Source organism: Peptoniphilus obesi ph1 (genome assembly GCF_000311865.1).
Taxonomy (GTDB): domain Bacteria; phylum Bacillota; class Clostridia; order Tissierellales; family Peptoniphilaceae; genus Peptoniphilus_E; species Peptoniphilus_E obesi.
In genome coordinates, this window is the sequence record NZ_HE978580.1 from 438,673 (window position 1) to 496,343 (window position 57,671).

A 57,671-nucleotide genomic window follows, 5' to 3' on the forward strand; every position below is an offset into this window, starting at 1 on the left:
TTTTGTGCGCTGGTTTTTCTTTTGCTTAAATATTTATTTAATTTTATGCGATCTTAATCCCCATGTCCCATTTCCTAATCCATTAACTGAATAAAATAAATCTTTTTTACCATTGAATTGCGTGCTATCAGAAGAATGCTTTTCTATTACAGCTCTAATGGAAGCTTTTAAATTTTTAGTCATCGCTTTACCAGAAACTTTTGAAAATTCTTCATATAATTCTGAATAATGGGTGCTAGTTTCTAGCTTATTTAATATATAATCTATGTCATATGACCAAAATTCCTTCATAACAGCCTCCTAATCATAATCAAAATATATATTCAAAAGACTTAAATTGCAATAGCTTTATAAAATTTTACATAAAAAAGACCCTAGTATCAAACTAAGGTCTACTAAATGTTTAAACTTATTTTTATATTTTTAGAAAGATTTCGCTATTGTTTCTAATTGTTCTTTTACTTTTGAAAATTCACAATCTAAATCTAGTGTCTTTAAAGATATTAGATTCCCGCCCATTTTATACTCATTGTTTGGTAAAATCATTTCATCAGTCTTTGCATAAAGAAGCATTCCAGAAACATTTCCAGTTTTATCACTATCAAAGTTTTTTACATAGGTATAAATCTGATACAAATTATTTGAATGCAGAGTATTTACTCCATATCTTTCTTGAGTAGTTTTTGCATAATATTTTGCATCTATAATAAGAGTTTTTTCTTCCTTTTTAAGCATAATATCACTTTGCATAATAGGTAGCATTTCTATATATCCATCGTCTATATCCCAAGAAATTTGTGATGCAGAAGCTTTTAACTCTGGGTTCTCCTTCCTATAATATTCAAGAATAAATTTTTCATAAAGCCTATTCATATATTTTTCATCAATAAAATCTAATAATTTTACACTTCCATCAGAATTTGTTTGTAATAACCCTTTAAGAATTAAATGGCATATAGAAATTAACATCTGATAAGTCTGGTTATTCTTGTTAAATTGTAATTTCCAATTTATATTTTCTAGTTTTAATGGGTCAACTTCAATAAAAAAGTAATTTAATTTTCTAATTTTTTTCTTTATTTCTATGTTAATATCGCTCTTAACGAGAAAATTCATTGTAGTTTTTATAATTCGATTCATATATGAATTTACTGAAAATTCATCATAATTACAAACTAATTGTTTTCTTAACATAGAGTTTTCTTTAAGCGAATTTGAAATATCTATCTTTCCCCTAATAGAAGATAACGCCTCTGTTTGAATTATATATTCTTTTCCTAAACCGCGTTTAATTTGCGATGACAATCCTTTAATTAAAATAGATGCGCATAACTCCGTAACATTTTCAAATTCTTCAGTTGCGACTTGTCTATAGCCTTGTTCATTCAATACTTGAAATGCGTATGATAGCATATAATATACATTTTGTATGCGTATCATTTTATTGAACTCCTCAAATTTAATATCCAGTCTTTGACTTTACTTGGCTCATCAAACCAATACTCTTTGATAAGAGGTATAATTTCATAATTAACAACTGATCTTAACCATTCATCTGTAACTTCATTATCCGTACAAAAATAGCTGTGTCCAATTTTAAATCCTTCACCTAAAGATTCATCATTTGAAATATCTTCATTAAGAGATTCAACAACCGAAATTAATTTATCAAACTTTGAAGAATTCTTTTCTTGCAAATAATTTTTGAAACCTTCTGATGAAAATGCCGGTTTAAAATCAAAAAAAGCAAATCTTCTCCTAAGTGCATAATCCATAAGAGCAAGACTTCTATCCGCCGTATTCATCATACCGATTATGCGCAAATTACTTGGCACAGAAAACCATTCATTTGAATATAGCATTTTAATTTTTTCTCCACGCTTATCTTTTTCTATTAGCATCATCATCTCACCAAGTATTTTGCTGAGATTTCCACGATTTATTTCATCAATAATGAAAAAATATGGTCTTTCATTATCCTCTTCAGCTTGTTTACAAAAATTATAAAAAACTCCATTAACAAGCTCAAATCCATCTTTTGAAGGTCTATATCCTTGAATAAAATCCTCATAAGAATAGCTTTGATGAAACTGAACTAGTGTAACGCGGCTGGTATCTTTTTCTCCCATTATAGAATAAGCAAGTCGCTTAGCTGAAAAAGTCTTTCCAACCCCTGGAGGTCCTTGCAAAATAATATTTGATTTTACCTCAATTAATTCTGTAAGTGTATTATATGTATCCTCATCCATGTAGACCTCATTCAAAAAGTCATCTTTTGTATAAATAGGATATTTGATTTCCCTTTGTTCAGGAATTTCTTTACCTATATCTTCAACAAATAAATCAAGTAGTTGTTTAACATAATCAGGATATGAAGAAATGCAAGTCAGTGTTTTCATTACAGCTTGTCCTGGGTGTTCCCATTCTCCTTTATCTTGCCAATTTATTTTTCTAATATGTTTGTAAGATTTTCTCTTATCATCATAAAAATAATCTGATGTTACTACTCCTTTGCCAATAATTTTATACCTTCCCTTCTTAGCAAATACTATATCCCCAACTTTCATATCTTTTACAAATTGCCACAGACAATGAGCATCATTTCTATATGAATAGCTTGGATCATATACTTTTTTCATACATTCTTTAATTTCTTCTTTTGAAGTAAAGTTTTTTAAATCCTTCACTTCATCCCAGCCTATCCCCATTATTCCAAGATTATAGAATTCTTCCCACATAGAAGCATTATCACCAGGCGAATAAATCCAATAATCCACATCTTTTACATCTGAATCAACTAATGAAGTATTTTCTTTTGGAAAAGTATTTTTCCATGCAGCATAAGATAGTTCAGGAAAACTCTTATACTTACAATCTTTTTTATTAAATACATTCTTTGCAGATTCACACATTGAAATATAGCTTTTACCATCAGGAAGTTTGTCTATATTTGAAAAAATATCTACAAAATAACTTGGCATATTAGCCGTGTCAGTAATAAAAGCACGATTAGTAGAATCTAAATTTATAAAAGTATATGGTCTTATCCAGTAAAGTCCCATTGTTATATTCCATTTAACCATCTTTTGTTTTATTACAATATCGTAAGCATTAATAAAATCATCTTTATTTTTATCAGATGGTTTTTTTGAATATTCAAGCGCCTTTTCAAAAAACAACCAAAGATTATCTATATCGTGCTCTCCACGATCATCTTTATATGCAAAAAACCAAGCATTTAAATTCATAACAACTGGTATACCATAAAAATCACTAGGAACAGATGTCTTTATAGAAAATTGTTTTGCAAATTGCTCTAGAAGAGCAATACGATTTGCTTCTTTAATTCCTTTATTAAAAGAAGCAAAAATAGTAAAAGGACAAATATCTACATACTCTTCTTCTCCTTTCTCTTTGAAAGGAAATTTAATTCCAGCATCATCATAAATTGTTTTTAAAATATTAATAAGTTCTGTCCTCTTATTCTTGTATTTTAATAATTCAGAAGCCAGTTCCATATAAAAATCTGTCCATTGAAAATTATCGTTCATATATATCACCCTTAATTAATTATTTACCCCATTAAATAGTTAATTTAAGATCCACCCTGCAAATGTGTTAAGTTTCTCAATCATTTCTTTACGATACACAGTTAAATACCACAAATCGCATCATCAACTCTTTTGTTGCTTGTAAGATGCTTACAAACTGGGATTAAAATACCTATCCAATACCAGACATAGAAAAAAGTTCTGTAATAAAGGGTGTGAAAACAAGGGACGGCAAGCAATTTGCAACTTTGTAGTCTGTGATGTCCATAATGTTTAGTCCAAGGACAATAATCATGAGTGAGCCGACACAAGCCATTTCAGCAATCATAACAGAACTAAGCACCGGTGCCAGAAATCCAGCCAAAAGAGCAATTCCTCCCTCTAAGATCAAAACACAAGCGGCAGATGCAAGTACACCTACGCCTAAGGTAGCGGCAAGCATCACTACACTTACTCCATCCAATACAGATTTAGCAAACAGAGTAGAGTTATCACCTGTTGTACCCGCCTGAATAGATCCGACAATAGCCATAGCACCTACACAAAATAGTAGTGTCGCTGTCACAAAGCCTTGAGTAAATCCACTTGCTCCCGAGCCAATCTTTGTTTCAATCAGCTCACCCAATTTTGTGATTCTTGCATCAATGTCGATCAACTCACCTACAATAGTGCCCAATACAATAGACACGAGAAGCACCAGTGAATTTTCTCCTTTAAAAATTCCTCTAATGCCCATGCTAAATACTACTGCGCCCATAATTTTCATTACAGAGTCAATAATCCTAGTTGGAATGCCTTTTTTGAATAATAATCCGATGCCACCACCTATCAGGACTGCCGCCGTATTTACAATTACTCCTATCATATATGTGAACCTCCTTCAGACTTTGTAATCTATTCTCAATATTTACCTGTAATTTATGTGATCTCAACTACTTTAGGAAGCACTTTCTCATAATCAAGCTCTAGCCTTTTATTTTTATAAGCTAAAATCTCTAATGCTGATTCCATATAAAAGTCTGTCAATTGAAATCTACTTTAAGTAAATAAAATTTTTCTAAACAAAATAATTATATCATATGGGCAATTACTTATATGTTGAGCGATTAAGTATCAATTTTAAGACAATAAAAAGGATAAGCCGTAGCCTATCCTATAATTTAAATATTTATTTAACTTATTAACTTTATCTTCTCTATTTATTAGATGAAGAATATTCTACAAAAAACAATATTATTGAAATTACAATTAATATTTTTCCAATTGCTATTAAAGATTGATATTGATTAAAAAAATTAAAATTCAAAAACATTATCCCTAAGACAACAGTTATAGGATAGAGTTTTGATAAATTTTTCATGCATATCTTCTTTTTAATCTATTTCTTTTATTCCCATTCTTCTTTTCCAAACGTACGATATATCCCAAACCATTCAAAATACTGAACTCTATTTTTTCTAATATCACTAAATCCATCTAATTATAGGACGTTTTCAAATTTTTAGTCCCGTCCCAGTCCCAGTACCAGAAAAAGTTTATTTTATAATTTTATTGATTGTTTTAAATAAGTTTTCAAAATTCTCTAATGTTTCTTCTGAAATATCCACGTTGTTTATATTTTTAGCTAAATAATTCGCTGGCATATAATGATTAAAACTACCCTTATTTAATTTCTTTAACTGACTTAAAATAGGACCATTTTCAACTGTATTTATATCTACATTGGATTCAAATGCCCCATTATATAAATTAATATAGTCTTCTTTTTTGAACAAATCTTCTATATCAGCATATTCACTATTTAAAATATCATGATAAAATAAAATGTTGCTTTCTCTTATTATTTTTTTTGTTACCATATTATTTAATCTTTTTTCAGCAGATTGATTAGTAAAAGTATCTAGCAAGCACACCATTTTCAATTTATTTCCTCTCAATAATGATATAAAGGATGCAACTTTGTCAGCCCCGCCTATTGGAACGATAGTAATATCTGCATCTAATCCTACTCTGTCATTATCTTGCAATAAATTGGATATTATTGATAGGTAAATTAAATCGGATATACCCTCAACTAACAAATTTTTCTTTGAAACGAATAAATTTTGAGCTAAATCATAACCAAGTGCCGCTTGTAGTGGAAATAAAGTATTAGGATCTTTTTCTTGAACAGAGTCAGATATAACTGTACCATCTTGTGTTTCATAAACAGTCCTTACTTTATTTAAACTATTTGTATCTATCATGAATGGTGAATGTGTAGTATATATAATTTGATAGTCCTTTGATAAATCTGAAATAAATTTCAACAAATCATTTTGAGCTTTTGCATGTAAATTTAAACCAGGTTCATCTAATAAAAGTATATAAGTATTATTTCTGTCCTCTTGTATTTTCTTAAACCAAACAAGGAATGAAAAGAACCAATTAAATCCTCTGCTTCGATTTTCTAATGGTAAAGATACTCCTGTTCTTTTATTTCTTACTCTTATATTTAACACTCTATCTATTATATTTGAACTGTAGGAACTTTTTTCTTCTACCTTATTGATTCTAAATTGGATATTTAAATTTTTATTTGTTTTCCAGTATTCAAAAAGTTCATCTGATATTATTGCTTCTGTTGCTTCTAACTCTGCAATAAATTCTTCAAAATCATTTGAATCTCTGACCTTTTCTACATCAATATCTGCAAGTTCTAGTAAGGCTTTTGCCGTTTTAACATTCGACTTCGATAAATCATCATCTATCTTTGTTAATGAAATCTCTGATGGTAAGGCATAATAATCATCATAATACATAAACTTTGGTAATCTATCTATCAGATAAGTATTAACTACATAATGGTCAATAGGACTATCATTCCATGATTCTGAATTAATAAAATATTTTTTCAACTTGTTAATCTTTTGAATATCATCTGGGTCTAATTCACCAGTATCAATCTCGTCTACAATGTTTTTAAATTGGTCTTTACTTGATACCTTTTTAAGTTTATCAGTAAGTTCTTTATTTACAAACTTTAGAGAGTTTACTTTTTTCTTCATAAATTCAGAAGTATTAAACCAAGAAATAACCCATGCTCTAGTATTATTATATTTAAAGGTTATAGAGAAAGTATTTCCTGAAGGAGCTAATCCTATATCGTCCGTAATCAAATTTACTAATTCAGGATCTATTTCATAAGTTAATTCTACAGCTACAGGATTTTCACCACTCTTATCTACTCTCTTTTTTTGTCGTCTAGGGTAATCATAATTAAGACTATATTTGAAGTTTTCATCATTTTCAAAATAATTACTTTTTGCTAAAGCCTCTAAAATAGATGTTTTTCCAGATTCATTCATTCCGACTAAGACCGTTACATCATCTTCAACTGCGAATGACTGTGGCTTTTCTATAGGTTTGTACTTTTCTATTATCACATTTATTAATCTTATCATTATTCCTCCTATGTATTTTACTAAAACATGATCTATTTAAAAAATAATTATTATAAACTTGTTAGCATTTATTTAATGATAATCATATCATATTTTAAAATATTTTTTATAACTTAATCAATGTAGCTTTCATTGATCTTTTTTAATTTCTTACAAAAAAAGACCCTAGTGTTAACTAAGGTCTTATAAGTTTATATTACTTTTATTCCCATTCTATTGTTGCTGGTGGTTTTGATGTTATATCGTAGACTATTCTATTTATATGGTCTACTTCGTTTACTATTCTTGTTGATGCTTTGTCTAGGACTTCGTATGGTATTCTCGCCCAATCTGCTGTCATAAAGTCTGTTGTTTTTACTGCTCTTAATCCTAGTGTGTAGTCATAGGTTCTAAAATCTCCCATTACTCCGACTGTTCTATTGTTGGTTAAAACTGCGAAGTATTGGTTGATGTCTTTATCTATTCCTGCTTTTGCTATTTCTTCTCTAAAGATATAGTCTGCATCTCTTAGTATGTCTAGTTTTTCTTTTGTTATTTCTCCCATTACTCTTATTGCAAGTCCTGGTCCTGGGAATGGTTGACGATCTACTAGATAGTCGGCTAGTCCTAGTTCTCTTCCTAGTTGTCTTACTTCATCTTTAAATAACATTCTAAGTGGTTCTATTATTTCTTTGAAGTCTACATAGTCTGGTAGTCCGCCTACGTTGTGGTGTGATTTTATTACTGCTGAATCTCCTAGTCCTGATTCGATTATGTCTGGGTATATTGTTCCTTGTGCTAGGTAATCAACTGATTTTATTTTTTTTGCTTCTTCTTCAAAGACTCTGATAAATTCTTCTCCGATTATTTTTCTTTTTCTTTCTGGGTCTGTTACATTTTCAAGTTTTTCTAAAAATCTTTTTTCTGCATCTACTCTTATAAAGTTCATTCCGCTGTCTTTAAAAGCTGCTTCTACTTCGTCGCCTTCATTTTTTCTCATTAGTCCGTGGTCAACGAATATGCAGGTTAGGTTTTTGCCTATTGCTTTTGAGATTAATTTTGCTACTACTGATGAGTCTACTCCTCCTGATAGGGCTAGTAGAACTTTTCCATCTTGGACTTTTTCTTGTATTTCTTTTATCGCTGTTTGTGCGTAGTTTTTCATTGTCCAATCTGCTTCTTGTTTGCAAATTTCAAAGACAAAGTTTTTTAGCATTTCTTTTCCATATTCAGAGTGGTTTACTTCTGGGTGGAATTGTAGGGCGTAAAGATTTTTTTCTTTGTTTTGCATTGCAGCTATTGGGCAATTGTCTGTGTATCCAATTTTTTCAAAGCCTTGAGGTAGGCTTTCTACTTTATCGATGTGGCTCATCCAAACTGTTGAATTTTCAGCTATATTTTTAAATAGGCTCGATTCTTCTCTTGTAAAGTTTGTTTTTCCAAATTCTCTTTGGTCTGATTTTTTTACTTCCGCTCCTAGACTTGCTGCCATCAATTGCATGCCATAGCAAAGTCCTAAAACTGGAATTCCTAGTTCAAATATTTCTTTTTCAATTTTTGGAGCATTTTCTTCATATACTGAGTTTGGTCCACCTGTAAAGATTATTCCCTTTGGATTTATTTCTTTTGCTTTTGCTAGTGCTTTTTGGTATGGAACTACTTCACAATAAACGTTTAGGTCTCTAACTCTTCTTGCGATTAGTTGGTTGTACTGTCCACCAAAATCTACTACTAATATCATTTTGCTACCTCCTAGCTTGATTATAGTTTATAGATAAAATTTTTTCGATTTATATTTTTAAATTTATTTATCAATTCTTATTATTTAATCATACTATAATTTTTAATTTATGAGTAGTGGGTAATAAAAAAATCTATACAGACCGCTGCCTGCATAGATTTTGTTTTACTTATTTGTTTTTTTATTTTATAAGTTTTCTAATTCTTCTTTTACTTTTTCTACTGTTATGCCAAAGTGTTTGTATACTTCGCTTCCCTTACCTGATGCTCCGAAGCTATTCATGCCTATTATTTTTCCTTTTAGGCCTGCATATCTTCCCCAGCCGAATGGACTTGCTGCTTCTACTACTAATCTTTTTTGACATTCTAGTGGAAGGATTTCTTCTTTGTAGGAATCTGCTTCTTGTTCAAATATTTCCATTGATGGCATTGATACAACTCTTACATCATCTTTTCCTTCTGCTGCATCTAAGGCAAGTTTTACTTCTGAACCTGTTGCTATAATTATTTTATTTAATTTTTCTTTTTCTTTTTTAATTATATAGGCTCCTTTTTCTGCTTGTCTTGATGAGTTTTCAAGTCTTGGAAGATTTTGTCTTGATAGTATTAAGCAAACTGGTGTCTTTTTAGATTTCATTGCTACTGACCAAGCTACTGCTGTTTCTCTTGGGTCTGCTGGTCTAAGAACTATATTGTTTGGTATTGATCTTAGCATTGCTAATTGTTCTATTGGTTGGTGAGTTGGTCCATCTTCTCCAACTCCAATAGAATCGTGAGTTAGGATATAGATTGTTGGTAGTTCTTGTAGGGCTGATAGTCTAACTGCTGCTTTTAAATAGTCTGAAAATACTAGGAATGTTGCTCCGTATGATTTAAGTCCTCCGTGCAAGTTTATTCCGTTTGCTATTGCTCCCATTGCATGTTCTCTTACTCCGAAGTTTATATTTTTGCCAGATCTATTGCTTGCTGAGAAGTTATCAGAATTTTTTATTGCTGATTTGTTTGATGGAGCAAGGTCTGCACTTCCTCCAAAGAATAGATCAAATTTTTCTGCAGTTCTGTTTAGTGCTTCGCCTGATGCTGCTCTAGATGCCATGTCTTTTTCAAATTCATAGAAGTCTCCTTGGTCTAGGATTGAAAGATCATATTCTTGTTTGAAAGAGTCTGTTAGTTTTTTGTAGTCTTCTTTGTATTTATTTTTATAGACTTCTTCTATTCTTTTGTCTTTTTCATATTCAAATTTATTGTCTATATTTATTTGTTTGAAGTGTTCATATACATCGTCTGCTACTTCAAATTCTTTGCCCCAAGAATAATATTCTCTTGTTGCTTGCATATCATCGCCAAGTGGTTCGCCGTGTGCTTTTGATTTTCCTACTCTTGGTGATCCAAATCCAATTTCTGTTTTTATTTCAATTAGAGATGGTCTATCTTTTTCTTCTTTTGCTCTTTCAATTGCTGCTTGGATTTCTGAAATATCATTTCCATCTTCAACGTATTCTGTGTGCCAATTTAGTGCATCGTATCTTCCTCTTACGCTTTCCGTAAAAGCAAGATCTGTTGAACCTTCTATTGTTATATTGTTTGAATCGTAAAGCACTATTAGTTTTCCAAGTTTTAATGTTCCAGCTAGTGATGAAGCTTCGTTTGATATTCCTTCCATCAAGTCTCCATCTCCACAAATAACATAAGTGTAGTGGTCAATTATTTTTAAATCATCTTTATTGTATTTATCTGCTAGATGACTTTCTGCCATTGCCATACCAACTGCCATTGAAATTCCTTGACCTAGTGGACCAGTTGTTGCATCTACTCCAAGTGTGTGTCCATATTCTGGATGGCCTGGTGTTAAAGATCCAACTTGTCTAAAGTTTTTTAAATCTTCTATTGTAAGTCCATAGCCATATAAGTGAAGTAGGGAATATAATAAAGCTGATCCATGTCCAGCTGATAGTATAAATCTATCCCTATTGAACCAATTTGCTTCTTCTGGATTTTTTTTCATTTGTTTCCAAAGTGCATAAGCCATTGGTGCCGCTCCTAATGGAAGTCCTGGATGCCCAGAGTTAGCTGCTTGGACTTGGTCTACTGAGAGCATTCTTATTGTATCGATACTTTTTTGTTCAATATTCAATTCATCCACCCCTATTTAACTGAATCTTTATCTTTTATTACTGAAAATAAAAATTTTGGAATTGCTAGCTGTCTTTTTATTCTTGATGGGTTTGTTATCAATCTATAAAACCATTCAAGGTTTAGTTTTATAAATATATCAGGCGCTCTTTTTACATCGCCTGCTATAACATCAATAACTCCGCCATTTCCTATTACTAATCTTGTATTTAATTTATTTATGTTTGAGTTTATCCAAATTTCTTGTTTTGGATAGCCTAGTCCTAAAAAAATTATATCAGCTTTTAGCCTATTTATCTCTTCTATAATTTCATTTTCTTCTTCATGGTTTTCATAGCCAAGATGGGCTCCTTTGAAAAATCCATTGTGGTAACCTACTAGGTTGATTTTTGGTCTTTCTTCTTTTATTCTATCATAAGCTTTTTTTACGATTTCTTCTTTTGTTCCAAGAAGGTATAGGCTGTAGCCTTCTTCTTCGCAAATGTTTAAAAGTTCCATAGATAAATCATAACCTGTTACTCTTTCTTTTAATGGTTTTTTTCTTATCTTTGATGCATAAACTAGACCTATCCCATCTGCTATTGTCATGTCTGCTTTATTTATTATCTCTGCCATTTCTTTGTTGTTCTTGGCATCATAAACTATTTCTGTATTTGGAGTTATTATATAGTGTGGCTTGTCTTCTTTTAGAAGTTTTTTTACCATCTCGACTGCTTCTTTAAAGCTTATATTTAATATATCTACTCCAAAAATATTGACCTTATCCAATCTTTCACCTCTTAACTATTTTGCCTTCTACTTATTGATTAGCTTTTTCTTTTTTTATTATTAAGAATAAACTGGATCCATCAACTTCTTCTATACTGTATTTATAGCCTGTAGCTTTTGCTAGTTTTTCGAAGTCTTCTTCTGTAAAGGTTATCGCTTTAAAGCCATCCTTACAAATTATTACCCCATCTTTTGTTTTGTCATAATCTATTTGTCCAAGAAGTTTTTTATCTGCTTGTTCTTCAAACCATTCTATTCTTTGGTCCCAAAAATTTTTTGAATATGTGCTTATGTAGAGTTTGCCAGAATCTTTTAACATACTAAGGGACTTAGCAATGGTTTCTTTAGGATCTCCTTTGATAGCTGAAAGAGCATTTTGAAGTAGAATTATTACATCAAATTTTTTATCGTTTTTCATTGTATGAAAATCTGCCACTTCTAATTCAACATTTTTATAGTCTTTTAAATAATCTTTTGCAAAATTTATTGAGTCTTTTGATATATCAATTCCCTTTACAAATCCTGCACTCCCTGCTAGTTTTTTTAAAATTCTTCCATATCCACAGCCAACTTCTAGTAATTTATCTTCTGCTTTTAAATCTTTTTTTACCCTATTGATTTCTTCTTCTAGATACTGATCTATTCTTGAGATTTTTGTGTCATAAACTTGAAATAACATTTGAGAATTTAATTGTTCGGCATAATAATTTTTATCTTCCATATTTACTCTCCTTATCCTTCAAGCACTTTTACCACAGCTTGGTTATGAAGCTCTGTTAATTTATAAAACTTATCTAGGTGGGACTTGGTATCTTTTTTTAATTCCTCTAAATTATCTAAAGATTCCAAAATTTCACCTGTTAAAGATTCTGCATCAAAGTCTTCTATATAGTGTCTTTGAACTCTGTCAAGTTCTTTCATAAATCCATCAATCTTTGGATCATAGCTGATGCCGATTGGGTAGGCTCCCATCAAAGTTGCAAAAATCAAACCGTGTAGCCTCATTGATACAACTATATCCATGTTTTCAATAACTGATAAATAATCTAGGACATGCAGATATTCTTCTAAAATATATAGGTCTTCATATTTATCTTTTAAATTATTAAATATTTTCTTCTCTATATCTAAGTCTAGGTGGTAGAAAAAGGGCACCAAAATTATATTTACATCGTCTCTTTTTTCAAAAATTTGAGATATTGATTGAGAAATTTCTTCTATTGTCTGATCGCCGTATTTTTTCCAATTTATCACTATAAAGCAGATGTTTTTCTTACCTTTTTTTAGTTTTAAATTTTCTAAAATTTCTTTTCCTCTTTGGCTGTCGACATCTTTTATTCCAAATACAGTATCAGTTGTAACTAGGACGTCTTTTTTTATTCCTAATTCTTTTAATTCCCTGTTTGATTGGTTATCTCTTACATTTATGAAATCTACTTTTGATAAGATATGTTTGGTTAAAAACCTATTTCTTTTTAATCTGACTGGTCCTATGCCTTGTGAATATAAAAATGTTTTTTTCCTAAAGAACAAGGCTATAAGTAAAATCGTTAAGTAATATATGATTGATTTTTTGCTTGTTATATCTTGAAGGAGTGATCCTCCTCCTAGAAGGACCATGTCTGATTTTATAGTTTCTTTAATAATCACAAATATATTAGACCTATCTACGCTGTCCACCTTATATTTTTTTTGGGTAAAGTCTGGGTTTTTTGATAATATCACAAGCTCTGCATCAGAAACTTGTGATATTCCATCTACTAAACCCTTTAGTATGGCTTCATCTCCAATATTGTTGTAGCCATAATATCCAGATACTAGTATTCTCTTATTCAATATGTTTCTTGTACCCCTTTCTAATAAGTTCTGCAATTATTAATATCAGCAAGCTTATTAAAAGTGCAACAACAATTTCAACTAGAACTCTCATAAATGATATATAAAGTGGAGTTCTAATATGTGAGAATGTATTTACAATATCTGTCATTCCTATTGTTGCAAATAGGGTTAATATTGCTGCTATAAATTGTCCTCTTTTTGTATAGGCAATATATGTTAAAAGAATTATTGCAGGATATCCTGCTAAAATTGATTTTGTTCTTGGTCTAGCTACTAAATTTTGTTCCATTAAATTTCTTAAAAATAACTCAAATTTTGGAACTTTTGCATTGGTATTTCCGCCCCTTACAATAAATATTGCTAGAATTGCAAGGAATAATAATCCAAAAGCAGCCTGCCAAATTTTAACATTTTTTGTCATCAAATCTCTTATTTCTCTTGGCTTTAAACTGATATCTTGATGGATATCTCCTGAAAATCCAATATAGGCAGCAAAGATAATAATTGATAGGGCAAGTGGCAATAGTTGAGAAATTTTTACTCCCCTAAAGGTATCTATTTCTAAGAGATAATTAGTTCCACTCATAAAGGCAATTTCATGCAAGGCCCCTATCATTGTTATTAAGATTGAAATCACTAGGATTAACCCTCCATGATAAAGGATTTTATTTAATTTTGTAGATTTTTTATTTGATAAAATTTCTTTGTAGTTTTCTAATATATAACATATTGATAAAAGTGGAAAAACTATTATAGAGTTTAAATTAAATAATATATTTCCAAGACTTTCTTGTTTTCCAAGTCCAAAAAACATTATGCTTAGTAAAGCTCCAAGGACAAATATTGCAAGTGATAAAAGACTTGGCAGATTAAATAGTATTTCTAGAAGAAGTAGACTTGCTGCAAGTGAGCCTAATGCTACTGGGATTTTTAAAAAACTATTTTCTTGCCAAGATCCCATTGTCTTAGCATCTTTTAATTGGTAGCCTTTCTTTTCTACTCTTTCATTTAAGCCCTGTAAAACTTGTCCATACTTTTCTGGTTCTGATATTAATCTGTCATTTTTTATAAATGGTGATAAAAATATCACAGAGATATTTCTTTCTGATATGGCCCTATAATAAACATTTGTGAGCTCTTGTCCATCATTATGAAAAGGAATTTCATAGTCATATTGTGATGCCAAATAATCCCAAGTTGTAAAAGCTCTTATTTTTTTTATATCTGGATTTTTAAGGCTTGCTTCTGCTCCATCAAGGCCTAAATTTCCCCTTTGATTTGCAGTTTCGACTAAACCAAGTCCTATATTATTTTCTGTTAAAAATTTAGCAAAATCATTTTCTATTTGGTCGTCATTTTCTGTATTTTTAAAGAAATTCTTTCCTGAAAAAATTACATAGTTTTGTTCTGGATTTAATCTTTTTACTGAATCAATAAATCTTTCCATGCAAAGTCTTGTGTCTTGAACATCAGGATTTAAAATTGGTCTAAGGTTTACACTAATTCCATCTATTGTTTTTATTTGATTGATCGCATCTTCTTCAAATCCAAGTCCTATATATTCAAGTATTGAATGTTTATCAGGACTTTGTCCTAATTTATTTTTATATATGTCATATCCATCAGCATCATATGTAACTAGATCTGATTTTTTACCTTCTATTTTTATTTCATTTTCTGAAAGTCTTTCAATATTTCTTTTGTCTTTTAGAGTTTCCAGTCCCTTTACTATTAAGTCTAAGTCTTTTTTATCTCCCTCAACTAGTAAATCTTTTCCCTGCATCTTAGTAGAAACATTGTGATCAAGAGATTCTCTTAGTCCTGCAATTGTTAGTTCGTTAAAAGAAACTGTACTTACTCCATTTTTATTTAAACTTTCAAAGTATTCTTTGTTGTCCATATTTTGAGTGTCAGAAAGTTTTGAAAAAATATTATAGTCTGCTAAAATTTCATAATTCTTATAATCTTTTTCTATTTTAGATCTCTGATAAGCAAAGTAGGTCGAAAATATGATTGAGATTAGAATAAGAATTAAAAATACTTTATTTTTATTTTTTGTATACATAAAATCTCCTTATAAATAACAATATTTGATTTAATTATACTATGAATATGTCTCTTTTTCATATAAAAATGGCTCCTGGTATAAAAGAGCCATTTTATTATGTATGTATTAAATTTTTTAATATGTATTTTATTTTATATTTAAACTGATTTTTAAAGCCCTATTTATTTCTGAAATAACACCATTGTCGAAATGCCCTATTTTTTCCCTCAGTCTCTTTTTATCTATGGTTCTTATCTGCTCGAGCAAGATTACTGAATTTTTCGGTAAGGGGACATCTTTTGATTCCACATTGACATGGGTGGGTAATCTAGTTTTATTTTGTTGTGATGTTATTGCTGCTATTATTATGGTTGGGGAATATTTGTTGCCTACATCATTTTGTATTATTACAACAGGCCTTACTCCTCCCTGCTCCGAACCAATTACTGGAGACAAATCAGCATAAAATATATCTCCTCTTTTTATTAACATATAAGCACCCTCAGTTTTTAAAGTATCCTATACCATCTTTTTTTAAAGTATCGTAATAAATGTTTGCTGTTACACTGGAAAATGATTTTATTATATCCCTTGCAAGCATATATTCTTCTCCAACTTTTTTGCTGGCAAAATCGCCTGCCTTGCCGTGGATATATGCTCCAACACAAGCCGCATTGTACGGATCTAGACCTCTTGCAAGTAGGGCTGCTATTATGCCCGATAAGACATCTCCGCTACCTGCTGTTGCCATGCCAGCATTTCCAGTTTTGTTTATGTATGTTTTTTTTGAATCTGTTACAAGGGTTTTATTTCCCTTTAACAGTAAAATTACCTTATTTTCCTTGGCAAAATTTCTACAAATTTCTTCTTTATTAGCTTCAATTTCACTTATGCTAAGTCCTGTCAACCTTTGAAATTCAGCTGGATGTGGCGTTAAGATTGTTGAAAATTCTTTCCTATCTTTTAAAAGATCTAAATTTTCAGCTAATATATTTAATCCATCAGCATCAATTACTATATTTTTATCCAACTTCAAAATTTTTTCAGTTAAATCTTTTGCAAGATCACTTTTAGCTAGACCCATGCCAATTGCTACCGCATCGATTTTTTCTAAAAATTCATAATCTAAATCTTCATAGCTTTTTACTATTGCTTCTATGTATTTAATTGACATGATATCAAAAATATCTTCTGATACATAATTATATACAAGACCTGCTCCCATTCTTAGGGCTGCTGTGGTTGAAAGATATGCTGCTCCAGTCATTCCTTTTGAGCCTGCAAAGATTGCAACTCTTCCATAAGATCCCTTGTGAGTGTTTTGGTCTCTTTTAAATTTATGGGAAGGTGTTTTTATTTTTATTGCAACTGCTATTGCAAAACCACCATCATGACTGATAGAAAGTTTGTAGACTTGGTCAAATAATTTTGCATAGGGAGATTGTCCCTTGTAAAAAATTTTTATATCTTTAAATGATATATCTCCTATGCCAGTTTCATTTGCCTTGGCTACTGCTTCTTTGCAAGCAAACATTGCAGCCATAGAATTGATATTATAGTTTTTCTTTTTTAATATTTCTATTTCAATATTATTTAAAATCTTTTTTAAGAATTTATCTGAAAATTTATTATAAATATTCTCTATTCTTGAAATTTCTACTATATCTATTCCTAGCAATTTAATCCTTCCTTATTATCTATTTATTTTAATTATACTATACAATAGCTAATTTTACATATTTAGACATGATTATTTTTTATTTGACATAAAATTATTCTTATAATATAATCTAGCTAAATAATTTGATAGAAATAATGATGGTATACAGTAGGTTTTTTACCGAATTACAATACTTGAATTTCAAGACGACTGTGTCTAAACAGAAACGAGGCTATGGCAAAGAAAGGTGGTACCGCGAACGCGCCCTTTCAATTGTTATAGCTATTTTTTATTTTGGAGGGAAAAATGAAAGTTTTTGATGTTTTGGAAGAAAGAGGTTTTATAGACCAGGCAACTTATGAAGATGAGCTTAGGGAATTATTAAATAATGATAAGATAACTTTTTATATTGGCTTTGATGCCACTGCTGATTCTCTAACTCTTGGTCACTTCTTACAAATCAGAGTAATGCAACATATGCAAAAGGCTGGTCACAGACCTATCGCCCTACTTGGCGGTGGAACAACTATGATTGGTGACCCATCTGGTAAATCTGATATGAGAAAAGTTATGACAAAAGAAATGATTGACCACAATGCAGACTGTTTTAAAAATCAATTGTCTAAATTATTAGATTTTTCTGATGGAAAAGCAATTTTTGAAAACAATGCAGATTGGATTTTAGATTTTAATCTTATCAACTTTATGAGAGAAATCGGAGTTCATTTCAGTGTAAATAGGATGCTTCAATTTGATTGCTATAAAAACAGGATGGATCAAGGTTTAACTTTCTTTGAATTTACCTATATGCTACTTCAATCATATGACTTCCTACACTTATATAGAAAGCACGGATGTAAATTACAATTAGGTGGATCTGACCAATGGTCAAATATGCTAGGTGGTTATGAACTTGTTAGAAAACTAGAGCAAGACAAGGTTTACTCAATGACTTTTAAACTTCTAACAACTGCTGCTGGAATTAAAATGGGTAAAACTGAAAAAGGTGCTATCTGGCTTGACCCAGAAAAAACTTCTCCATACGAAATGTTCCAATACTTAAGAAATGTTGATGATAGAGATGTTATTAAATTCTTAAAATTATTAACTATGCTTGAAATGGATGAAATCAGAGAATATGAAAAACTTGAAGGTGCTGAACTTAACAAGGCTAAGGAAAGATTAGCTTATGAAATTGTTAAGGATGTTCACGGAGAAGAAGAAGCTAAAAAATCTCTAGAAGCTTCAAGAGCTTTATTCAGCCAAGGTGTTGACAGTGAAAATATGCCTACTAGCGAATTTGATAAGGCTGATTTTGAAAACGGAAAAAATCTAGTTGAATTATTAAATGAAATTGGAATAATAAAATCTAATTCTGAAGGAAGAAGATTAATTCAACAAAATGGTATATCCGTAAATGATGAAAAAGTAAAAGACTTTGCACAAGTTTTAACTCTTGATGATTTTACTGATGGATCTTTAATAGTTAAAAAGGGTAAAAAAGTTTTCCATAAGATAAAAATTAAATAAATTTGTAATTATTTTACTAAGAGATTAAAAGAAAATATTAAATTTATTTTCTTATTCTCTTACCTATAATATTTAAAGATAAGAAAACCGACATGAGGTAAAATTTCATGTCGGTTTCTTTTTTTTACTATTTATTTCTTATAACTTTATCTTTTATAGCCTGTTCTTCTACTTTTTTAGCAACTAAATCAGATAAACCTTCTTTAAATATATTAGGAATTATAAATTCTTCATTTATTTCTTTTTCTTCTATCGAGTTTGCTATTCCAAGAGCTGCTGCCATTTTCATGTTTTCAGTAATTTTTGTAGCAGATGCTTTTAATGCTCCCTTGAACAAACCAGGAAATGCCAAAACATTATTGATTTGATTTGGAAAATCTGATCTTCCTGTTGCAACTACTCTTGCTCCTGCATCAACCGCATCTTGGTAAGAGATTTCTGGTTCAGGATTTGCAAGTGCAAATATTATTGGATCTTTTTTCATTGATTTGACCATTTCTTTTGTAACAATCCCTGCAGTAGATACTCCAATGAAAATATCAGATTTTTTCATAGCTTCTTCCAGACTAAGATTTTCATTGTTTTTATTTGTTATGTCAACAATTTCTTTTTTTACAAAATTATAATTTTCATAATTATCTTTGTTTAATATTCCCTTAGAATCAAAGCAATATATATTTTCTATGCCTATATTTTCTATCATTTTTATTATTGAATATCCTGCAGCACCTGCTCCAGAGATTGTAAGAGTACAATCTTTAGAATCTTTTTTTACAAGTTTTAGAGCGTTTATTAATCCTGCTGTAACAACAATTGCTGTTCCGTGTTGGTCGTCATGAAAAACTGGGATATCTAATTCTTCTATTAGTTTTCTTTCTATTTCAACACATCTTGGAGAAGATATATCTTCAAGGTTTATTCCACCAAAACTTGGAGCAAAAGCTTTTACGCAAGTTATAATTTCTTCTGAGTCTTGAGTGTCTAAAACTATTGGAACTGCATTTACATTTCCAAATTCCTTAAACAAGGCAGCTTTTCCCTCCATAACTGGTAAGGCTGCTTGAGATCCAATATTTCCAAGTCCAAGCACAGCACTTCCATCTGATACAACTGCTATAACATTTCCCTTCCAAGTATATTTATAGGCATTTTCTTTATCTTTTTTTATTTCTTTACAAGGTTCAGCTACTCCAGGCGAATATGCTATTGAAAGATCTTCTTGATTTTCTATTTTACAATTCAAAGATGTTTGAATTTTCCCCTTCCATTCTTGGTGTTTTTTAAGTGCTTCTTTATAGTAATCCATAATTTCCTCCCCTTAAGTCTATTTTATTAAAAAAGAGAAAGATTAACTTTCTCCTTTTAATATTTCTATTGCTTTTTGTAATTGTAAATCTGTGTCTAAATATTCATATCCTATACCCTTGATATCTTCTGGCAAGTCCACTTCTATGTCTGGTTTAATTCCTTTTTTATGAATATTTTCTCCATTCGGTGTAAAGTATTCAGATGTTGTAAGTTTTATTCCATCTCCAGTTGGGAATTGTTTTGCTGTTTGAACTATGCCTTTTCCAAAACTTTTCTTCCCTATAATAGTTCCCGCCTTGTAATCTCTTATGGCTCCTGCAACTATTTCTGATGCTGATGCTGATCCTTCATTTATAAGAACAGCTATTGGAAGATCTAATTTTTGTGGATCTGAATCAAATTCGAATACCTTATTTTTATTTTTATCTAAGGCATAAACAATTTTTCCCTCTGGCAAGATTCTATCGCAAACTTCTGCAGCAGTATCAACTATGCCTCCTGGATTTCCTCTTAAATCAATTATTAAAGATTTTATATTTTGTTTTAAAAGATTATCTAATTGAGTATTAAATTCATCAGCAGTTTTTTCATCAAAACTTGTTATTCCTATATAACCTATGTCATCGATTTTTTTAGAAATAACTGTTTCTATGCTGATCTCATCTCTTTTTATTTTAAGATCTTTCGTTTTTCCGGTTGAAGGTCTGTAGATTGTAATATCTACTTCTGTCCCTCTTTCTCCCTTCATGATTTCAGTTGCCTCTGTCAAACTATCTGCTGTGAATTCTTTTCCATTTACTTTTATTATCTTATCTTGTGCTTGAATTCCAGCCTTGTATGCAGGTGAATCTTTTATTGGAGAAATTACAGTTATTAAATTGTCTTCTCCCTTGGTTATAATTACGCCTATGCCATAAAATTTACCTGTAGTAAATTCCATAAGCTTTTTATATTCTTCTTTTGTATAATATTCTGAATATGGATCATTAAGTGAAGCAACAACTCCCTTTAATTTTCCAACTTCAAAATCATCTTCATCTACATCATATAAATAATATTTTTTTACAAAATCTTCTAGGTATTTTATTTTAATACTTTCTTCTTCTACTCCACTTCTTCCATAAGTTAGAGAAAGTGCAGTGAAAAGGTTGGTTCCAACTAGCAATAGTAGGACTAAGATACTTATTAGTACTTTTTTCTTCATAGTCTCCTCCTATACATAATTTAACGGATTAACTGGCTTTCCATTAACTCTTACTTCAAAATGAAGATGGGGTCCAGTAGAAAGACCTGTGGATCCTACTAGTGATATTACATCTCCTGCATTTACATGCTGCCCTGCGGAAACTTTTAAACTTGAATTGTGTGCATAAACTGTAACTATATCTCCATGATCAATCATAACTACATTTCCATAACCACTCATCATCTTCGACATAATTACTGTGCCTGATTTTGCAGCAACAACTGATGTTCCAGTTGGAGCTGGTAAATCTATTCCGCTATGGAATTTAGAAGTTTTTAAAATTGGGTGATACCTATATCCAAAAGGAGAAGATATACTAGTATAGCCCGGCAATGGCCAAACTAAAGCACCTTGAGATCTTGGAGCTGCTGCTATATTCTTTGGTGCTTGAAAATTACCTGGGTTACTTGCTTGCATGCTTGCTTTTCTCTCATTTTCTTTAGCCTTGCTAATTTCTTTTTGTAATCTAATAATTTCACTATCAAGACTTGCCCAGTCTGCTTGTGCCTTGTCAAACTCTGCCCTATATGCATCGATATTTGCTTCTAAGCTTGCCATATATTGTTTTTTTGCTTCATTTGCAAGTTCAAAACTTTGCTTTTCACTAACTAAGTTAGCTTTTGCTATGTCCAATTGTTTTTTATCTTTCTCAAGACTTGCCTTTTTAGCCTCGATTATGCCAACTTGCTCTTTTATGTATTCAACAAGCTCCCTATCAGCACTAGAAATTGAAACAATAATTTCATTATTTCTTATCAAGTCTTCCATGCTTTTTGAATTTAATATAACTTCTAAATAAGATGCCCTGCTATTCATATACATGGCTCTTACTCTTTCTTGGAAAAGCTCTTTTTTCTCATCTAAGTTTCTTTGCGCCTCATCAAGTTCTTCTTGAGTTTTTGATATTTGACTATTTAAGTCATTAATCTTTACTTGAAGAGAATTTATATTGCTTGAAAGACTATTTATTTGCTTATCAAGGTCTGCTATTTCTGAATTAACCTTATTTACATCTTTTTGTGTATTATCGATTACTGCCTTTTTTGATTTGATTTGATCTTGAAGTTTACTCTTTTGATTTATTTTTTCCTGTCTTTGTTTTTCTAGCTGGGAACTTCCAGCATTTACCGTTGCTGGCAAAAGCAAAGACAAGGACAGGGCAGCAACTGTCAATTTAGTTTTCTTATTATTAAAATTAAACATCTAAAAACCTTCCTGTTGATAGTAGTGAACCTAAGTAACCAACACCTATACCTATGCATAAAAATATAACTGAAACATTTTGATAAATACTTTTAGGATCCAATAAATTTATTCCATAATTTTGTATAAAACCATCTACTCTGCCATAATAATAACAATAAACATTATAAACTATGGCAAAAGCTATCAAAGCTCCAAGGATTCCAAAAATAATTCCTTCTATTAAAAATGGACTCCTTATGTATAAATCACTAGCTCCTACATATTTCATTATATTTATTTCTCTTTGTCTATTTGATACTCCAATTTTTACTGTATTATGTATTATTACAACTGAAACTAAAAATAGGACAAATACTATTGCATATCCAATATACTTAACGCCTCTTTCGATATTTATCATCTTATTTATTAGGTCATAGTGGTAGTCGATTTTTTCGATTTCTTCACGACCTTCTAGCATGCCTGCAATTTCTTTAGAATAAGATAAATCTTTTAGAGATATATCTAAAGAGGCTGGTAGGGTATCTTCTTCTACCGAATTTAAAATATCAGAATTTTCCCCAAAGCTTTCTTTAAAAATTTCTAGAGCTTCTTGCTTTGAAGTATAGTTTACTTCCTTTACTCTTTTATCATTCGCTAAAACATCTATCAAATCATTAACTTGATCTGCTGAAACATTATCTTCTAAATATACAACAACCTTATCTAACTCATCTCCCAAGCGATAAACTGTTGAATTTATTCCTAATACTAAGATAAAAACAAAGCCAAATAAAGTTAGCATTGAACCTATAGATACAATAGATATAAGAGACATGCCAGAATTTCTAAAAATACCTAAAAATGCTTCTTTAATTACATTAATTATTTGGCGAATTATTTTCATAATATCCACCCTTTTCTATATCTTTGACCACATGACCATCAGCCAAACTGATAACATGCCTTTGCATATCATTTACAATATTTACAGCATGAGTTGCCATTATTACAGTTATACCTTTTTTATTAATTTTAATAAGGGCATTTATTATATCCCATGCGGTTTCTTCATCTAGATTTCCTGTTGGTTCATCACAAACTAAAACAGGTGCATTGTTTACTATTGCTCTTGCTATAGAAACTCTTTGCTTTTCTCCACCTGATAATTGGTCTGGATATTCATTTGCTTTATTAGATAAGTTTACAAGTTCTAAAACTTCATCAACTGCTTTTTTGATATTAGCCTTACTTTCTCCTTGAATTTCTAAGGCATAAGCAATATTTTCAAAAACAGTTTTCTTATCTAATAGTCTGTAATCTTGAAATACAACAGATATATCTCTGCGAAGCTTTGGTATTTGAGATTTTCTTAATTTAGTTATATCTTCTCCATCTAGTAAAATCCTACCTCTGCTTACTTGTTCTTCTCTAATTAATAATTTAATTAAAGTTGACTTACCAGCTCCGCTAGGACCTACAAGAAATACAAAATCCCCACTTGGAATTTTAAAATTTATATTCGATGCGGCTACTACACCATTTGAATATTCTTTAAAAACATTTTCAAATTGAATCATATATTTTTCCTTTCATTATCAATTAATTATTATATTACAGAACGGTTACAAAATACAAGTCTATTACTTAAATCTTCACATTTCTAAAGAATTTACATTTTTTAAAATTATATAAATTTTTTATTCAAGATTTTCAATATTAGTGTATAATATTAGCGGTGGAGTGATTATATGAATAAAAAAGATTTTAGATCTCTTATGTTAAAAAAAGAAATGACTTGAATCAAGACTACATTGACCAAGCGAACAAATCAATTTCAAAAAACTTTTTAGATCTAAACCTATACAAAAACAGTCAAAACATTTTTATTTTTGTCAGCTACAAAAAAGAAATCCACACTCATGAAATTATCAAGACAGCATTAAAAGATGGAAAAAATATTTATATACCTATTGTAAATAGGGAAACTATGTTAATGGATGTTTCTCATTTACATTCTTTTGATGATCTCAAAGAAAATTACATGGGAATCTTAGAGCCAGTCAAGGAAGATTACGATATAGTTGATCCTAATATAATCGACCTTGTAGTAACACCTGGTCTTGCCTTTGATAAAGCTGGATACAGAATTGGTTATGGCGGAGGATTTTATGATAAATTTTTTGCTAGTCTGACAAATAATCCCCTAAAGATGGGAATAGGTTATGACAAACAGTTAGTTAAAAATGTAGTACATGATTCTAATGATAAGCCTTTGGACTATTTTTTAAGTGAAAAAGGTTTATACAAACTAGGAGGAAATTAATGCAAAGATATTTTGGTACAGTTGTTAGAGGTGTTAGAACCCCAATAGTAAAAAAAGGTGATGATCTAGTTAAAATTGTCACAGATTCTGTAATTAAAGCTGTTGAATCTGAAGATATAGCTTTTAAAGATAAAGATGTAATTGCGGTTACAGAATCACTTGTTGCAAGAGCACAAGGAAACTATGCTACTATTGAACAAATTGCTGAAGATATTAAGAAAAAATATACTGGCGATGAAATAGGACTAGTTTTTCCTATTCTAAGTAGAAATAGATTTTCTATAATTCTTAAAGCATTTGCATTAACTGGTAAAAAATTACACATACTTTTATCTTATCCATCTGATGAAGTTGGTAACCATTTAATGGATAGAAAACTACTTTATATCAAACACATAAATCCATATTCTGATACTCTAGAAGAAAAAGAATATAGAGAAATCTTCGGAGAAGAAGTAAAACATAAATTTACTGGTATCGATTATGTAAGTTTATATAAAGAAATTGCTCCAAATAGTGAAGTTCATTTTTCTAATGATCCTAAAACAATTTTAAATTATACAAAAGATATCTGTGTTTGCTCAATCCATACTAGAGACTTAGTTAAGGTTGAATTAAAAGATGCAGGTGCTAACACAGTATATGGACTAGATGATATACTTAACGAACCTGTTGATGGTTCAGGTTTTAATAAAGAATATGGTGTTTTGGGAAGCAATATGTCAAGCCATGACTATGTTAAGCTTTTCCCTCGTGATGGAGATGAATTTGTAAAGGCAGTTCAAAAAAATCTTATAGATTATTCTGGTAAACAAGTTGAAGTTATGATTTATGGAGATGGTGCTTTTAAAGATCCTGTTGGACAAATTTGGGAACTAGCTGACCCAGTTGTATCCCCTGCCCACACTGATGGACTTGTTGGAACACCTCATGAATTAAAGATTAAATATATAGCCGATACAGAGCTTTCAGATATGTCAAAAGAAGAAGCTGAATCCTTATTAAAACAAAAAATCAATAATAAAAACTATTCAAACCCTGAAGCTAATCTTGGAACCACTCCAAGAAGAATTACAGACTTGTTAGGATCACTTGCTGATTTAACTTCTGGTTCTGGCGATAAGGGAACTCCTGTAGTTTTCATATCTGGTTATTTCGATAACTTCGCAAGTGAATGAGATTAAATTATTGATCTTTTAAATTTTAAAACATTGATAAAAAGACTGTGGAATATTTTCTACAGTCTTTTTTATATGTATAGATTTTCTTATATGATAAAAGAATAAGATTTTTATTTATTTTTATATTTTAAGGGCCGATAAATGATGTATAATATCAATTATATTAGGAGGTTACAATGAAAAAAATAAATTTAGACTTACCTGTTGCAAATTTAGTTGAAGAATATCCAGAACTTAAAAATATTTTAACGGATTTAGGCTTTACTGAAATAGTGAATCCAACTGCCCTTTCCACAGTCGGAAAAGTAGTAACTTTAAAAAAGGGTTCTCTTATAAAAAATATAGATTTGGGAAAGATTGTAAAAAAATTAGAAGACGAAGGTTTTGAAGTCCTTAACTCAGGAATAAACTCTAATGAAGAAGAAAATATTTTAGAAGAAAACTTGAGCGAAAATAAAGAAAACAACAAAGAAGATAGACTCGAACTTTTAAAATCTTATATACAAAGACTTAGTCAGGGACAAGATCTTGAAGAAGTAAGAAAAGACTTTGTAAAAAACTTTAAAGATGTTTCTTCCGAAGAAATTATGGAAGCAGAACAATCCCTTATACTTGGTGGAGTTCCGCTTGAAAAAGTTCAAAAACTTTGCGATATCCATTCTGCCCTATTTCATGACCAAGATATTATTGACCAAAGTGGCAAGGACTTAGAAAAAGTGCCTGGTCATCCCTTAAATATCTTATCTTTAGAAAATAAAGAAATAAAAAATCTAGTTGAAAATATAAAAAATAGTCAAGATAAATTGCCTGAAATAAAAAAACTTCTAGCCATAAATTCTCATTACGGCAAGAAGGCTGGACTTATCTATCCTCTTTTAAAAACAAAATATAAAATAAATGGTCCTAGCGATGTTATGTGGGGAGTGGATGATGAAATAAGAAAATCTCTTTCACAGATTGTAAAATCTAAAAGCTATGATGAAAAAGATTTAGAACAAGTTTTAAATAGAGTTGAAGAGATGATCTATAAAGAAGAAAATATCTTATTCCCTATTTTAAAAGACAACTTTACAGAAGATGAATGGAATAAAATTTATGCTGACCTAAGCGAATACGGACTTGATCTTCTTGGAGATATTCCAATTTGGAAGGACTATATAGAAAAAGAAAAAATAAAAAACGAAAATTCTACAAGTTTAAATTTTGAAACTGGATCTTTGACAGCTAAAGAAGCAATTCAAATTTTTAGAACTATCGATGCAGAACTAACATTTATAGACAAAGATGACATAGTTAGATACTATTCTGAAGGCGAAAATAAAATTTTCCCAAGACCAAAATCTTGCCTTGGAAGAGATGTTACTTCATGTCATCCACCAAAGGTAGTTCCTATTGTAAAGAACTTACTAGAAGATTTTAAAAATAAAAAACGCGACCGTCTAGTAGTATGTAGAAAAATTAAAGGCAGGGACATCTTAGTCAAGTATCTAGCAATTTATGATAATGGAAACTACATTGGTACTTTAGAAACTGTCGAAGATATAAGTGAATATAAATAATAAAAGCCACTATCAAAGTGGCTTTTTATTTTATAAAAAATTTATAATATTTTGAATTGCAAAAGAATTTCATAAAATATTATAAGCTTTAAAATTCTCTAGTATAAATAATTTTTACTTTACATACTCTAGCATATTTTATAACTCACCCCATGAAAATGAGCATAAATTTTCTATTTCTCAATTCGTCTATAGAAAAGTAGCATATTAATTTTTAAATTTTATAATTTATTTATACTAATTCATGTTTAAGATAATACTAATTTCTAATAAAAAAAAATCAGAGACCATCTTTTAAGACAGTCCCTTTAAAATTTCTATATTTTAATCATTATCTCTTTGCATCAATAGTAATTCTTCTTTATTCATTTTATTAATAGCAATAATTGAAGATATTGGTCCTAACAATGTTCCCAAAATTATTACTATTATTAACATTAAAATCATAAGGAATATATTCGGTCTTAAAAAAGGCATATTCAAAAGTGATGAAAATGCATTATTGAAAGTTATACTTAAAACAAAGGAAACAACAGAACCTATGACTGCACCTGTACCATTAATTAGCATAGATTCAATAAGAACTAATTCACTGAGTTTTTTCTTTGTTGCTCCTAATATCCTTATGGTTGCAAATTCTCTTTTCCTTTCCTTAACTGATAAGGTATTTACAAGACTTAAAATAAAGAAAGCTAGTATCCAAATTAAAGCTATCAATATATACACATATACAAGCATGTTTTTTGCTGAATCTGAAACTTCTGTCATTATTTTTTTTGGCAATAAAGGATACACTTTTTCTTTTTTAAATTCTTCTTTAATAAGTTTTTGAATTGTTTTTGGATCTTTGTTTTTTTCAACTTTTACTAAAATAGAAGATATATCATCTTTTTTTGCCGCTGGATGATTAATTATCTTTTCATATTCCTCGGCTAATCTATGAGTTTCTTCTATTGTCATAAAAACTGAACTATCAAAACCCATGCCAGTTTTTGCAAGCCTACCTCTTATCTCAAATTCTTGATTAAAAAATTTAACCTTATGATTAATATCCCCCACAATGTTAGCGCCTACAACAACTTGCCCAGCTTTAATTGGAGTTTTGATCTGTTTTTCAAGCCAAGGTTTAACGCTAAAGTCATCAGAAAAGTCAATTCCTATAACTTGAATGGGAAAAGAACAGCATCCAGCAGAAAGTGTAGCTAGATAAACTTGGCCACAAGCTTTTTCTACGCCAGGTATTTTTTTTACTCTATTTAATATATCCTTGTCAAAAAAAAATGTATTAGGTTCTCCCCTTAATATTGCACCTGTAATTTTAGAATCATAACCTTCTGGAACTACTATAATGTCTGCTCCCATCCTATCGGATAAAGATTTCATGCCATTTTTAAGAGAAAAAATTATAAATGATGACATGAATAAAATAAAAGTTAAAATTCCTACAAGAAAAATCAAGGTAATTGACCTTGTCTTCTTATTTTCTATATTCTTTTTTGCTAAATTAATTGTGTATAAATCTTTCATTATTTTGCACCAGCAAGAGCATTATCACAAGCTTCTATAAATTGCTTGTAAGTTTCTGTTGCCCCTGAAATAGCATCCACTCCTTCAGGACTTCCTTTTTCCACTAATATATCTGGGTATGACTTTGCAAGATTTATAGCTTGTTGGGCAATCTTATATAGTCCTTCATTTTGACTTTGTCCATAAGATTCATCCTTTTCTTTTCCATCTCCATCAATGTTTTGCATTGTACAAGATTCAATCTTGCTATCTTTAACGGTTATATCAACCTTTACAAGTCCTCCTCTTTCATCCTTGGCAGATTCTCCTTGATATGTGCCGTCCTTATAGCTTACACTTATGGCTTCTTCTTTTTTATCTCCTCCACAAGCAACTAGGACAATCCCCAAAGAAAAAATTATTAATACATTTAAAATTTTTCTCATATAAACTCCTTAAGCTTTTCATCTTTTTTTACAGAATCAAGAACTGGTCTTTTTCTTTTCATTTTTTCTTCTTTTGTAATTTTACCATGTTCAAGAGTTATCATTCTTTCAGATTCTTCACCGACTTCAGGGTCGTGAGTTACAACAATAATTGTTGATCCTGCATTGTGAAGTTTTTCAAATATGTCAAGAACTATATATTCATTCTTTTCATCCAAATTTCCTGTAGGTTCATCGGCTAAAAGTATTGTAGGATGATTAATAAGAGCTCTAGCAATGCATACTCTTTGTTGTTCCCCACCTGATAATTGGTTAGGTAAGTGCTTGGCTCTTTCAGCAAGACCTACTGCAGCCAAAGCTTCCATTGCTTCTTGTGCATCTGGCATAGAATGATAATATTGTGACATCATTACATTTTCCAAAGCACTTAAATAATTAACTAAATGAAATTGTTGGAAAATAAGTCCTATCTTATCCCTTCTAATAACTGTTAATTCCTTAGGTGATTTTTTTGCTATATCTTCACCATCCAAAATAACTTCGCCAAATGAAGGTTTATCCATGGCACCAATAATATTCATCATTGTTGTTTTACCAGAACCTGATGGACCCATTATAGAAATCCATTCGCCCTTTTCTACACTTAAATTGATTTTGTCAAGGGCTTTAAGTTCACCATAAATTTTTGAAACATCTACAAGTTTTAATATATCCATAAAATTCCTTTCTATTCTCCACGAAGCACTAAAGCTGGATCAATATCAACAGTTTTAGATACCGGTATTAAAGATGCAACTATAGTTATTACTATACAGACAATAATTGTCATAGGTACTAAAAGAGGCAAGAAGCTTACCTTTCTAGCAAATACCGAAATACTTACTCTATTGGCAAATATATATCCTAATGCAACACCTAAAAGTCCACCAAAAACCCCCAAAAATGCTCCTTCACCTAAAAAGTCAACTATTACTGACGAATTTGTGGCGCCCAAAGCTTTCTTAAGACCTATTTCTTTACGCCTTTCAGTTACAACTGCCATCATTGTTGTGGATACACATATCATCATTATGAATAATACTATTATTGTTACAATGAAGACAAGAGCTTGTAATTTATTCAAAACTATATCTTGTGAGGCGGTAACTCTTTTTACCATTTGTGGAGTTAGAGATGCATCCTTTTGTGAAATATTTGATACTATTTTTGAAAGTTCATTTTGTTCAGCTTCTATTGAATATTCTACGACATCAAAATTTTTATCTTTAACAAGCTGTGAAATATCATCAATACTCATAAAAATTAGGTCTTCTTCTTTACCACCTGTTGTTACAACTCCTGAAACAACAAAATTAGTATCTATAGAACCTTCTCCATTAACTTTGGGAGTATTTATAATAATTTTATCTCCCTCTTTTAATTCCAAAGCCTTTGAAACTTCATTGCCTATTAAAACTTCTCTAGCTTTTTCAGGCCATGAACCATCAATAAGCCAGTATGGAGAATTTTCTTTCGCTCCCTTTAAATCTGTACCTGCAAGCATATAAGGTTGTTCATTAATTTTTGCATTTGTATAAATATAGGGTGCCTGACCGACAAGCTTTCCTGATGGAATTAACGATTTAATTTCATCTAACTGTTCATTGGTAATTTTTTTATCAGGGTTAGTGGGAATTACCAACATGTTTGCACCATAAGACCTAAATTCCTTACCCATTTGTCTAGGAATATCATAGTAAATAGTAACAAGCCCTGAAAGAATTGTTGCTCCCATAGCTATAGCAAGTAGTGCTGTTAACATTCTTGCACGTCTTCTTGCCAAGGAAGTCATTATCATTTTTAAATAAAATTTATTTTTACTTTGTTTACCTTCCATGTAGTACCTCCGTTGGATTTAAATTCAAGAGGTATCTTATAGCTGGTATTGAACCCAATATTGTAACAAGAATAATAAGGATTGCTACAATGGGAACTACCATAGCTGTTGGAGCTATTGCTGAGCCGAAAACTGTTAGACCAATAATCTGAGTAAGTAGCAGACCAACTCCGTAACCTATAACTGTTCCAAATATCGCTGTCAAAATTATTTCCACCAGAATTATACCAATTATTCTTCCATTTGACGCTCCTATAGCTTTTTGAAGTCCAATTTCATTTGATCTTTCCATTACAGATGCTGTAATAAGATTAGAAATACCAAGTCCTGAACCAATCAAAGTTAATACTGTAATTAAAACCATAAGAAGAGTAGTCTTATTTAAAATATCTCCTTCACTTTCTGCAACTTGACGAATTGGCTTAGCTACAGAATCAGTCATTACTTCTGTTATTTGATAACAAATAGCAGAAACATAAGCTGTACAATACCATACTTCCCATTCCTTAATAGTTAAAGATAGTGGGTTTTTGGCAGCCTTTCTTGCTAAGTCATTGTCTGGTGTAGTAAGAGCTGATACTTCAACTTTATTTACAACTCCAGTAACTCCAGCAAATTCTTGTGCTGTTTTTAAAGTAGAATATATAAATGCATCTTCATCAGAACCTGATGAGAAAATACCCTTAATTTTTAATTTTTTGTCTAAATTATTACTTTTTAGTTGGATTTCATCACCAACTTTAAATCCATTTCTATCTGCAAAAATCTTTCCAAGCATAACTGAATCGCTATCATTTTCTGATAGCCACTCGCCTTGAACTTCCCACCAATTTTTAAGTCTAATCATACCAGTTTCAACTGATTCTCCAGTAGGCAAATCCATATGATTATTAAACCATGTTCCTACCATCTTAGTATGTTTAGAATCATTATTACAAGAAACCCAAGTGTTAAGATATGGCGTATAGTCTACAATATTGTAAGCCCAAAAAATAGTTTTAATATTAGGAAGTTCTGATTCCTTTAAATATTTTTGAACCTGCCCCTCTTTTTCTTGCATGCCATACAAATCATCAAGAAGGGAAGCTTCCTTAGGCAATACGTTAATATTTGCTCCATACGTCTTTAATTCTTGATTAACTTTATCTCCAACACCGAGCATAGTATTTAACATTGAAGTGGCAAGAGAAGCTCCAAGGGCAACTGTAAATGCAATAAGAGCCATCTTTCCTTTTTGTCTAAAAAGTGCTCCTTTAACTATTCTCCAAAACATAAGCCCTCCTACTTAAATACATAAGACAATGCGTCAAGATCTTTTGGCTCAATCTTTATCTTTTTATCATGGACAATGTATGGAAAAGGTATTGGGTTACATCCACCCTTAAAACCTATTGTACCTCTATTCATTACAACGTCACACAGCTTACAAATAACATCATCGCCTCTTTCAAAATATCCAGATGGACCACATATCTCGCAGGCATCAAGTACAACTCCATAGGAACCTTCTGATTTTTTAATACAGAAAAATCTCAATTCTACACCATCTTTTGCCTTATACAAATATCTGTGCAAATGCATATCCTCTAAGCTACTTAAAGGAATAACAATCATTCCATTTTCAGTTTGATAATCTTCAGGTGGTGAAAGGGCCTGTTCCTTATTAGCATATGCCTTTCCAACCGTTAGTGAAAAAGTATTAATAAATAAAACGACAAGGAAAAAAATTGCCCAACGTCTTTTATTCTTCATTCTATATTTTATTTTTCTTAACTGAGCCTTATTGCTATAATCTTCATCAACTTTAATATTTTGCTTATATAAAATTACTGGAATAGCTATCATAATTAACATTGTTACAAATAAAAACACATTTTCATGATTAGCTATAAATGCAATAACTCTAAAAAAGTTAACATTCCTAGGAATAATCCCTTTAGAATAAAATCTTTGAACTATGATATTAAATTGGCTGATACCCGAGCATATCAAGCTAAAAAAAACTACAATCTTTAAGTTTTTACCTTCAAGTTTGACTGAAGACTTGTATATGGCAAGCCCTGATAAAATCATCATTATTATTCCAAAAACAAAGCCTAAAATCCTAAAAAGCACAATTGTTGAAACAGCACTTTCTCCATAATATACAAATTTGTTTGATTGGTTAAATACATATGGTAAATAATAAAAACAAATTCCTACAAGATAAACAACAACCGATGCTGAAATGAAATTATCATAAATTTTAGCATTTATCTTATCTTCAAATATCATAAAAATTAATATTAAAAATACCGAGATAACTATGGGTACCATAGACAAGAAATTCAATTCTGTTCTATTAATAAAATTAGGTATATTTCTTATAATTATTGAAACAATTGCTGCAATTATCCCTAAAACTAAAGAAATTATAACAACATACTTTTTATATTTACTTTCTTTAGTTGTATAATAGGCAAGCATTAAAGAAATCATTAGAGAAAAGGCTATTCCTGCCTCCATAACTTTAATAAAAATTTTTAAAATAATTTCACCCCCATAAAGGTATATAAGGGGAACGTGAATTCCCCTTATAAATATTAAAAATTTTCAAAACTTTACCATTGTGGTCCGTTCCATTCAAAGTCATTCCATTCTGCAACAAGTGGTTCTGTCCAGAATCTACCTGTTACACCAGTTTCTTTATCTACGTGTAGTAAGTAGTCATTACCTGGTGCAGTAACTTCAAATTTTACATTATAAACGCCAACACCTTCGTCAAATTTAACATTTGCACCATAGTGTGGACCATCAGATGCGTTCATTGGCATGAATGCAACTTCTTGAACATGGTCTGAACCTTGCTTTTGTAAATAAGCTTTTACTTGTAACCATGGAACGAAGTCACCAACACCATAACCTAATGTAGCACCTTCTTGTGATGCTGTAATATCAGCTTCAATATGGCAATCAGCTTCTTCTTTAGGAATTGAGTTTCCTGCTGGTTCCATATCAACTGGTTGGAAATATACACCTGAGATTACTAAAGGTCCTTCAGTATGATCATCACCAATTGGAAATTCTTCAAATCCTGCATCTTCTCCTGGAGCTGCAGCTTTTGCATCTCCCATTTCTTTTTTGTTTTCTTCAGCTGGTGCTTTTTCTTCAGTAGAAGTATTAGCTGTATTATTAGCATTTGTATCTTCTTTTTTACCACAAGCTGTAAACATTAATGCACACACAAGCGTCATAACAATAAGAAATAAATTTTTCTTTTTAAACATAATACCCTCCTATTTTTTTCTTGGCTGGCTTCAAGCTCAGCTCTAATTTTTTTGTTTCTATTATTTTGATATATAACAGAAACAATGGTTACTACTAATAGAATAATTTGTGGAATAAGGTTTTCATACCTATCGTATATTCCTATAGCTTCAGCAGACCATCCATTCATCCAAGAAACTACAGTTCTGCCAATTACATCTGCTTCTTGTAATTCTCCTATGCCCTTTCCTAAGAAAGACAAGCAAAGTATAAACATTAGACAAGAAGTAAATGTAAAGAATGGTTTTAATGGTAGCCTTACAGAAACTTTAGCAATTAAATAATATACAATTGCAAGTATTATGGCAGCAACTAAAAGTCCAATCCACATATGCATTGGGTTTTCAGAAATGCTTGTTCTCATACCTTGGAAGAACAAAATAAGTTCTGCACCTTCTCTTGCTACTGCTAAGAATGAAGTGAAAGATAAGGCAAAATAATTACCCTTGGAAACAGATTGTTCAACTTTATTTTTAATATATCTATTCCAAACTTCAACTTCAGATTTAGAAAGCATCCAATTAGATACATAGAATAGTACGATAACGGCAAGAAACATCGCAATTCCTTCGAATATTTCTTGTCCCATTCCAGACTCAACTTCTCCCACTGTATTGGCGATGATATTGAATACTCCAGCTAGGACCACTGAAAAAACAATACCTAGCAAGGCTCCAATATATACACCTTTTAAATAATTTCTATTATTAGTCTTTGTTAAATATGCAGCAATGGCAGCTACAACCAAAATGGCTTCAAGTCCTTCACGAAGTGTAAGTCCAAGAACTGCAAAAAATGTACCAAATCTTTTTAGCAACTCTCCCATCAATTGACCTGTTGAAAGGCTATTTGCATCCTCTTGGCTTTGACCGCTGGATTTAGAATCTCCAGAGGTTCCATCAAGAGTATGTGCATCTTCATGAAGATAAGTTATAAGTGCATCAATTTCATCTTTAACTTCTTTTGGGTCTGCATCTTCTTTGATAGAATTTTTTGCTTTGTAAAATTGATGTTCAACCATTGAACCTCTTTGTCCTGAAATTGCAGACATCGTTGTTTTTTCAAATCCAATTTTTTCATAGAATTTAAAGTAAGCTACGTTAATTGCATCTGTGGCTGCTTTTTTAGCATCCTTATCTCCAGGCTTGTAAACCTCCACAGCTTTTTCTAAATGTTCTGACATAGCATCAGCGACTTCAACCCAATTAGCATACTTAGTTTCTGCTGCAAAAGCAGGCGTAAAAGTGAGGCTAATCATGATTACCATCATTGCAAAAAAAACGCTAGTCCTTTTCTTTAATAAATTCATCTCTATCCCCCTTTCTTTATTAAACTTCCATCTTCCATTTGGTAAAGTGTATTACCGTATTTTAGAATATCAAGCTCATGAGTAACTATTATAAGTGCAGTACCTTTAGAATTTATTTTTTTTAATAAATCCATTATCTCTATAGTAGTATTTTTATCCAAATCACTTGTAGGCTCATCTAAAATCAAAAGCTCTGGCGAATTAATCATAGATCTGGCTATCAGCACTCTTTTTAGCTCTCCTCCAGATAAATTTTTAGGAAAATCATCCTTCAGATGCAAAATTCCCATCAAATCGAGGAGCATGGCTGCTTTTTCATAAGCAGATTCATCTCTTTTAAATAGATAATAAGGAAGAGACACATTCTCTAAAACATTTAAATTTGGAAGTGTTCCTAGGCTTTGTGGCACAAAACCTATGATTTCATTCCTATATTTGCTAATTTCTCTATCCGAAAAATCACTTATATTTTTGCCCTTAGCAAAAACTTTACCTTCAGTCGGTTTTAATAAACCAGACAAAAGATTTAAAAAAGTTGACTTTCCAGAACCACTCCTGCCAATTATATTGACAAACTCCCCTTCATTCAGGGTAAAGTTTACATTTCTAACTGCAAAGAGTGTATTAGACCCTCTTTTAAAACTCTTACTTAAATTTTCAGTTTTAATTATTGATTTCATTATGAATGTCTTTCTTTCATGCAATAATAAATATTAACTAAAACCAATATTCCTGACAACAATGTGCAAAATGGAATGGTTTTTGCTCTGCATGCCATATCAGCTTTCATGCATCCACCAATAAGCACATGATCGTTTAGTATCTCTAAAATACCAATTGCTATATTTGAAATAGATAATCCTAAAGATATTTTTGAATCTTTAACCATAATAAAAATGATTGCTAACACTAAAATGACTGCACCAATACCCATAGTCATATTTCCCATCCAATGGCATTTCATAAACATCCCATTTTCCATAGGGGGACAAACGGGTGTTATAAATTTTGGTGCAAGCATTAATAAAAGACCTACAATAGCAGAAACATATCCAGAAATCTTCTTTATACTCATTTTAATAATCCTTTCTATTTATTTTTATTAATAACTTCGTAATATTAAAAGGTATTTATATTTTTTTGAAAATTACATTAATTAAATGTATTTCGTTAATTAATATCAATTAATAATAGTTATCAACTTATAGTATATAGTTTTTGCAAATTTTTGCAATGATTTTTCTAAAATATATTTAATAAAATTTAAAAACTCTTGGCAGACAAACTAAATATTCAAAATAAATAATTATCATCCTAGAGAACTGGAAGAACCCTTAACTATTATCAATTATTTATTTAATTTTTAGTAGAATAGCTAGATCAAATTATATTTATAAGTATTTAATTTATTTTAAATATAAATTTAAATAATCTTTAATAAGAAATTTTTTCTACATTTTATTATTTATAAATTCCAATTTTCACTTATCAGCGATAAAACTAAAAAGACAGGATTGAATCCACCTTCTTTAAAACTTCCTAAGAGTTTTCCCTGTAAATTTTCATCTAACTCACGCTTATGGATTGATTCTCTTGAAATAATGACATTAACCTTGTAAGAATTTTTTATCCATGTGGATATAAATGGTTCGTGACTGATGATAATATTTATTTTATCTTTTTCAAAATCTTCTATAAAATCTCTAATATTATAATTTAGAAGCTCATTATTTATAGCGAAATCTGTTTTTAAGATTTCTGATAAAATCTCAGCACTCTAGCAGGTTCTTCATATCAATTGCAAAAATGCACTTCATATCCTTCTCTTAGTAATTTCTTTTACTTTTATAAAGGCTATAAAGGCTTGTTATGATTTTTTTAAAAATAAGGAATCCATAAATAAAATGTAATTAATACCAAAGAATAACCAACCACATAAAAAATGTGATAACCCATTCCAAAAACAAAAGCAACGATAACTTCTCCATAATCGTTGTCCATATTTAATTCTTCTTTTTATAGAAGGCTTGAAACAAAAAAATAAGGGCTCAAACCTTAGAAGGTTTAAGCCCAAAAAATACTCACTAATAATCGCACAAATACTGCATTCCCCAATAAAAAAAGAACCTACAAAAGTAAGTTCTTTGTGGTGCCCAGAGCCGGAATCGAACCAGCGACACGAGGATTTTCAGTCCTCTGCTCTACCGACTGAGCTATCTGGGCAAATGGTGGGCCTTCAGGGACTTGAACCCCAGACCTACCGGTTATGAGCCGGGCGCTCTAACCAACTGAGCTAAAGGCCCTCACCATTGGCGGAGAAAGAGGGATTTGAACCCTCGCGACCCTAAATGAGCCCTACTCCCTTAGCAGGGGAGCCTCTTCAGCCTCTTGAGTATTTCTCCTCTTTCATGGTTATTACCTAACCACTTGGTATATTATATGTTAATTCAAAAATATTGTCAATAATAAATTTTTATTTATTAAAAATATATTTATACTTTTCTTTCTAAATAAAATATATTTTACAAATTTATCATGAATATTTTTGATGCCCAATTATCTTTTAATTCCCAGCTTTAGTCTTTAATTTCTGTCCCGCTTCCCTCAGGATTATTAGTATTTAAGACTCTAATGGTAATGTTTTTATCCCTAACTGGTTCTATTGCATCTTTTTGATAAACTCTGGCTCCAGAATCTATAATTTCATCTAGTTCTGTGTAACTCAAATTATTATATTTTTTTGCATTTTTATTTTTATTTGGATCATCCGTCATTATCCCATCAACATCTGTCCAGTTTTCATAGACTTCAGCATCCAATGCCCCTGCTATTATTGATCCTGTATAATCTGATCCACCTCTTGCAAATGTGACAATTCTTCCCTTATTGTCCCTTGCATAAAATCCTGGAACTACAACTTTTTCACCTTTTTTGATATTTTCTCTTATTTTTTTATAAGTTTTTTCTTTATCTAATTTCCCGTCTTTATCTAAGAATATTAAATCTTTTGCATCTAAAAATTTATAATCTAAGTATTTAGCCATAAGTTTTGCATTTAAATATTCTCCCCTGCTCAAGATAAAGTCTTTAGAATCAGAATCGTAAATATCATCAAAGGTAATGTCTATATCAGTGTTTGTCTTTTTATCAAGTTTTAATTCTAGAGCTATTTCTTCAAAACGATCTTTTGCCTGCTTATTAGTTTTTTCTAAGTGTTTTCTTGTATCTTTTATTTGTTTTTTTATTTCTTTTAAACTATCTTCTAAGAAATTTATTTGACTTTTGTATTTATATATATCAAGCAATTTGTCAGTTACCTTGAAATCTCTTATATCTCTTTTCCCCGGTGCTGAAACGACTATAACATCTCTTTTTTCATCATTGACTATATTTTTTACTTTTGTAAATTGACTAGAATCTGAAAGTGATGATCCACCAAATTTAGATACATTTTTAATTTTTATATTTTCTATATTGTAAGGAGTTTCTTGGTAAACGCAATAGTTTATCCAGTTTGAGAAAAATAAGTTGCCAGCAGCCTTCCATTTCATCATAATTTTATTGTTGATATCATCATCAAAATAATAATTTTTTGGAATTTGTATATCCTTGTTTTTAGCAAGGTCTCTTATATATTCATTGTGTAAGGTATCTCTGTCATATTCCCAATGCCCAAATGAAAATATAAGTCTATTGTCTTTTGTTGTTACTATTCCAACGCCAGTGTCTGGTCTTGAAGATATTATTTTTAAATCCTTATGTTTTTCTACTTCTTTTTCATCTACATAGGTCCATCTTGATTGTGGAACTGAAAATACATCATCAAAACCCTTAACTAGCTTGTCATCTTGAAGTTTTTCAAAGTCATATACCCCAAATATCTTTTTATCTACAAAATCATTTTTAATTCCGTAGTAGTGGTAAAGGGCTGCTTGAGCTGACCAGCAAATGAACATTGTAGAGAATACATTTTCTTTTGCAAAATCGAAAATTTCCTTTAATTCTGACCAATATTTAATCTTTTCATAGTCTAAAAGTTCCACTGGTGCACCTGTAAATATCATGGCATCATATTTTGTGTTTTTTATCTCATCAAATGTCTTATAAAACTTTTCTAGGTGCTTGTGAGAAGTGTTTTTTGGATTGTGGCTTCTCATTCTTACTAGGTCTATATTTATTTGTAGGGCTGTGTTTGATAGAACTCTTATTAATTGAAGTTCTGTTTCTTCTTTTTTTGGCATTAGATTTACAATTGCAATTTTTAGAGGTCTGATATCTTGGCTATCAGCTCTTTCTTGGTCCATTGTAAATATTTTTTCTTCTTTTAAAACACTTTCGCTAATAAGATCTTTTGGTATTATTAAAGGCATTTTTTTCTCCTATCTTATGCTCTTAAAGCATTATCTATATCTTCGATAATATCTTCTACATTTTCTATTCCAATAGATAGTCTAATTAAGTTTGGACTTATTCCTGTCTTTTCTAATTCTGCATCTGATAATTGTCTGTGAGTTGAAGATGCTGGGTGCAAAGCATATGATCTAACATCTGCAACATGGACAACTAAGGATACTAAGTTTAATGAATCAATAAATTTAGCTGCTTCTTCTCTTCCACCCTTGATTCCGAATGAAATAACACCGCTGCCACCTTTTAAATATTTTTTTGCAAGTTTATAGTCTTTGCTAGATTCTAGGAAAGGATATCTTACAAATTCTACACTTTCGTGACTTTCTAAGAATTTTGCTACCTTAAGAGCATTTTCTGAATGTCTTTCTAGTCTAAGAGCTAGGGTATCAATTCCGATTAAGGTTAAGAAGGCATTAAATGGTGCTGCAATATTTCCAAAGTCTCTTAGGTAAACTGTTCTTATCCTTGCAGCGTAGGCAGCTGGTCCAAATTGTTCTGTAAATACTAGACCATGATAAGATTCATCTTTTTCTGTCAATTGTGGATAATTTCCTTTTGTCCAATCAAATTTTCCAGAATCAACTATAAGTCCTCCCATTGAAGTTGCATGTCCATCAAGGTATTTTGTTGACGCATAAGTTACTATGTCGCAACCATAATCAATTGGTCTAACTAGGGCTGGTGTTGTCAATGTATTATCAAGTATTAGCGGAATATTGTGTGAGTGAGCAAGGTCTGCATATTTTTCTATGTCAAGAACTGCTGTTGTTGGGTTGGCTAAAACTTCTCCAAATATTAATTTTGTTTTTTCGTCTATATTTCTTTTAGCTTCTTCAAGGTCATTTGATGAAACAAATCTTGTTTCTATTCCAAAATTTTTTAAAGTACTCCCAAGTAGGTTAAAGGTTCCGCCGTAAATATTATTTAAAACTACAATATTGTCTCCAGCTTTTGTTATATTTAAAATTGCATTTAAGTTTGCTGATTGTCCAGATGCTGTTGCTACTGCAGCAACTCCTCCATCAAGGGCTGCAATTCTTTTTTCAAGTGCATCAACTGTTGGGTTTCCTAGTCTCGTATAGAAAAATCCTGCACTTTTTAAATCGAATAAGTCTGCTACTGTATCTGTATTATCATATTTAAATGTTGTAGACTGAACTATTGGGACAACTCTTGCTTCCCCATTTTTTGGATCATATCCAGCTTGCACACATAATGTTTCTAAATTTTTAAATTCTTTACTCATTTTATTTCCTCCAAATTTTTTATTTGACAGCTTTAATGAGAAATAAAAAAGAGCTCTCATCCTAAAAGGACGAAAGCTCGTGTTACCACCTTTATTTATTATATGCTCGCACATATAAACTCATCAAGTACCATCATACTCTATTGCTATAACGGGCAAACCCGAAATCATCTAAATAATTCGACAATTCCTAAAAAAAGACCATGTTCACTGACTTCTAATCTCCTTCTCTCACCAAACGAAGTTCTCTGTAATCATATCCATCAACTACTCTTCTTTTTATAAAGTTTATTTATCTTGTTGCTTATATTACTATTTATTTTTTGACTTGTCAAATACTTTTTTTACTTTTCATGAAAATTTTTATTTATTTATAAATAAACCTGTATATTCATCTTTTTCTTGGTAAAAATATTTTGTATTATTTTCAAGTCTTTTTATTTTTTCTATCAAATCCTTAGAAGATTTAGCTTCTTTAAATTCTAAAATCAATCCTGCTTTAAGATTTGGATAGCTTAGAGCATAAAAATCTCCTATGCTATCTCCCATATATAAAATTGCTGGTTTTTTATATTTTTCTTCTAAGCTTTTCATGTAATTAGCCTTACCTTCTAAATAGGTTAGATTTTCTTCCACAAAGTCTAGGCTAAACTTTCCATCTCCATCTTTTTCTTGCAAAAGTCCTATTGTTTGTCCCTTTTTAAAGTTATAGGCAAATAAATCTGAAGATGAAAATTCTTCTACAAGTAGCATTGATGATGCAGAACAGATATAAATATCTATATTGGCTTCTCTTAAACTATTAAATAAATTAACCTGGTCTTTTATTTCTCTTAAACCAACTTTGTATTCTACTTCTATCTTCTTTTTATTTGATAAACTTGCTGAGAGTTTCATCCTATAATCTGGATAATCCTTGAAATATTTTATGGCAGACCTTGTAAGTTGCCTTACTTGGTCTTCTGTCATCTTATAAAAAGTGTGTAAAAACTTCCTAGCAGACCTTGCATAGTCCAAAGAATTTACAAAAACATAGATAAAATATGCAAATTTAGCTAGGAAATCTTTGTAGATAGGATCATCTTTTAAGTCTTTATAAGACAAGCCTTTTTCATATAAATAAGAAAAATCGTCTATTATATCTTTTATCAAAATTCTTGTATCTTCATCAAGGTCTTGGTCCCTTAAATCTTTATAAATTAATTCTTCAAATTCTTCTGGATTGCAGGCATAGTCTAAGCTAATTATTTGGTACAAAACTGTATTTTCTTGTATATCAAAGGCAGCGGATGTATTATCCCAGTCTGTTACTACATAGTTTCTATCGTACTTATCAATGTCTTTTTCTGATTTATATTTTTCAATCATGTCTAATAAAATATTATAATTTTCTTCTGACCAATTATTTTTTTCTAACATATCAACCTCATAAAAAAAGATGCGGAAAAGATTCCGCACCTCTTATTAATTAATTTACTTTTTCTACCTTGATCTTGCTTGGGTGAGAGTTTAAATCTATTTCTTCTGAGTCAGTATTTTCATTTACAATTTCAAGAGCTAGAGTTTCATTTTTGATGAAATCTTCATTTTCTTTAACTGCTTCTACTACTTCCTTATCAGATTCATAGCTTATCTTGATATTATCAAGCACATCCAAGTCTTCAGATTTTCTTAATTGTTGGATTTTTGATATAAATTCACGAACTATACCTTCTTTTATAAGTTCTGGGCTAAGTTCTGTATCAAGTATAACAAATAGGTTTTTATCAGCAGTTACATCAAAACCTTCTTTAGATTTTATATCTATTAAAATATAATCTCTTTCGATTGGAGTTTCTTCTCCATTTAGTTCTAATGTCACTGGACCTTCATTTAATTTTTCAACAAATTCTTTTGCATCTACTTCATTTAGATATTTAGTAAATGGTTTTATCTTTGGTCCAAGAACTGATCCAACAACCTTGAAGTTAGGTTTTAAAGTGTATTCCATAAATACAGTTAAGTCATCTTTGTATTCAACATTTTTAACATTTAGTTCTTCTTTTATTAATTCAGTTAAATCTCCAATGATATCTTTGTATTTACCATCAATTATTACTTCGTTTAATGGTTGTCTAACCTTTATCTTAACTTCTTCTCTTGAAGCTCTACCTAGGGTAACAAGATCTCTTACTAGGTCCATTTTTTCCTCAAGTTTTTTATCTATCAAATCTTCATTTGCTTCAGGATAGTATTCCAAGTGAACTGATTCATTTGATGTCAATGATTGATATAATTCTTCAGCAATAAATGGAACAACTGGAGCTATGATCTTTGTAATATTTAAAAGTGTATCGTAGCAAGTTTTATAAACTGCTTTTTTATCGTTATCTACATCAGTTTTCCAGAATCTTCTTCTGTTTCTTCTGATATACCAGTTTGAAAAGTCTTCTATAACAAAGTCTTGGATTTCTCTAACAACCTTAGTTACTTCAAACTTATCCATATCTTCTTTAACTGCTTTTAATAGACTGTTACTCTTAGATAATAACCACTTATCTATTTCATCTAAGTCTTCATAAGCTACATCAAATTCTCTTGGATCAATTCCATCAGTATTTGCATATAGGCTGAAGAAATTATAGATATTTCTAAGTGATCTAAAGAATTTAGAATCTATTTCTCTTAAGCCATCTTCATCAAATTTTGTAGGAGCCCATGGTGGTGAAACATACATCAAATACCATCTAACAACATCAGCTCCGTATTTATCAAATAATTCAAATGGAGCTACTGTGTTGCCCTTAGATTTTGACATCTTCTTGCCGTTTTTATCAAGAATTAAGTCATTTACCAAGACATTTTTATACGGACTCTTTCCTGTCATATAGGTTGAGATTGCTAGTAGTGAATAGAACCAACCTCTTGTTTGGTCAATACCTTCGCATATAAAGTCAGCTGGGAATAATTTATCAAAATCATCCTTGTGCTCAAATGGATAATGCCATTGTGCAAAAGGCATAGAACCTGAGTCAAACCAAACGTCAATTACATCTGGTTCTCTTGTCATAGTTTTTCCACATTTTTCACATTTTAGATGAACATCATCAACATATGGTTTGTGTAGTTCTATGTTTTCGTCTATATCTTCAATTGCTTTTTCAGCTAATTCTTTTCTTGATCCAACGCTTTCTACGTGTCCGCATTCACATTTCCAGATTGGTAGAGGAGTTCCCCAATATCTTGATCTTGAAATTGCCCAGTCATTTAAGTTTTCTAGCCAGTTTCCAAATCTCTTATCTCCAACAAAATCTGGGAACCAATTTACACCATTGTTATTATTTATTAATTTATCTTTAAACTTAGTTACTTCTATATACCAAGATGGGTGAGCATAATAAATTAGTGGTGTATGGCATCTCCAACAGTGTGGATAGTTGTGAGTAAATTTTTGTTTTTTAAATATTTTATTTTCTTTTGCAAGATATTTTATTATTTCTGGATCTGCATCCATTACAAAAGTGCCTTCCCATGGAGTTTGAGTAAATTTACCTGATTCATCTACTGGATTTAGAACTGGTAGATCATATCTTCTTCCAGTTTGATAGTCATCTTCCCCAAAAGCTGGTGCAGTGTGAACAATACCAGTACCATCTTCCATAGTTACATAATCAGCACAAGTTACAAAGAAGGCTTTTTTATTTGCATGAATGAAAGGAAGAAGTTGTTCATATTCTATATGTTCTAGGTCTTTACCCTTCATATTTTCTAAAACTTCATAATCTCCATCTAATACCTTAGGAGCAAGTTCCTTAGCAAGATAATAGATTTCATCTTCAAATTTCACCTTTACATAATCTGCATCAGGGTTTACTGTAAGTGCTACGTTTGATGGTAGAGTCCAAGGAGTTGTTGTCCAAGCTAAGAAGTATTCATCCTTGTCTTTTAGCTTAAATTTAGCAGTAACAGTTGTTGTTTTGATTTCTTCATAACCTTGAGCAACTTCGTGAGATGCAAGTCCTGTACCACATCTTGGGCAGTATGGAAGTATTTTATGACCTTCATAAATTAATCCATCTTTAAACATAGAATTAAGTATATGCCATACTGATTCAATGTAATTGTTATCAAGAGTTATATATGGGTCATCTAAGTCGATTAGATAAGCCATTCTTTCTGTTAAATTTCTCCACTCTTTTTCATATTCAAATACAGATTCTTTACACATTTCATTGAATTTTGCGATTCCATATTTTTGTATATCTTGTTTATTGTGAAGATCTAACTTCTTTTCAACTTCAATTTCTACTGGAAGACCATGAGTATCCCAACCAGCTTTTCTATTAACCTTATAGCCTTGCATTGTCTTATATCTACAAGTCATATCTTTTAAGGTTCTTGCCATGACATGGTGTATGCCTGGACGTCCGTTTGCTGTTGGAGGTCCTTCATAGAAAATGTATGGTGTTTTACCTTCTCTTGTTGTTACAGATCTGTGAAGAAGATCTATATCTTTCCAATATTTTGATATTTCTACTTCTCTGTCTTTTACAGATTTTTTTGAAAGTTCATCAAATACCTTCATCTTTTCCTCCTTTATCTAATAAAAAAACCCCTTTCCGAAGAAAGGGGCGAATAAATCCGCGGTACCACCCTAATTATTTAAATAACTCTGGTTGTCGAAAGTGACAAGCTTTAAACTCAAAAGCTGATTCGTATATAAATGATTTTGTGCTATTTCACCAAGCAAGCACTCTCTGTTAAAGCTCATTTTTATATACCGGTCTTTATCATCGTTTATATATTTCTATTTAGTGATGATTATTCTATACTAAAAAAATAATTTAGTCAACGATAAGTTTATCTTGTTTTCTTCTTAGTTCGCAAATGATTGAAGAAGAGTCAAGCTCTACATCATCATAGCTTATGGCTTGGGATTTTTTTATATCTTTTTTTGCTATGACATTTCCTACCAAAAGCCCTATAGGAAGTAAATTTTCTTCTTTTTGGATATGTTTTTTCTCAAGCTGACCAAAAGTGTCATTAGATCCTATGCCATTAATCTTTTCTCCCTTTTTTATATCTCTTTTTGCAATAGTAATTGTTTCAGCAACAGAACCCTTAACAGGAGCAATAGTTGAATCTTTAAGTAAAACTGCCCTTGCTATTGAACTTGGAGTTTCTATACTTGTTAAATGATATGGTCTATAAATTGCAAAATTTGGACCATCTCCCATAAGTAAAAATTTCATTTCATTTTCAATCATTCCATTTTTTGGTCTTACAATTGCAAAAACTCCTGGAGCAACGCCTGCAGCAAAATCAACTATCCCATATGAATTAAGCTTAGATCCATTTTCCTTTAAATCTATATCTTTTGCTATTGTCTCTTTTGATGTAGTAAAGAAATGGCAACCTCTTACATCTGGCACAAAACCAGTCGCATTGCAAACTGCATTAAGTTCCATCATTGTATTTGTTCCATCTACAAAAGAAGTTAGCATCCTAGGATTAAGTCCTTTTTTCTTAGCTTCTTCTTCCAAACTTTCTACGCTAGCATAATTATTTAATTTATTATTTTTTCCCTTACAAAGTGCCAAAACTTCAAAACCTGCAAATTTTGCAAATTCATAAATTTCCATAATAGCACCAGGTTCATCGCCAGCCGTTCCAGAATATACTACGCCAGCTTGGTCCGCCATCTTTTTTAAGATAGGTCCAATTGTCGCATCCATTTCTACATTAAGACTGACTATATTCATTTTATTTTCTATAGCCTTAAGGCTCATCATTGCCCCAGCCTCAGTATCTCCCGTGCAATCTACAAGACAGTCTCCAAGACTTGTAGAAATATCTATATTTTCACTAGCTATATAGTAACCTTCTTTATAAAATGATCTAGCCTCTTCCAAATCATTTGTTATTTTTATTTTATCTTTTTCAATTCCAGCTCTATCCAAGGCAAAAATTACCGATTCTATATGTCTTGATGAAACAATAGCTGGTCTAAAATTATCAAGTAAATTAAGCTGACTTATTAAAGATTTTCCCATAAGACCCGTTCCAACAATTGAAACATCAATATTGCCATGCTTTTCTAGTAATTTCTTTAAATAAAACATACTACCTCCGATCACGCATCTCTTATATATAAATTAAAATTAAATTCTATTATCTTATTTATTAATGATACAAAATAAATAGGTAAAACTTGTGAAAAATAACACTTTACCCTTTTTTATTATATCATCACTTCTTTTTATTAAAATAAAATAATTATTCAAAAATTATATTAAAGAAAAAAGCTGCAAGTCTTTTAAGACAAGCAGCTTATTAAAAGCTAAAGTAAATTAGAAAAATATTTTATTATTAATTTATCTTGTTTGCAATATCTCTTGCGCAGCTTTGTGCAGATGAAAATGCCCACTGTATATTATAGCCGCCGCAATCTCCATCTATATCTAAAAGCTCACCTATAATATATAAGTTTTCTATTTTTTTTGACATCATATTATTTTTATCTACATCTTCTAAACTAATTCCACCCATGCTGACATGAGAATTTTCAAAATCTCTTGTTGATAAGACTTGGAATTCAAATGAAAAAAGATTTTCTAAAATCTTATACAAATCATTTTGGTCCAAATTTGATAAGGCTATATTTTTATCAAAACCCGTTTTATCTAATAACATATTAATCAGTTTTTTATCGAGAATTCCCATCAGCCATCTTTCCAGGCTGTAATGGTTTAAGAGATAAAAAGATCCAATAATTTCTTCTTTTAAAGCTTTTTCATCTTTTCCTTTTAATATATTTATAAGCGGCATGCTTATGGATAGTTCATTTTTATAAATATTTACATATTTAGAAATATTTAAAATTGGTGGACCACTTATTCCATATTTTGTAAAAAGTAATTCTCCCTGGTCTTCTTTTAAGATTTTGTCTTGTCTTTTTAAAAGAACTTTTCCATTTACCTTAACTCCTGAAATCTGTTTTAAGTATTTAGATTTTAAATTGATTTGAGTCAAAGCTGGATAAATTTCAGTCTTTTTATGACCAAGTCTTTCTAAAAGTTTGTAAAATTTCCCATCAGTTCCTAGTTTTGGAGCAGAAGACCCACCAGCTGCACAGATTAAAAAATCTGCCTGGTAAGTCTCTTCATTGGTAGAGACTATAAATTTACCCTTTTCTTTTTTAATATCTAAAACAAAACTTTCTGTCAAAATTTCTATTCCAAGATCTTCTATTTCTGCCAAAAGCTGGTTTACAACTGTCTGAGCCTTTAAAGTTATTGGGTAAATTCTTCCAAACTCTTCTTCTATTGTGATTATTCCCAAGCTCTTTAAATAATTTCTAAAGTCTCCGTTGTCGTTTAATTCTAGGGACGGCTTAACAAAATCTTTATCGTTATAGTTATCGCAGCTTAAATCTGCATTAGTGATGTTGCACCTGCCATTTCCAGTTACAAGCATCTTTTTTAAAATTCGATCTTTTCTTTCCAAAACTAAAACGTCTAATCCCGATCTTTTAAGTTCTATGGCTGTAAATATGCCAGATATCCCACCACCAACAACTATTGCTTTCATTGCAACCACTCTCTATAAAAATAAATTGCATATAGTATTGCTAAAATAGCAAATGCTATGGCAAGTTGATATTTTTTATTTTTTATATAATGATATGTTATTCCTAATATTAATAATAAAAATACTCCATTTGTAAAAGCATTGTTTGTAATTTCCATGATTTACCTCATTTCATCTTTTGTAATAATTATATATAATTTGAGATTGTTTTAAAAGCTAGACCTGTTTTTAAATTATTACTAATAAAAATATTTTTGCTAAATATTATATAAGATTTTATATTATGATATAATTTTTTTATGGAGGCGATTGAAAATGGATATAGTTGAAAGATTTTTAAAATATACAAGTTTTGAAACAACATCTGATGATAGTTCTGAAACTGTTCCTTCTACAAAAATCCAATTAGAACTTGGAAAATATCTTGTTGAAGAATTAAAAGGACTTGGCTTAGATAATGCGAGAATTGACGACAAGGGTTATGTTTATGCTCATCTTGAATCAAATACAGATAAGGATTTAGCAAAAATTGGTTTTGTTGCTCATATGGATACTTCTCCTGAAATGAGCGGTAAAAATGTTAAGCCTAGAATTGTAAAGTATGAAGGCGGCGACATAAAGCTTAACGAAAAATATACTACTAAAGTTTCTGAATTTCCTTTCTTAAATGATTTAGTTGGACAAGAGCTTATTGTTACTGATGGAAATACCCTTCTTGGTGCTGATGACAAGGCAGGAATAGCAATAATAGTCTCTGCTATTGAGCACCTAGTTAAGAATCCAGAAATAAAACACGGAGATATAAAGATTGGCTTTACTCCTGATGAAGAAATTGGAAGAGGGGCTGACCACTTTGATGTAGAAGGCTTTGATGCAGATTTTGCCTACACTGTTGATGGTGGACCTCTAGGAGAATTAGAGTATGAAAACTTTAATGCTGCTTCTGCAAAGATTTCTATTGAAGGAAAAGGAGTTCATCCTGGATCTTCAAAAAATATCATGATAAATTCTCAACTTCTAGCTATGGAACTGCACAATATGCTTCCTGTTAATATGAGACCTGAATACACTGAAAGCTACGAAGGTTTCTATTTACTAGAAGGAATTAAAGGAAGTGTTTCAAATACAGAAATGCGCTATATAATTAGAGACCATGATATGGAAAAATTTGAAGCTAAAAAGAATTTATTGATTGAAATAGTTGAATTTTTAAATAAAAAATACGGCGACCTCATCAATTTAGAAATAAAAGATAGTTACTACAATATGAAAAAAATGATTGAACCTCATATGGAAATAATAGAACTTGCAAAAAAATCAATGGAAGAAGTTGGAATTGAACCATTGATATCTCCAATTAGGGGCGGTACTGACGGAGCAAGTCTTTCCTATAAGGGACTTCCTTGCCCTAACATATTCACTGGTGGTTACAATTACCACGGAAGATATGAACTACTTCCTGTTGAGTCTCTAAAAAAAGGTAAAGAACTTCTTCTTCAAATTATAAAAAATCTTGAAAATTTTAATTTTGAAAAATAAATATCAAATTATTATTTTTAAATCTTAGCTAATTTTAAATATTAAACTAGATTTTAAATCGATTAGTTTATTGCATAAAAAAGAGGTCATTAAATGACCTCTTTTACTTTTTTCTTTTAAGCTACAGCTTCTTTTCTTATAAATTTTTGAACAACAAATACTAAAATTAAAGCACTAAGTCCAATAATATCTGTTTTTAAACCTGGTGATAATAGTGAAAGTGCTGCAACTAATAGTAATGCACGTTCCCAAATCTTACATTTCTTTATTACATAACCTTCAATAAATCCTGCCAAGCAGAATGTTCCAATAAGGGCTGATGCAATTGTTGGAAGTGCTGTAACCATTGGTAACCATTCAACTGTTGTTCCAGTTATTTCTTTAACCATAATTAAGTGAGAATCTATAGCAAATATATATGGTATTATAAAGGCTCCTATGGCGAGCTTAAAGGCCTGAACCCCGGTTCGCATAGAGTTTGCTCCTGCTATTCCGGCACCAGCATAAGCTGCAAGTGCAACTGGTGGAGTAACATCGGCTACAACACCAAAGTATAAGATAAATAAGTGAGCAGACATTAAGTTTACACCAAGTTTTGTAATTGCTGGAACTGCCATAGTTGCAAGTACTATATATTTTGCAGTTGTTGGAAGTCCCATACCTAATATTATTGATGCACACATTGTTAGGATAAGAGTTGGTAGTAATTGTCCTTGAGCTATCTTAACTATAAGTTCAGCTATTCTTAGACCAAAACCTGTAAGTGTTACTACACCAACTATCATTCCAGCACAAGCACAGGCACAAGCTACTCCTAGAGCAGATTTTGCTCCAGATTCAAGTGCTCCCAAAATTTCCTTGTAGGTAAAAGATTTATCCTTCTTTATCAGAGAAGCTATTCCTGCGACAACTATTGCAGTTATTATACCGCCAAGAGCTGCATATGTTGGAGTTCTTTGTTGAACTAACATAGTTATGATAACTATTAGAGGTATAACTAGATAACCAGATTTAACAAATATATTTGAAAGTCTTGGTAATTCTTCTCTTGGTAAACCTTTTAGACCTAGCTTACAAGCTTCTAAGTGTACCATTGTACCAACTGCAACATAATATAAAACAGCAGGTATAATAGCAGCTTTAACTATATCTATATATTTAAGACCAGTAAAATCTGCCATGATAAAGGCAGCTGCACCCATAACAGGTGGCATAATCTGTCCACCAGTTGATGAGGTCGCTTCTACTGCTCCTGCATAATATGGTTTATATCCAACTTTTTTCATTAGTGGAATTGTAAAAGCACCTGTTGTTACTGTGTTTGCTACTGATGATCCTGAGATTGATCCCATAAGTCCTGATGAAAGAACTGATGTCATAGCAGGACCTGATCTTGTAGATCCAGTTAAAGCATAGGCAAAATCTATAAAGAATTGACCTACACCAGTCTTATCAAGGAAGGAACCAAACAGTATAAACATAAATACAAAGGTTGCTGAAACTCCCAAAGGTGTACCCATTATACCCTCAGTTGTAAAATACATATGTCCTACAATTCTTCTTATATCAAATCCTCTATGAGCTAACATGCCCGGCATAGACCTTCCAAAATATGCATAAAGTAAGAATATTATAGTTACTATCGGAAGTTCTGGTCCAACCGATCTTCTTGTTGCTTCTAGAGTCACAAGTATTCCTATAAATCCAAATATCATATCCATTTGAGATAACTTACCACCCTTTAATGTTATGGTTTCAACATTAAAGAATACATAGCCCCAAACAACGACTGTTAAGATTACAAAAATCCAGTCTAAAATATTTGCTTTTTTCTTATCTGATTTTTCTGTCGCTGGATAAAGTAAAAATACTAAAACAAAAGCAAATATCATATGTAGTGATCTTTGTCTCATGGCTAGAAGTGTTCCCCTAGCAGCTGTATACAAATGGAATATACTCATTAAAATTGCAATAACAGTAATAACTGTTGCTAAAATACCAACTGGTTTTCTTAGCCTTGATGTATCTTTGTCATATTGTGATAATAAATCATCAACATTGGCAGTATTATCAGAATCTATATTTTGCTCGTTGATAATTTCATCATTTTTCTTAATATTGTCATCTTTCTTCTTAACCATAAATGCACCTCCTAATTATAAATTCTATAAACGGAATTTTTTCTACTGTAAATGCAATAGCCTGTCTTTTTCTTGAGAAATCTGTAAAATATTCTTCCTTGCCATCTATATTGAGCCTATGATTGGCTATTACCATACCAGTCCTATAAACCACTTCTTCAAAAGGTAAGTTTATATCATAGAGTACAAATGAATCTTTTGTATGTTTAAATTTATACTTCGTTTCTGTAGGAAGTCCAGCACCTTGAGACTTATATCTTTCTTCCATAAGAATTAATTTTCCATTTTCTATCCTATACCATTCGCTGGTAGTAGTTTTTTCTACAGAATGCTTATATATAATTCCAATATAAGAATCAGCTTTTAGTTTTCTAGTGGCAAGTATATTTCCATCAAATTTATCTCTCATTACTAGCGTATCAACTTTTATTAAACTAAGTGCTAGTAAAATTAAAAGTATAAGACCAATAAAGAAGGCAAAAATCTTGCCCTCTTTATTGTCAAAGTTTAAATTATTTAGCTTGTTCATCAAAGTATTTTTGAGCGCCTGGATGAACGTCTATACTCATACCTTCAAGTGCTGTTTCAAGTTGTAAATCTTTACCTCTTGCGTGAGCTTCTGCTATTGTATCTAAGTTTTCAAATAAAGCTTTTGTTATATTATAAACAGTTTCATCTGACATTGATTTATTAACAACTAGCATAGCCTTAACTGCAACTGTATTTACAGGTGCTGTCATTCCCTTGTAAGCATCTTGTGGAATTTCCACAGGACTGTAGTATGGATATTGACTAAGTTTTTCAGCATCTATTGGTAAGAAACTTACATCGTAAGTTGTTGCAAGTTCTGTAATTGAAGATGTTGGAACACCAGTTGTTGCAAAAGCTGCATCTATTTGACCATTTTTAATTTGGTCTGCTGATTCTGAGAATGATAAGTAGTCAGTTTTTGCAAAATCATCATATGTTAAGCCGTAAGCTTCAACAACTTGTCTACCATTTACTTCTGTTGAAGATCCTGGAGCTCCAACTGCAACTCTTTTACCTTTTAAATCTTCTACAGTCTTTATTCCAGATTCATTAGAAACTATAACATGAACAACTTCAGGATAAACACAGCAGATACCTCTTAAATCATCATAAACTCCTGCTGTAGCTTCTGATCCTTCAACTTGTTTATTTGCATCGAAGAATTCTTCTCCTTTAAAAGCGTAGTAAGCAACATCATTTTGGATAAATGCAAGTTCTGCATCTCCATTATGTATTAATTCTACGTTTTCAATTGATGCTCCAGTTGATTGTGCATTGGCTTGAACTCCTATATCAGCATTGTTTAATACTGTTGCCATAGCTCCACCTAGTGGATAATAAGTTCCGCCTGTACCACCTGTTGCTATTGAAATGTAACTTTCATCTTTTGCTCCTGCTTCTCCTCCATCACTTGCTGTGTTGTTAGATCCACCACAAGCTGTTAGCACTAATGCCATCATTAGAACTGCAAGAGACATACTAAGTAGTCTTTTCTTATTCATAATTCCCTCCTATTAAGTAATTAAGTAGTTTTGTTTACGTTTTCCCTTGCTTGAAATTTTTAAAGAGAATTAACGTACAATTATAATAGCTTACAATAATTTTCTACCCTAATTTTAGGATATTAAATATATTTTTACATATTATGATTTAATAGTCAAATATTTTTACTAATTGTAAAATCTATAAGATTTTTTATTCTAAATGTTTTTTTATTTTATTCTTATAATCTTTTAAAATTTCTATAAGTAATTTAGTACATTAAAAAAGGGCTATAAATAGCCCTTTCTTATATATTATTTATAATCTTTTTTTTACATCATTCCGCCCATAGCTCCTGCATTTGCTGCTGCAAGTGCTGCTGGGTCCATTCCTTCTTGAGGAATTATTGATACAGCTGCTTCTGTAGTTAATATCATTGATGCAACGGATGCTGCATTTTGAAGAGCTGATCTAGTAACCTTAGTTGGGTCAACTATACCAATTTTAATCATGTCTGTATATTCATCAGTTGCTGCATTGTAGCCTTCGCCTTCTGGAAGTCCTTTTACTTTTTCAAGAATTACAGATCCATCAAGTCCTGCGTTTATAGCAATTTGTCTGATAGGTGCTTCTAATGCTTTAAGGATAATTTTGATTCCTGTTTTTTCATCGCCTTCAGCTTTTTCTGCTATTTCTTCAACAGCCTTGATGCAGTTTACAAGAACTGTTCCACCACCTGGAACTATACCTTCTTCAACTGCTGCTCTTGTTGCTGATAGAGCATCTTCTAGTCTTAATTTCTTTTCTTTTAGTTCAACTTCTGTAGCTGCACCAACTTGGATTACTGCAACTCCACCTGAAAGTTTTGCAAGTCTTTCTTGAAGTTTTTCTCTATCAAATTCAGATTCTGTATTATCTAATTGATTTTTAATTGTGTTTGTTCTATCTTCAAGTGCAGCCTTGTCTCCAGCACCATCAACTATAACAGTTAAGTCTTTTTCAACATTAACTTTTGCTGCTCTACCAAGATCAGTAATTTGTGCATCTTTTATTTCTTGACCTAGGTCTGAAGAAATCACTTTACCACCAGTAAGGATTGCTATATCTTCTAGCATAGCTTTTCTTCTGTCGCCATATCCTGGTGCCTTAACAGCTACTGCATTTATTGTTCCTCTTAATTTATTTAATACAAGAGTTGTTAACGCTTCGCCTTCTATATCTTCAGCGATAATTAATAATGGTTTTGATTCTTTAAGAACTTGTTCCAATACTGGAAGAAGGTCTTGGATATTTGTAATTTTCTTATCAGTTATTAGGATGTATGGACTTTCTAATTCAGCAACCATTTTTTCTGAATCAGTTACCATGTATGGAGATAAATATCCTCTATCAAATTGCATACCTTCAACAACTTCTAGGTTAGTTCCAGTAGATTTTGATTCTTCGATAGTGATAACGCCATCTTTTCCAACTTTTTCAATTGCTTCTGAAATAAGTTTACCAACATTTTCATCACCAGCTGATACTGATGCAACTTGTGCTATTGATTCTTTAGTTTCTATTGGTTTAGAAAATCTTTTTAATTCTTCTACTGTTTTATCTACTGCTTTTCTTATACCTTTTTGTAAAACCATTGGATTTGCTCCAGCAGCTAAGTTTTTAGCACCTTCAAGTACAATTTCTTGTGCTAATAGTGTTGCAGTTGTAGTACCGTCTCCTGCTACATCATTAGTTTTTATAGCTACTTCTTTTAATAGTTGAGCACCCATGTTTTCGAACTTATCTTCGCAATCAACTTCTCTTGCTATTGTAACTCCGTCATTAGTAATTAAAGGAGCTCCAAATTCTTTTTCAAGTACAACATTTCTTCCTTTTGGTCCAAGTGTAACCTTTACTGTATCTGCTAGTTTGTTAATTCCTGAGATTAAACCTTTTCTAGCATCTTCTGAAAATTTTATTTCTTTTGCCATTTTATCACTCCTTATTTTTCAACAACTGCAAGTATATCAGAAAATTTAATTATGGTATATTTTTCTTTATCAAGTTCTAATTCAGTTCCGGCATATTTAGAAAATACAACTCTGTCGCCAACTTTTACTTGGTCTTTTTTCTTTTCGTCTTCAGTAATGCCACTTCCAATTGCTACGATTTCAGCAATATTTGGTTCTTCTTTAGCTGAGCTTGGAAGTACTATTCCAGATTGTGTAGTTTCTTCCACTTCTATTTTTTTTATTACAAGTTTATCTTCTAATGGTTTTAAGTTCATTTCGAGCCTCCTAAATTAATATATCCTTTAATATATTTTAGCACTCATGTATCTCAAGTGCTAATAAGTATATTAATACATTACTTAAATTTTTTCAAGTCTTTTTTACCATTTTTTACCTTTGTATTAAATTTAATTTTTATATACTAAGAAGAAATAAAAAACTAGCTTAAAATATAAGCTAGTCTAAATAATTTATTATTCTAAAATAATCATCCTATCTTATGGTCTCTTCCATAATAAAATAAATATTGTTGGGCAAAACCTGCAATATCTCCAAATAATCTTCTTCCCTCATCTGCTATCTTGGACTTTGGAGTTTCTTCGTGCAAATATAAAACTTCCATAACTCTTTTTATCCATACATCAACCGGAAAAGATTCAGATTTTTTAAAGGCAAAAAGAAGAACGCAGTCTGCAACCTTGGGTCCAATTCCTGGAAGTTTCATAAGTTCCTTTCTTCCTTCTTCGATTGGCATTCTATGAATAGCATCAAGATCTATTTCCTTATTATTTATCATCTTTGCAGTTTCAACAATTCTTTTGTCTCTAAAACCAACCCTCGCATATTCTCTTAACTGTTCAGGTCTTGCAATAGAAAGTTCTTGAGGGCTCGGAAAAGCAAAATAAGTTTCTCCCTGGTAAGATCCAATTTCAGAACCATACATCCTAGAAATCATCTCAACACTTCTTTTTATATTATTAATTCCATTGTTGGCACTGATTATAAAACTTATTATAGTTTCAAATGGATCTTGGTTTAAAATTCTAATTCCATTTCCATATTCTATGGCAGCCTTTAGAGTCTCATCCTTGGATAACCTTTCTTTTATCTCGTCATAATCTCTCATAATATCAAAATAGTTAAACCAGTACTTATAAAAATTCTTTATATTAGAATTTTTGATTGTAACTGTCCTATCCTCATCTGAGCTTGAGATATTTATTACCCTGCCAAAGGCAACATTAGTAAAAGACCCATCTTCATTTTCTGTCCACCTAAAAGCTTGGCCGCATTTAAAAATCTGGTCTACATTAAAACTTCCTATA

The 57,671-nt window shown here is 31.0% G+C and carries 46 protein-coding genes and 3 tRNA genes (1 of these 49 running past the window's edge); 5 read left to right on the forward strand and 44 right to left on the reverse strand.

The window, feature by feature from the left end:
- Window positions 1–33: 33 nt before the first annotated feature.
- The 13 genes from HGPB_RS01955 to HGPB_RS02015 form a co-directional block, all read right to left on the reverse strand.
- Entirely contained in the window at window positions 34–291 is a 258-nt protein-coding gene (locus HGPB_RS01955) for a hypothetical protein (protein WP_019132000.1), read from the reverse strand.
- A gap of 132 nt (window positions 292–423) precedes the next feature.
- A complete protein-coding gene (gene mcrC, locus HGPB_RS01960; RefSeq protein ID WP_019132001.1) occupies window positions 424–1,440 on the reverse strand; it encodes a 5-methylcytosine-specific restriction endonuclease system specificity protein McrC in 1,017 nt (338 codons plus the stop codon).
- A complete protein-coding gene (locus HGPB_RS01965) occupies window positions 1,437–3,551 on the reverse strand; it encodes an AAA family ATPase (protein WP_019132002.1) in 2,115 nt (704 codons plus the stop codon). The genes mcrC and HGPB_RS01965 overlap by 4 nt, the downstream gene beginning before the upstream one ends.
- Window positions 3,552–3,723: 172 nt before the next feature.
- Window positions 3,724–4,416, reverse strand: coding sequence for a DUF554 domain-containing protein (locus HGPB_RS01970; protein ID WP_019132003.1), 693 nt, complete (start codon window positions 4,414–4,416; stop codon window positions 3,724–3,726).
- A 670-nt stretch (window positions 4,417–5,086) separates the two neighbouring features.
- Entirely contained in the window at window positions 5,087–6,994 is a 1,908-nt protein-coding gene (locus HGPB_RS01975) for an AAA family ATPase (RefSeq protein ID WP_019132006.1), read from the reverse strand.
- Window positions 6,995–7,196: 202 nt separating this feature from the next.
- The gene (gene guaA / locus HGPB_RS01980) at window positions 7,197–8,714 is read right to left on the reverse strand and encodes a glutamine-hydrolyzing GMP synthase (protein ID WP_019132007.1); all 1,518 of its coding nucleotides are present in this window, start codon (window positions 8,712–8,714) and stop codon (window positions 7,197–7,199) included.
- 186 nt (window positions 8,715–8,900) lie between these two features.
- Complete coding sequence (gene tkt / locus HGPB_RS01985; RefSeq protein ID WP_019132008.1) at window positions 8,901–10,847, reverse strand: transketolase; 1,947 nt, start codon at window positions 10,845–10,847, stop codon at window positions 8,901–8,903.
- 11 nt (window positions 10,848–10,858) lie between these two features.
- Entirely contained in the window at window positions 10,859–11,614 is a 756-nt protein-coding gene (locus HGPB_RS01990) for a WecB/TagA/CpsF family glycosyltransferase (protein ID WP_019132009.1), read from the reverse strand.
- Between the two features lie 31 nt (window positions 11,615–11,645).
- Entirely contained in the window at window positions 11,646–12,335 is a 690-nt protein-coding gene (locus HGPB_RS01995) for a class I SAM-dependent methyltransferase (RefSeq protein WP_019132010.1), read from the reverse strand.
- 11 nt (window positions 12,336–12,346) lie between these two features.
- Window positions 12,347–13,450: a polysaccharide pyruvyl transferase CsaB gene (csaB, locus tag HGPB_RS02000; RefSeq protein WP_019132011.1), complete on the reverse strand. Its 1,104-nt coding sequence runs from the start codon at window positions 13,448–13,450 to the stop codon at window positions 12,347–12,349.
- On the reverse strand, window positions 13,443–15,518 hold the full coding sequence (locus HGPB_RS02005; protein ID WP_019132012.1) for a DUF5693 family protein: 2,076 nt from the start codon (window positions 15,516–15,518) through the stop codon (window positions 13,443–13,445). The genes csaB and HGPB_RS02005 overlap by 8 nt, the downstream gene beginning before the upstream one ends.
- 129 nt (window positions 15,519–15,647) lie before the next feature.
- Window positions 15,648–15,992 carry a type II toxin-antitoxin system PemK/MazF family toxin gene (locus tag HGPB_RS02010; RefSeq protein ID WP_019132013.1) on the reverse strand — a complete coding sequence of 115 codons (345 nt, stop codon included), beginning with the start codon at window positions 15,990–15,992 and terminating at the stop codon, window positions 15,648–15,650.
- A 10-nt stretch (window positions 15,993–16,002) separates the two neighbouring features.
- Entirely contained in the window at window positions 16,003–17,178 is a 1,176-nt protein-coding gene (locus HGPB_RS02015; protein WP_019132014.1) for an NAD(P)H-hydrate dehydratase, read from the reverse strand.
- Window positions 17,179–17,466: 288 nt separating this feature from the next.
- On the opposite strand from HGPB_RS02015, the gene tyrS reads away from it, so the two are divergent.
- Complete coding sequence (tyrS, locus tag HGPB_RS02020; protein WP_019132015.1) at window positions 17,467–18,690, forward strand: tyrosine--tRNA ligase; 1,224 nt, start codon at window positions 17,467–17,469, stop codon at window positions 18,688–18,690.
- A 127-nt stretch (window positions 18,691–18,817) separates the two neighbouring features.
- On the opposite strand, the gene HGPB_RS02025 is transcribed toward tyrS, so the two are convergent.
- The 5 genes from HGPB_RS02025 to ftsE are packed head-to-tail and all read right to left on the reverse strand — an operon-like array spanning window position 18,818 to window position 24,009.
- Window positions 18,818–19,996: an NAD(P)-dependent malic enzyme gene (locus HGPB_RS02025; protein ID WP_019132016.1), complete on the reverse strand. Its 1,179-nt coding sequence runs from the start codon at window positions 19,994–19,996 to the stop codon at window positions 18,818–18,820.
- A gap of 42 nt (window positions 19,997–20,038) precedes the next feature.
- On the reverse strand, window positions 20,039–21,202 hold the full coding sequence (locus HGPB_RS02030) for a S41 family peptidase (protein WP_019132017.1): 1,164 nt from the start codon (window positions 21,200–21,202) through the stop codon (window positions 20,039–20,041).
- Between the two features lie 9 nt (window positions 21,203–21,211).
- Window positions 21,212–22,447 carry a murein hydrolase activator EnvC family protein gene (locus HGPB_RS02035; protein WP_019132018.1) on the reverse strand — a complete coding sequence of 412 codons (1,236 nt, stop codon included), beginning with the start codon at window positions 22,445–22,447 and terminating at the stop codon, window positions 21,212–21,214.
- A complete protein-coding gene (ftsX, locus tag HGPB_RS02040) occupies window positions 22,440–23,336 on the reverse strand; it encodes a permease-like cell division protein FtsX (protein ID WP_019132019.1) in 897 nt (298 codons plus the stop codon). Before ftsX ends, HGPB_RS02035 begins: the two co-directional genes overlap by 8 nt.
- The gene (gene ftsE / locus HGPB_RS02045; protein ID WP_019132020.1) at window positions 23,311–24,009 is read right to left on the reverse strand and encodes a cell division ATP-binding protein FtsE; all 699 of its coding nucleotides are present in this window, start codon (window positions 24,007–24,009) and stop codon (window positions 23,311–23,313) included. The genes ftsX and ftsE overlap by 26 nt, the downstream gene beginning before the upstream one ends.
- A 191-nt stretch (window positions 24,010–24,200) precedes the next feature.
- Here ftsE and HGPB_RS02050 point away from each other — a divergent pair, with 191 nt between their 5' ends.
- From HGPB_RS02050 to HGPB_RS02060, 3 genes are all read left to right on the forward strand, one after another.
- A complete protein-coding gene (locus tag HGPB_RS02050) occupies window positions 24,201–24,755 on the forward strand; it encodes a 5-formyltetrahydrofolate cyclo-ligase (protein WP_036738020.1) in 555 nt (184 codons plus the stop codon).
- On the forward strand, window positions 24,755–25,933 hold the full coding sequence (locus HGPB_RS02055) for a coenzyme F420-0:L-glutamate ligase (RefSeq protein ID WP_019132022.1): 1,179 nt from the start codon (window positions 24,755–24,757) through the stop codon (window positions 25,931–25,933). Before HGPB_RS02050 ends, HGPB_RS02055 begins: the two co-directional genes overlap by 1 nt.
- A 179-nt stretch (window positions 25,934–26,112) precedes the next feature.
- Window positions 26,113–27,495 (forward strand): DUF438 domain-containing protein, encoded by a 1,383-nt coding sequence (locus HGPB_RS02060; RefSeq protein ID WP_019132023.1) that lies wholly within the window; start codon window positions 26,113–26,115, stop codon window positions 27,493–27,495.
- A 324-nt stretch (window positions 27,496–27,819) separates the two neighbouring features.
- On the opposite strand, the gene HGPB_RS02065 is transcribed toward HGPB_RS02060, so the two are convergent.
- The 20 genes from HGPB_RS02065 to HGPB_RS08765 all read right to left on the reverse strand — a co-directional run bounded on the left by HGPB_RS02065 (window position 27,820) and on the right by HGPB_RS08765 (window position 49,321).
- Window positions 27,820–29,022 carry an ABC transporter permease gene (locus HGPB_RS02065; protein ID WP_019132024.1) on the reverse strand — a complete coding sequence of 401 codons (1,203 nt, stop codon included), beginning with the start codon at window positions 29,020–29,022 and terminating at the stop codon, window positions 27,820–27,822.
- The gene (locus HGPB_RS02070) at window positions 29,022–29,447 is read right to left on the reverse strand and encodes an FMN-binding protein (protein ID WP_019132025.1); all 426 of its coding nucleotides are present in this window, start codon (window positions 29,445–29,447) and stop codon (window positions 29,022–29,024) included. Before HGPB_RS02070 ends, HGPB_RS02065 begins: the two co-directional genes overlap by 1 nt.
- Entirely contained in the window at window positions 29,444–30,163 is a 720-nt protein-coding gene (locus HGPB_RS02075) for an ABC transporter ATP-binding protein (RefSeq protein ID WP_019132026.1), read from the reverse strand. The genes HGPB_RS02070 and HGPB_RS02075 overlap by 4 nt, the downstream gene beginning before the upstream one ends.
- Window positions 30,164–30,174: 11 nt before the next feature.
- Entirely contained in the window at window positions 30,175–31,323 is a 1,149-nt protein-coding gene (locus tag HGPB_RS02080; protein ID WP_019132027.1) for an ABC transporter permease, read from the reverse strand.
- The gene (locus tag HGPB_RS02085; protein ID WP_019132028.1) at window positions 31,313–32,596 is read right to left on the reverse strand and encodes an ABC transporter permease; all 1,284 of its coding nucleotides are present in this window, start codon (window positions 32,594–32,596) and stop codon (window positions 31,313–31,315) included. The genes HGPB_RS02080 and HGPB_RS02085 overlap by 11 nt, the downstream gene beginning before the upstream one ends.
- An 8-nt stretch (window positions 32,597–32,604) precedes the next feature.
- Complete coding sequence (locus HGPB_RS02090; RefSeq protein WP_019132029.1) at window positions 32,605–33,828, reverse strand: DUF2318 domain-containing protein; 1,224 nt, start codon at window positions 33,826–33,828, stop codon at window positions 32,605–32,607.
- 95 nt (window positions 33,829–33,923) lie between these two features.
- Window positions 33,924–34,589 (reverse strand): iron transporter, encoded by a 666-nt coding sequence (locus HGPB_RS02095; RefSeq protein ID WP_019132030.1) that lies wholly within the window; start codon window positions 34,587–34,589, stop codon window positions 33,924–33,926.
- The gene (locus HGPB_RS02100) at window positions 34,553–35,938 is read right to left on the reverse strand and encodes an FTR1 family iron permease (protein WP_019132031.1); all 1,386 of its coding nucleotides are present in this window, start codon (window positions 35,936–35,938) and stop codon (window positions 34,553–34,555) included. Before HGPB_RS02100 ends, HGPB_RS02095 begins: the two co-directional genes overlap by 37 nt.
- A gap of 2 nt (window positions 35,939–35,940) precedes the next feature.
- A complete protein-coding gene (locus tag HGPB_RS02105) occupies window positions 35,941–36,618 on the reverse strand; it encodes an ABC transporter ATP-binding protein (RefSeq protein ID WP_019132032.1) in 678 nt (225 codons plus the stop codon).
- Window positions 36,618–37,013: a DUF4418 family protein gene (locus HGPB_RS02110; RefSeq protein WP_019132033.1), complete on the reverse strand. Its 396-nt coding sequence runs from the start codon at window positions 37,011–37,013 to the stop codon at window positions 36,618–36,620. Before HGPB_RS02110 ends, HGPB_RS02105 begins: the two co-directional genes overlap by 1 nt.
- Window positions 37,014–38,085: 1,072 nt before the next feature.
- Window positions 38,086–38,161: transfer RNA gene (locus HGPB_RS02115), tRNA-Phe, on the reverse strand.
- 3 nt (window positions 38,162–38,164) lie between these two features.
- Window positions 38,165–38,241 (reverse strand) — tRNA-Ile (locus HGPB_RS02120).
- A 7-nt stretch (window positions 38,242–38,248) separates the two neighbouring features.
- A tRNA-Ser gene (locus tag HGPB_RS02125) sits at window positions 38,249–38,340 on the reverse strand.
- A 174-nt stretch (window positions 38,341–38,514) separates the two neighbouring features.
- Window positions 38,515–40,308 (reverse strand): homoserine O-acetyltransferase/O-succinyltransferase family protein, encoded by a 1,794-nt coding sequence (locus tag HGPB_RS02130; RefSeq protein ID WP_019132035.1) that lies wholly within the window; start codon window positions 40,306–40,308, stop codon window positions 38,515–38,517.
- Between the two features lie 14 nt (window positions 40,309–40,322).
- Complete coding sequence (locus HGPB_RS02135; protein WP_036738157.1) at window positions 40,323–41,594, reverse strand: O-acetylhomoserine aminocarboxypropyltransferase/cysteine synthase family protein; 1,272 nt, start codon at window positions 41,592–41,594, stop codon at window positions 40,323–40,325.
- Window positions 41,595–41,957: 363 nt separating this feature from the next.
- On the reverse strand, window positions 41,958–43,013 hold the full coding sequence (locus HGPB_RS02140) for an HAD family hydrolase (RefSeq protein ID WP_019132037.1): 1,056 nt from the start codon (window positions 43,011–43,013) through the stop codon (window positions 41,958–41,960).
- A 49-nt stretch (window positions 43,014–43,062) separates the two neighbouring features.
- Entirely contained in the window at window positions 43,063–46,158 is a 3,096-nt protein-coding gene (gene ileS, locus HGPB_RS02145) for an isoleucine--tRNA ligase (protein WP_019132038.1), read from the reverse strand.
- Between the two features lie 259 nt (window positions 46,159–46,417).
- Window positions 46,418–47,695, reverse strand: coding sequence for an NAD(P)H-dependent oxidoreductase (locus tag HGPB_RS02150; RefSeq protein ID WP_019132039.1), 1,278 nt, complete (start codon window positions 47,693–47,695; stop codon window positions 46,418–46,420).
- A gap of 247 nt (window positions 47,696–47,942) precedes the next feature.
- The gene (locus HGPB_RS02155; protein ID WP_019132040.1) at window positions 47,943–49,163 is read right to left on the reverse strand and encodes a BaiN/RdsA family NAD(P)/FAD-dependent oxidoreductase; all 1,221 of its coding nucleotides are present in this window, start codon (window positions 49,161–49,163) and stop codon (window positions 47,943–47,945) included.
- Window positions 49,160–49,321, reverse strand: coding sequence for a hypothetical protein (locus HGPB_RS08765; RefSeq protein ID WP_019132041.1), 162 nt, complete (start codon window positions 49,319–49,321; stop codon window positions 49,160–49,162). Before HGPB_RS08765 ends, HGPB_RS02155 begins: the two co-directional genes overlap by 4 nt.
- Before the next feature lie 157 nt (window positions 49,322–49,478).
- Here HGPB_RS08765 and pepT point away from each other — a divergent pair, with 157 nt between their 5' ends.
- Window positions 49,479–50,702 carry a peptidase T gene (pepT, locus tag HGPB_RS02160; protein WP_019132042.1) on the forward strand — a complete coding sequence of 408 codons (1,224 nt, stop codon included), beginning with the start codon at window positions 49,479–49,481 and terminating at the stop codon, window positions 50,700–50,702.
- Window positions 50,703–50,818: 116 nt separating this feature from the next.
- On the opposite strand, the gene HGPB_RS02165 is transcribed toward pepT, so the two are convergent.
- The 6 genes from HGPB_RS02165 to HGPB_RS02190 form a co-directional block, all read right to left on the reverse strand.
- On the reverse strand, window positions 50,819–52,843 hold the full coding sequence (locus tag HGPB_RS02165) for a TRAP transporter permease (RefSeq protein WP_019132043.1): 2,025 nt from the start codon (window positions 52,841–52,843) through the stop codon (window positions 50,819–50,821).
- Window positions 52,836–53,372 carry a DUF1850 domain-containing protein gene (locus tag HGPB_RS02170; RefSeq protein ID WP_019132044.1) on the reverse strand — a complete coding sequence of 179 codons (537 nt, stop codon included), beginning with the start codon at window positions 53,370–53,372 and terminating at the stop codon, window positions 52,836–52,838. The genes HGPB_RS02165 and HGPB_RS02170 overlap by 8 nt, the downstream gene beginning before the upstream one ends.
- Window positions 53,356–54,375: a TAXI family TRAP transporter solute-binding subunit gene (locus HGPB_RS02175; protein ID WP_019132045.1), complete on the reverse strand. Its 1,020-nt coding sequence runs from the start codon at window positions 54,373–54,375 to the stop codon at window positions 53,356–53,358. The genes HGPB_RS02170 and HGPB_RS02175 overlap by 17 nt, the downstream gene beginning before the upstream one ends.
- Before the next feature lie 312 nt (window positions 54,376–54,687).
- Window positions 54,688–56,325, reverse strand: a complete 1,638-nt coding sequence (groL, locus tag HGPB_RS02180) for a chaperonin GroEL (RefSeq protein ID WP_019132046.1) — start codon at window positions 56,323–56,325, stop codon at window positions 54,688–54,690.
- 11 nt (window positions 56,326–56,336) lie between these two features.
- Window positions 56,337–56,621, reverse strand: a complete 285-nt coding sequence (locus tag HGPB_RS02185; protein ID WP_019132047.1) for a co-chaperone GroES — start codon at window positions 56,619–56,621, stop codon at window positions 56,337–56,339.
- Window positions 56,622–56,833: 212 nt separating this feature from the next.
- Window positions 56,834–57,671, reverse strand: partial view of a DNA-3-methyladenine glycosylase family protein gene (locus HGPB_RS02190; protein ID WP_019132048.1) — the 3' portion only. Its footprint extends 41 nt past the window's final position; the window shows 838 of its 879 coding nt (coding positions 42–879); its start codon lies off the right edge, out of view; the stop codon is at window positions 56,834–56,836.

Coding starts and splice junctions, on each gene's coding strand:
- HGPB_RS01955 (WP_019132000.1), bottom strand. CDS start 291: ATGAAGGAATTTTGGTCATATGACATAGATTATATATTAAATAAGCTA.
- mcrC (WP_019132001.1), bottom strand. CDS start 1,440: ATGATACGCATACAAAATGTATATTATATGCTATCATACGCATTTCAA.
- HGPB_RS01965 (WP_019132002.1), bottom strand. CDS start 3,551: ATGAACGATAATTTTCAATGGACAGATTTTTATATGGAACTGGCTTCT.
- HGPB_RS01970 (WP_019132003.1), bottom strand. CDS start 4,416: ATGATAGGAGTAATTGTAAATACGGCGGCAGTCCTGATAGGTGGTGGC.
- HGPB_RS01975 (WP_019132006.1), bottom strand. CDS start 6,994: ATGATAAGATTAATAAATGTGATAATAGAAAAGTACAAACCTATAGAA.
- guaA (WP_019132007.1), bottom strand. CDS start 8,714: ATGATATTAGTAGTAGATTTTGGTGGACAGTACAACCAACTAATCGCA.
- HGPB_RS01995 (WP_019132010.1), bottom strand. CDS start 12,335: ATGGAAGATAAAAATTATTATGCCGAACAATTAAATTCTCAAATGTTA.
- HGPB_RS02005 (WP_019132012.1), bottom strand. CDS start 15,518: ATGTATACAAAAAATAAAAATAAAGTATTTTTAATTCTTATTCTAATC.
- HGPB_RS02010 (WP_019132013.1), bottom strand. CDS start 15,992: ATGTTAATAAAAAGAGGAGATATATTTTATGCTGATTTGTCTCCAGTA.
- tyrS (WP_019132015.1), top strand. CDS start 17,467: ATGAAAGTTTTTGATGTTTTGGAAGAAAGAGGTTTTATAGACCAGGCA.
- HGPB_RS02025 (WP_019132016.1), bottom strand. CDS start 19,996: ATGGATTACTATAAAGAAGCACTTAAAAAACACCAAGAATGGAAGGGG.
- HGPB_RS02030 (WP_019132017.1), bottom strand. CDS start 21,202: ATGAAGAAAAAAGTACTAATAAGTATCTTAGTCCTACTATTGCTAGTT.
- HGPB_RS02035 (WP_019132018.1), bottom strand. CDS start 22,447: ATGTTTAATTTTAATAATAAGAAAACTAAATTGACAGTTGCTGCCCTG.
- ftsX (WP_019132019.1), bottom strand. CDS start 23,336: ATGAAAATAATTCGCCAAATAATTAATGTAATTAAAGAAGCATTTTTA.
- ftsE (WP_019132020.1), bottom strand. CDS start 24,009: ATGATTCAATTTGAAAATGTTTTTAAAGAATATTCAAATGGTGTAGTA.
- HGPB_RS02055 (WP_019132022.1), top strand. CDS start 24,755: ATGCAAAGATATTTTGGTACAGTTGTTAGAGGTGTTAGAACCCCAATA.
- HGPB_RS02060 (WP_019132023.1), top strand. CDS start 26,113: ATGAAAAAAATAAATTTAGACTTACCTGTTGCAAATTTAGTTGAAGAA.
- HGPB_RS02065 (WP_019132024.1), bottom strand. CDS start 29,022: ATGAAAGATTTATACACAATTAATTTAGCAAAAAAGAATATAGAAAAT.
- HGPB_RS02070 (WP_019132025.1), bottom strand. CDS start 29,447: ATGAGAAAAATTTTAAATGTATTAATAATTTTTTCTTTGGGGATTGTC.
- HGPB_RS02075 (WP_019132026.1), bottom strand. CDS start 30,163: ATGGATATATTAAAACTTGTAGATGTTTCAAAAATTTATGGTGAACTT.
- HGPB_RS02080 (WP_019132027.1), bottom strand. CDS start 31,323: ATGGAAGGTAAACAAAGTAAAAATAAATTTTATTTAAAAATGATAATG.
- HGPB_RS02085 (WP_019132028.1), bottom strand. CDS start 32,596: ATGTTTTGGAGAATAGTTAAAGGAGCACTTTTTAGACAAAAAGGAAAG.
- HGPB_RS02090 (WP_019132029.1), bottom strand. CDS start 33,828: ATGGAGGCAGGAATAGCCTTTTCTCTAATGATTTCTTTAATGCTTGCC.
- HGPB_RS02095 (WP_019132030.1), bottom strand. CDS start 34,589: ATGTTTAAAAAGAAAAATTTATTTCTTATTGTTATGACGCTTGTGTGT.
- HGPB_RS02100 (WP_019132031.1), bottom strand. CDS start 35,938: ATGAATTTATTAAAGAAAAGGACTAGCGTTTTTTTTGCAATGATGGTA.
- HGPB_RS02105 (WP_019132032.1), bottom strand. CDS start 36,618: ATGAAATCAATAATTAAAACTGAAAATTTAAGTAAGAGTTTTAAAAGA.
- HGPB_RS02110 (WP_019132033.1), bottom strand. CDS start 37,013: ATGAGTATAAAGAAGATTTCTGGATATGTTTCTGCTATTGTAGGTCTT.
- HGPB_RS02130 (WP_019132035.1), bottom strand. CDS start 40,308: ATGCCTTTAATAATACCAAAAGATCTTATTAGCGAAAGTGTTTTAAAA.
- HGPB_RS02135 (WP_036738157.1), bottom strand. CDS start 41,594: ATGAGTAAAGAATTTAAAAATTTAGAAACATTATGTGTGCAAGCTGGA.
- HGPB_RS02140 (WP_019132037.1), bottom strand. CDS start 43,013: ATGTTAGAAAAAAATAATTGGTCAGAAGAAAATTATAATATTTTATTA.
- ileS (WP_019132038.1), bottom strand. CDS start 46,158: ATGAAGGTATTTGATGAACTTTCAAAAAAATCTGTAAAAGACAGAGAA.
- HGPB_RS02150 (WP_019132039.1), bottom strand. CDS start 47,695: ATGTTTTATTTAAAGAAATTACTAGAAAAGCATGGCAATATTGATGTT.
- HGPB_RS02155 (WP_019132040.1), bottom strand. CDS start 49,163: ATGAAAGCAATAGTTGTTGGTGGTGGGATATCTGGCATATTTACAGCC.
- HGPB_RS08765 (WP_019132041.1), bottom strand. CDS start 49,321: ATGGAAATTACAAACAATGCTTTTACAAATGGAGTATTTTTATTATTA.
- pepT (WP_019132042.1), top strand. CDS start 49,479: ATGGATATAGTTGAAAGATTTTTAAAATATACAAGTTTTGAAACAACA.
- HGPB_RS02165 (WP_019132043.1), bottom strand. CDS start 52,843: ATGGTTAAGAAGAAAGATGACAATATTAAGAAAAATGATGAAATTATC.
- HGPB_RS02170 (WP_019132044.1), bottom strand. CDS start 53,372: ATGAACAAGCTAAATAATTTAAACTTTGACAATAAAGAGGGCAAGATT.
- HGPB_RS02175 (WP_019132045.1), bottom strand. CDS start 54,375: ATGAATAAGAAAAGACTACTTAGTATGTCTCTTGCAGTTCTAATGATG.
- groL (WP_019132046.1), bottom strand. CDS start 56,325: ATGGCAAAAGAAATAAAATTTTCAGAAGATGCTAGAAAAGGTTTAATC.
- HGPB_RS02185 (WP_019132047.1), bottom strand. CDS start 56,621: ATGAACTTAAAACCATTAGAAGATAAACTTGTAATAAAAAAAATAGAA.